This window comes from Salinarimonas rosea DSM 21201 (assembly GCF_000429045.1).
GTDB lineage: Bacteria > Pseudomonadota > Alphaproteobacteria > Rhizobiales > Beijerinckiaceae > Salinarimonas > Salinarimonas rosea.
Window position 1 is genome coordinate 3,744 of record NZ_AUBC01000001.1, and the last position, 56,793, is coordinate 60,536.

The window sequence follows — 56,793 nt, forward strand, 5'->3', positions numbered from 1 at the left end:
TGTCAAGCGTCAGCCGGAACTGCCCCCCTTTCGTCACGAGGACCTGACCCCCTCGCTGGTTGATGTGGTGTTGTGAGGCGCCGGAGCGGCCTTCTGCAGAAGGCCGCTCCGGCGCTTTTCGCGCAGCCGATAGCTCTCACCGCGGATGGTGATGACGTGGCTGTGGTGGAGGAGGCGGTCGAGGATGGCGGTCGCGACCACGGGATCGCCGAACACGGAGCCCCACTCGCCGATGGCGCGGTTCGAGGTGACGAGCATGGCGCCACGCTCGTAGCGGCGAGAGACGAGCTGGAAGAAGAGGTGCGCCGCATCCTGCTCGAAGGGCAGGTAGCCCAGCTCGTCCACGATCAGCAGCTTCGGCTTGGCGTAATGGAGGAGGCGCTCGTCGAGACGGCCATCGGCATGCGCCTTGGCCAGGTTGGCGACGAGCGCCGTGGCCGAGGTGAACAGCACGGTGTAGCCGGCCACGATCACCTCGCGCCCGAGGGCGACGGCGAGATGCGTCTTGCCGACCCCCGGCGGACCGAGCAGCAGGATCGCCTCGCCGTTTGCGATGAAGCGGCCGGTGGCGAGCTCGCGGACTTGGTGCCGGTCGACGGATGGCTGCGCCTCGAAGTCGAAGCCGGCCAGATCCCGGGCGAAGGGGAACCTGGCGAGCCCGAAGGCCATCTCGATCCGGCGCTGGTCCTTGCGCGCGATCTCGCGCTCGCAGAACAGGGTCAGGGCCTCGCGGATCGTCAGGTCGCGCCGCCCAGCCTCGTCGAGGAGGCTGTCGAGCTGGTCGCGGATCGCGGTGAGCTTGAGGCGGGTGAGCATCCGCTCGAGATGCGCGTGCGTGTCGATGAGCATCACCAGGCCCCTCCGACGAGCGCCTCGTATTCCGCCAGCGGGCGCAGCAGCGCCGCGGCGTCGACCTCCGGGCCGTCGACGGTCTCCTCGTCGCGGACACGTCGCACGGCCCGCCCTCCGGCGCCGGCGACGCCCTCGAAGTGCGCGGGATCGACGATCCGCCCCTTGCGGCGCGCGCTCGACGGATGGCTCGCGACCTCGCGCCCGCCATAGACGATCCGCACGCTCGCGCCCGTCACCGTCACCCGCACGCTCTCGCCGATCAGGCGCCATGGGACGGAGTAGGCCGAGCCGTCGACCTCGACCGTGCAGTCGGCGCCGACCCGTCGGAGGAGATCGCGGGTCGCGAGGAACGAGCCATGGCCCGGCAAGGCCTTTAGGCGCGCGGCCTCGTCCCGGGCGAAGCGCAGGATCGGCGCCTCGCCGGTCGTGCCGTGCTCGCGTACGTCCGCGATCTCGCGCGTCCACTGATCGAGATGCGCCTCGAGCGCGGCGAAGCTCTCGAAGCTGCGCCCGGCGATGGCGTTGTTCTTGACATAGCCGACCCCGCGCTCGTCCTTGCCTTTGGTACGGGCGCGATACGGCGCGCAGGCGACCACCCGGAAGCCCCAGTGCCGGGCGAAGGCATGGAGCCGCGGGTTCAGAACGACCTCCCGGCTCGCCGGGTCGTGGTGAAGGACGAGGGCGCGGGCGTTGTCGAGGAGGACCTCCTCGGTCACGCCGCCGAAGGCCCGGAACGCGCTCTCCATCCCCTCGAACCAGCTCTCCTGGCGCTCGCCGTCGAAGGCGCGGACGTGGAGGCGCCGCGAGTAGCCGAGCGTGGCCACGAAGAATGACACCCGCCGCTGCTCGCCGCCGATCTCGACCCGCCGCTCGCCGAAGTCGATCTGCAGCTGCTGACCCGGGCGCGTCTCGAACCGGATCGTCGCCCGCGCCTCGGCGCGAAGCTCACGACGCAGGTGGGCGACGGCCCGCTCGACGGTGCGCAGGCTCACCACGACCTTCTTCTCCGACGCCAGCTCCTGGCGCACGACATCGGCGTTCCCGGCGTGGCGCCGGAAGCGCTCGGCGATCCAGTCCTCGAGCCCGTCCAGCTTCTTCGAGCGCGACGGCGATGTCGGCGGCCGCCATCCACCGGCTCTCAACCAGCGCCGAACCGTGTTCCGCGAGCACCCCAGCTCCGCCGCGATCCGCTTCGAGCCCCACCCGAGCGCCTTCAGCGACAGCATCGCCGAGACCTCGTCCGGCTCCTTCATCTCCAGCCCCCGTGCAATCTGCTCCTGGGGGCATCTGTGCATCCATGCGTCGTCCATCGCGACCTCCTGCTCGACGGCAGGGGGTCAGTTCCTCATGGCGCCAAGGGGGTCAGTTAGTCGTGTCGCCCGACAGGCTCGGGCGCCTGTCATCCCCCCGGAGCCGTCGTGCCTCGCACGCGCCGGCGCGCGCAGCGCAGGTCACCGCGAAGCGGCCGGAACGAAGTGGAGGAGGGCGAAGCCCTTGACCGGAGCGAGCACGCCGGCACGCTCGCAGCAAAGGACGGCGCGGTGCCCCGTGCCGCTCTCCAGCAATTGCCGAACGGGCACGAAGGCATTGCACCTAACGCGTCGCTGCGGATCTACAAGCCAAAAAATACAGCGCTTTAAACCCTCATACTCAAAATGGAATGTCGTCGTCGTATTCAGAAGGCTTCTGCTGAGCCTGCGCGAATCTATCCTTTGTTCGGTCATCCTGCTTCAGAACCGCTGCAATATCGGCTACAATCTCCTCCGCCTGTCTTCCGCGCCTCAAGATCGCCTGCTTTCGCGCAACGAAGCCGGTCGGGTTTTCTCCCATATGAAGAGGAATGATCAGGACGTTCCGTGCGACCCCGAAGCCGACCTCCTGCTGGCACCAACTGCTTTGCGCAAAACCCGGCGTGCACACGGCAATCAGGGCTTCCATATGCCGCAAGGCACGGTGCAGTTCGTCCGTCCATTCTCGCGTCGGCGAAATCGCGGCGTGAGCCACGAAGCCACTGCAACTGTGCGCAGCCAAGCACTCGGCCAGTCTGACCGCCCGTGGTCGGGCCTCTGAGACATGGCTAATGAATATGCGCATAGACTGTGCGTCGCGCCAGAGTTCAGGACTATCGTCACCAAAACCGACGGCCTCTGAAAAAATCCCGAGATCTTGCGCAATTCGGAGAAGCTTGGCATTTTCGACGCCACGAAGCGCAACCTTAGAGTACACCCATTTACTATTATAGTGAACCTCCGTGGGTGGATTTACCCCATACTCCGCAAGAAACTGATCGATTTCATCATACCGATATCGCGCTTGAAGCTCGCGCGCGACTTTGTCTATAAGACGTAATTTCTCAGTACTGCGCATTTCAGAATTCCTGTCGAGGAACCAGAAAAGGCCCTGACGCCGATCTTCCACTTTTGCTCATGGCCAAGCACCGGGCCGCCCTAGGGACGGTCCGGTGCTGCCACGCGTAGCAGAGTCGGATGAAGAGTAAATGCCTACCAAATTAAGAACACCCCGTCGTCCCCCCACACGTATCACACTTCAAACAAGTCCCATTCCGCACCAGCGTGAAGTTCGCGCATTCGGGGCAGGCCTCCCCCTCGTAGCCCTTCATCCGCGCCTCCGCCCGCCGGTCGGCGACGGACGCCGGCGCCGGGGCGGCCGCGCCGGCCGAGAGCTCGCGCTCCACCACCGGCTCCGCCTTCAGCGCCGTCGCCGTCCGCGCCCCGCCGCCGGCCCCCCCGCCGGCCGGCATCCCCGCGTCGCGCGCGAGCGCCATCACCAGCGGCTGCGGCACCGATCCGCCGGCGCCGCCGGGGATCAGCATCAGCTTGTCGGTCTTGCCGCGGGTGAAGCCGCGGGAGACGAAGGTGGCGGCGGGGCTCGGCTCGGCGGCGGGGCCCAGGCGGGACTGCTCGACGCCCTTGCCGAGCACGTCGTGGCCGATCTCGCTCGGGTCGACATGGGCGAGGTCGTAGCGGCCGAGGTAGGAGATCGCCAGCTCGCGGAAGACGTAGTCCAGGATCGAGGTGGCGTTCTTGATCGACTCGTTGCCGGTGACGAAGCCCGAGGGCTCGAAGCGGGTGAAGGTGAAGGCCTCGACGTATTCCTCCAGCGGCACGCCGTATTGCAGGCCGAGCGAGATGGCGATGGCGAAGTTGTTCATCATCGCCCGGAAGGCCGCGCCCTCCTTGTGCATGTCGATGAAGATCTCGCCGAGGCGCCCGTCGTCGTACTCGCCGGTGCGCAGGTACACCTTGTGGCCGCCGACGTTCGCCTTCTGGGTATAGCCCTTGCGGCGGCCCGGCAGCTTCTCGCGGTCACGGATGCGCTCGACGCGCTCCACCACCCGCTCGACGATCTTCTCGGCGACCTCGGCGACGCGGGCCGGGGCGGCCTTCTGGAGCAGCGCCTCGACGGCGTCCGCCGCCTCGTCCTCGTCCGCCTCGTCCTCGATGAGGGCGGAGTTGAGCGGCTGGGAGAGCTTCGAGCCGTCGCGGTAGAGGGCGTTGGCCTTCAGCGCCAGGCGCCAGGAGAGCATGTAGGCGCTCTTGCAGTCCTCCACCGTGGCGTCGTTGGGCATGTTGATGGTCTTGGAGATCGCCCCCGAGATGAAGGGCTGCGCCGCCGCCATCATGCGGATGTGGCTCTCCACCGACAGGTAGCGCTTGCCGACGCGCCCGCAGGGGTTGGCGCAGTCGAACACCGGGTAGTGCTCGGCCTTCAGGTGCGGCGCACCCTCGAGCGTCATCGCCCCGCAGACGTGGATGTTGGCGGCCTCGACGTCCTTCTTCGAGAAGCCGAGATGGAGGAGGAGGTCGAAGGACGGGTCGGCCAGCTTCTCGGCGGAAATGCCGAGCGCGCCCGTGAGGAAGTCCTCGCCCAGCGTCCACTTGTTGAAGACGAACTTGATGTCGAAGGCCGACTTCATGCCCGCCTCGAGGGCGGCGATCTTCTCGTCGGTGAAGCCCTTGGCCTTCAGCGCGGGCGGGTTGATCGCCGGCGCCTGCGCGATCGAGCCGTGGCCGAGCGCATAGACCTCGATCTCGGCGATCTCGTGCTCGCGGTAGCCGAGCGTGCGCAGCGCATCCGGAACGGCGCGGTTGATGATCTTGAAGTAGCCGCCGCCGGCGAGCTTCTTGAACTTGACGAGCGCGAAGTCCGGCTCGATGCCCGTCGTGTCGCAATCCATGACGAGGCCGATCGTGCCGGTGGGCGCGATCACGGTCGCCTGGGCGTTGCGGTAGCCGTGCTTCTCGCCGAGCTGGAGCGCGCGATCCCACGCCGCCTGGGCGCGGGCGACGAGGTCGGGCTGCGGGCACGACGCGTGGTCGAGCGGCACCGGCGTGGTGTGCAGCTCCTCGTAGCCGTCGCTCTCGCCGTGGGCCGCGCGGCGGTGGTTCCGCATCACCCGCAGCATGTGCTCGGCGTTGTCCGCATAGCCCGGGAACGGCCCGAGCTCGGAGGCCATCTCGGCCGAGGTGGCGTAGGCGACGCCCGTCATCACCGCGGTGAGCGCGCCGCACAGCGCCCGGCCCTCGTCGGAATCGTAGGGCAGGCCCATGGTCATCAAGAGGCCGCCGATGTTGGCGTAGCCGAGGCCGAGCGTGCGGTAGCGGTAGGACAGCTCGGCGATCTCCTTCGACGGGAACTGCGCCATCGTCACCGAGATCTCGAGGACCATGGTCCACAGCCGGCACAGGTGCTCGTAGCCGGCGACGTCGAAGGTCTTGGCCTCGCGATGATAGAACTGCAGCAGGTTGGCGGAGGCCAGGTTGCAGGCCGTGTCGTCGAGGAACATGTACTCCGAGCACGGGTTCGAGCCGCGGATCGGGCCGGACGCCGGGCAGGTGTGCCAGTCGTTCATCGTGGTGTTGAAGTGCAGGCCCGGATCGGCGGAGGCCCAGGCGGCGTGGCCGATCTTCTCCCACAGGTCGCGGGCGTCGAGCGTCTTCTTCACCTTGCCGGTCTGGCGCCAGGTCAGGTCCCAGGTGCCGCCCTGCTCCACGGCGCGCAGGAAGCCGTCGGTGATCGAGACCGAGTTGTTGGAGTTCTGGCCCGAGACGGTGAGGTAGGCCTCCGAGTCCCAGTCGGTGTCGTAGACCGGGAAGTCGATGTCCGTGTAGCCCTGGCGGGCGAACTGGATCACGCGCTTGATGTAGCTGTCGGGCACCATGGCGCGACGCGCGGCCTTGATCTCGCGCTTGAGGACGGGGTTGCGCTCGGGGTCGAAGCAGGCCTCGCCGGTGGCGTCGCCCTCGACCTCGCAGTTGACGCAGGCCTTCAGCACCGCCTTGAGGTGCTTGGAGTTCAGCTTCGAGCCGGTGACGAGGGCGGCGACCTTCTGCTCCTCCTTCACCTTCCAGTCAATGTAGTTCTCGATGTCCGGGTGGTCGATGTCGACGACGACCATCTTCGCCGCGCGGCGCGTGGTGCCGCCGGACTTGATCGCGCCCGCCGCCCGGTCGCCGATCTTGAGGAAGGACATCAGGCCCGACGACTTGCCGCCGCCCGAGAGCCGCTCGCCCTCGCCGCGCAGCCGCGAGAAGTTCGAGCCGGTGCCCGAGCCGTACTTGAACAGGCGCGCCTCGCGCACCCACAGGTCCATGATGCCGCCCTCGTTGACGAGGTCGTCCTCGACGGACTGGATGAAGCAGGCGTGCGGCTGCGGGTGCTCGTAGGCGGTGGCGGACTTGGTCAGCTCACCGGTCTCGAAGTCGACGTAGTAGTGGCCCTGGGAGGGGCCGTCGATGCCGTAGGCCCAGTGCAGGCCGGTGTTGAACCATTGCGGCGAGTTCGGCGCCACCATCTGGCTCGCCAGCATGAAGCGCAGCTCGTCGTAGAACGCCGCGGCGTCCTCCTCGGCGGTGAAGTAGCCGCCCTTCCAGCCCCAGTAGGTCCAGCAGCCGGCGAGCCGGTCGAAGACCTGGCGCGAGGAGATCTCCGAGCCGTAGCGCTCCTCCTCGGGCAGCTTCGCCAGCGCCTTCTCGTCGGCGACGGAGCGCCACAGGAAGGAGGGAACGTCGTTCTCCTCGACCTTCTTCAGGCGGGCCGGGACGCCGGCCTTGCGGAAGTACTTCTGCGCGAGCACGTCGCTCGCGACCTGCGACCAGGTCTCGGGGACGTCGATGCCCTCCAGCCGGAAGACGATGGAGCCGTCCGGGTTGCGGATCTCGCTCGTCGCCTTCCGGAAGGTGATCCCGGCATAGGGATCCCGACCCGCACTCGTGTATCGCCGCTCGATCCGCATCGTCCCGTATCCCTGGTCTTTCGCTCCGGCCGCCATGCGCGAACCGGGATGTCGGCCCCGGACGGCCCGCGGGCCGCCCCCTCCTCGTCACCATCGTCACGCCGCGCGGACGCCTTCGGGGCGCGCACACCCGCGCGCCGGGCCGCTTGGCCGTGGCGTCGAGGTGGATGCCGCGCTCCGTTCTGGATGTCGCCCGACGTGAGGCCTTCTGGCCCGCCGCCGCTCGTGTCGGTGGGACGAGAGAAAGCTGTCACCAGCCGGGGCGCGCGTCAACACCTAGTGCTCGGGCTCCTCCCCAGCCCTAGATATGGTGTGGGCTGTTAAGATTGTGGAGAACTTCGACACCGGCTCTCAAGCCATTCGAGTCGCTTCGGATTTCAGGCGAGCGGCCACGCTTGCGCCGGGTGTGGCCGCGATGCGTCGCCGGCGGACCATCCACAAGAGCCGTCCGGCCGGCCTCGAGCGCCGGGCGGTGAGCGTCCGCGGCCTCGGACCTGCGACAGGCCCTGCGCGGGGCGGACGAAGCGGCTGGAGTCTATGGGATTCAACGTAATCCGCGGACGCATCGGAATCCGGGAATCACATCGCGGGACTGCGAATCGAATCCCGCCATCAATTCGGCCCGATCGGGGTGCGTTCAGTCTTCGCTCAGCATCCCCGTGGCAGGCTCGATCCGTCGGCCAGCCACCCGCACCCGTCCTCCGCCCGCGAGCCCCGCGCGATGTCCCTCCCCGCCCCCCGCCGCTTTCGCCCGATCGCCCTCGCCTCCCTCGCGCGGCTCGCGCTGTGCGGCGTCGTCCTCGGCGGCCTCGGCGCCGCCAACGCGATCGCCCAGCGCGCGCCGACGGCGAACGTGGTGCCGGGGGAGGAGCATTGCGTCGTCGACGTCCGCGCCGACGACGCGCTCAACCTGCGTGCCGGGCCGGGGGCCGCCCAGCCGATCCTGGCGCGCCTGCCCTACGGCACGTGCGGGGTGATGGTGACGGGGGCGTGCTCGGGCAATTGGTGCCCGGTCGAGGACGGGCACAATTCCGGCTTCGTCCACGCCCGCTACATCGCCCAGGTCTCGCCGGCTCTCTACTGCACCGAGGGCGTCCGGGCCGGCGAGCGGCTGATGCTGCGCGCGTTCCCCTCCTTCGAGTCGCGGCCGGTCCGTGCGCTCGGCCCCGCCACCTGCTCGATCGCCTTCCTGCCCTACGCCCGCGAGGGCTGGCAGAAGGTCCGCGTGGAGGGGTACGAGGGCTGGGTGCCGCGGGCGAACCTCTCGGGGCAATGAGCGCGGTCTTCTCTCCCTGCGGCACGTATCGCTACCGGCTCGAGCGGCCGGGGGACGATGCGCGGGCGGGCGCCCCGGCGCTCGCCTTCGTCATGCTCAATCCCTCGACCGCGGACGCCTACCGGGACGACCCCACCATCCGGCGCGTGCGTCTCCTCGCCCGGGGCTTCGGCTACGGCCCGGTCGTCGTCGCGAACCTCTACGGGCTGCGCTCCGCCGACCCGCGCGCGCTCGCCGCCCATCCCGACCCCGTCGGCCCCGAGACCCCGGCCCATCTCGCCGCGATCGCAGCGCAGGTCCGCGACGTCGTCTGCGCCTGGGGGAACCACGCCGAGCCCGCGCGGGCGCGTGCCGCGCTGGCGCTGCTCGCGGGCGCCGGCGCGCGGCTGTGGCATCTCGGCCTGACGAAATCCGGCGCGCCGCGCCACCCGCTCTACGTGCCGCGCGATGTGCCGCTGACCATGCTCGTGGACGAGTCGCGCGGGTAGATCGTGAGTGTCGGCCCACGGCGACACGCGTGCCGCGACGTCGGGAGGATGGAGATCGGGACGGCTTCCCAGCCTGATCGGTCCGACTTATGCTAGGTTGTTAGCCGGCATGGGGTCTCGCGTCGACGCACGGGCCGGGACGACGTGGTCACGATCTGCGCTCCCGGAGGGATATTCGTCATGAAAGCTCGGGTGTTCATCGGAGCGTCGACCGAAGGTGGCAAGGTGGCGGCAGGCGTCCAGACTCACCTGGACAAAATCGCCGAGTGCGTCATTTGGGACCAGAACGTCTTCGAGCTGAGCAACTCGACGCTCGACAACCTCGTCGATCAAATAGGAGCCTACGACTTCGCGATTTTCGTTCTCTCGCCGGACGACAAGCTGCTTATTCGTGGCAACGTCCAAAACGTGGCGCGCGACAACGTCATCTTCGAGATAGGCCTCGCGATCGGACGTATCGGGAAGAACCGGACGTTCGTCATCGCGGCCGACGAGGCAGCGGATCTGAGGATCCCGACGGATCTGCTCGGGACGAACATACCAAGGTTCAGCAGCAATCGCGGGGACGGTAACTGGGTCGCGGCGGTCGGGCCTGCATGCGCGAGGATCAAGGCCGCGATCGAGGAACTCGGGCCGATACACAATCGTGCGCTGCGAGACGCCGACGGAAGCACTGTCACCTACGTCGCAGCCGTCTGCTACCGGATTGTCGACGGGGTGATCGAGTATCTGCTCGTGAACTCGACCAAAAGCCGCCGTATTTTCCCCAAGGGAAGGATCAAGGACGGCGAGAGCGCCACGACGGCGGCGATGAGGATCGCCTTTCACGAAGGGGGCGTGTCCGCGCGGCCGACCGATGCCGACCCCCTCGTCTTCAGGTACCTGAAGGAGGAGGAGGGCAAGATGTACTCCGTCGCTGCTGTCCTGATCTATGCCCAAGGTGCACCCAGTAAGCGAATGGAATTCAGAGATCCCCAGTGGTTCTCGAGCGACGCGGCCCCGAACGTCATCAAGGACGGCCGCACCGTCTGGGATCAAGTCCAGCAGCTCGCACGCGTGATCGACTGGTCGCTGCTCCAGATTCGTCAACGCTTAGCGCCACGTTCGCAGGCGGGTGTCGTGCCCTACCGCAGACAGGGTTCCGAGAAGGTGGAGATCCTCCTGGTTACCTCCCGGAGCCAGGGAGCTTGGATCTTTCCGAAGGGAAATATCGGCGCTGGAAGCAATCCGCACGCGACCGCCGAGAAGGAGGCCTACGAAGAGGCCGGCGTCAGAGGAAAAGTGGGCGAGCGCATCGGCCGGTACAACTATTCGCGCTTTGGAGCGTCATACGACGTCGAGATGTTCGCCATGGAGGTCCAGGAGGTCGGCGACATGTGGCCCGAGCAGCACCAGCGGGAGCGCCGATGGTTTCGGCTCAAGGAAGCCGACAACATCGTCGAATACGACCACATAAAGCAGGTGCTCCTCGACTTCAGAAAAAAGAGCAGAAGCGACAAGGCGAAATAACTGTCTCGGCGCGAGAACGTCGCCTCGCAATTTGTCCTACGAACTTACTTTGTTCCAGTTTCCGGCCAGCGCCGGAGGATACGCCGTATCGCTCGCCGCCGCGCGGCGCACCGCTTGACAGCCGGGGAGCGTGGCGGCACTCTTCCGAAACGTTTCGGGAAGCAGCGCTCACGAGAGCCGCGCCAGAAGGCGCGCCCCGGGACGGACGCGGCTCGCGATCCGAAACGTTTTGGATCGATAGCCTCGCGGAGGACACGTCATGGAGCGCCGCCAGCCGCGGCTGAAGGAACTCTCGCGCGAGCTCGGCCTGTCGATCACGACGGTGTCGCGGGCGCTCGCCGGCTATTCCGACGTCTCCGCGACCACCCGCGAGCGCGTGCGCGAGGCCGCCGCGAGGTCCGGCTACGTGCCCAACCGCGCCGGGCGCGCGCTGAAGTCCGGCCAGACGGGATTCGTCGGCCTCGTCGTGCCGGTGCGCGACGCGCAGTTCATCGACGCCTTCCTCGGCGAGTTCGTGATGGGGCTCGGCGAGGCGCTGGCGGAGGCCGGGCGCGACCTCGCGCTCACCACGGCGACGCGTCGTCAGGAGGAGATGGACGTCCTCGCCCACGTCGTGAACGCGGGGCAGGTGGACGGCATGGTCGTCAGCCGCGCGACCTGCGCGGATCCGCGGGTCGGCTACCTGCTCGACCGCGGCGTGCCCTTCGTGCTGCACGGGCGCGTTCTCGAGGAGACCCGTCCGCACGCCTGGCTCGACACCGACGGCGCGGCCGCCTTCGGCGAGGCGGCGCGCCGGCTCGTCGCGCTCGGGCACCGCCGCTTCGGGCTGCTCACCTTCTCCGACCCGATGACCTTCGCCCATTATCGCCGCGCCGGCCTTGAGGCGGCGCTCGCCGAGGCCGGCCTCGCGCTCGCCCCCGAGGCCATGGCCGCCGCGCCGCGCGCGGATCCTGCCGCCCTGCGCGCGGCCGCCGGCCGTCTGCTCGATGCGCCCGAGCGCCCCAGCGCGATCCTGTGCGCCACCGACACGCTCGCGATCACGCTGATGGAGGAGGCCGCCCGCCGGTCGCTGGCGATCCCGCGCGACCTCTCGGTCGTGGGCTTCGACAACCTGCCGGTCTCGTCCTACGCGAGCCCGGGCCTGACCACGTTCGACGCCCGCATCCAGGAGTGCGGCGTCGCCGTCGCGCGCATGCTGCTCGCGGTGATCGAGAACGGCCCCGCCGCCGTCGAGCCGAAGCTCGTTGCGGCGGACTTCATCCCCCGCGCGAGCCACGGCCCGGCCCCCGGCTGAGCCGGCCGGCTGCCCGCGCGACCAGAGCTCCGAAGAGGAAGACCCCGGAGAGACGAGCAAGAGGCACCAGCAAGAGAGCCGCACACCAGAGACCCAACGGGAGGACAGGACATGAGACGCCACACGACGACGACATCCGCCCTCGCGCTCCTCGCCTTCGCGGCGACGAGCGGGCCCGCGCCGGCGAGCGCCCAGGAGCTGCTGTTCTGGTCGACGCAGGCCAGGCCCGTGGAGGAGGCGCAGGGCATGCGCGAGGAGGTGCTCTCCGGCTTCGAGGGCGGCAGCGTCGACTACCAGCCGCAGGACGCCGGGCCCTTCATCACCCGCCTGCGTGCCGAGACCGAGGCCGACCAGGGGACGATCGCCGTCGTCGGAGCCCTCCACGGCGAGCTGACCGCCTTCGCCGAGGCCTTCATGGACCTCTCGGCCGTCGACGTCTCCGCCGCGAGCCCGGCGCTCGTCGAGCTCGGGCGGCTCGGCACGGACGAGCAGCGCTACGTGCCGTGGATGCAGGCGACCTACCTGATGGCCGCTAACCGCGCCGCGCTCGAGCACCTGCCCGAGGGCGCGGACGTGAACGCGCTCACGTGGGACGAGCTGATCGCCTGGGGCCGCAACATGGCGGACGCCACCGGCTCGCCCAAGATCGGCCTGCCCGCCGGCCCGCAGGGCCTGCGCCATCGCGTCGTGCAGGGCTACCTCTACCCGTCCTTCACGGATTCCATGGTCACCCGCTTCCGCTCGGACGATGCGGTGGCGATGTGGGAGACGGTGCGGGAGCTGTGGGAGGTCACGCACCCGCGCTCGACCTCCTACAACTTCATGCAGGAGCCGCTGCTCGCCGACGAGGTCTGGGTCGCGATCGACCACACGGCGCGCCTCGCGGACGCCTTCAACCAGCGCCCGGACGACTTCATCGCCTTCCCCGCCCCCGCCGGACCCACGGGCCGCGGCTTCATGCCGGTCGTCGCCGGCATCGCCGTGCCGGAGACCGCGCCCGATCCGGAGGCGAGCCTCGCGCTCCTGCGCTACATGCTGGAGCCCGAGACCCAGATCGCGACGCTGCGCGCCACGAACTTCTTCCCCGTCGTCGACGTCGAGCTGCCCGACGACATGCCGCCCTCGGTGCGTGCCGCGGGCGCGGCGATCGCGCTCCAGTCCGGTGCGCCGGACGCCAATCCCGGCCTCCTGCCGGTGGGGCTCGGCGATCTCGGCGGGCAGTTCAACCAGGTCTACGTCGACACGTTCGAGCGCATCGTGCTCGCCGGTCAGCCGATCGAGCAGGTGCTCGACGACGGGGCGGCGGAGCTGCGCCGCATCGTGACCGAGGCCGGCGCGCCCTGCTGGGCGCCCGACGCCCCCTCCGAGGGGCCGTGCCCGGTGGAGTGAGCGACGCACGACGTCATCCCGGGTCGCGAAGCGGGCCCGGGACCCAGAACCGCCGTCGTCTCTCTCAGCGTGCGCGAGAGCGCTCGCGTCGCGAGGCGCCGATGCAGGCCTTTCCCGCCGCGGCGTCTGCACGCCGCTCGATGAGGCACCTGTGGTTCTGGGTCCCGGACTTGCTTCGCAATCCGGGATGACAACGAGGCCCCTCTGTTTCCGAGGTCCCATGCCCTCGCGCGCCCTGCCCTACCTCCTGCTCGCGCCCGCGGCGCTGTTCCTGGCCGCCTTCTTCGTCTACCCGGCGGTGCAGGTGGCGCTGATCGCGTTCACCCGCGGGGACGAGCCGACGCTCGCGAACTTCGCCCGCATGGCCGGTCACTGGAAGTTCGACGCGGCCCTGTGGAACACGATCCTCCTCGCTGCGGTCGTCGTGCCGCTGCAGCTGGCGCTCGCGCTGTTCATGGGCCAGATCGTGACGCGGATGGGCCGCGGGCGCGACCTCGTGCTCTACGTCTTCACCATCCCGCTCGGCATCTCGGACCTCGCGGCGGGCATCATCTGGCTCGCGATCCTGGAGCAGAACGGCTTCCTGAATTCCTTCCTCTACCACCTCGGCCTCCTCGAGAGCCCGGTCGCGCGCCTGTCCTACCAGAACACGCTCGGGCTCTTCGTCGCCGTCGCGCTCGCGGAGATCTGGCGGGCGACGGCGATCATGCTCGTCATCCTCGTCGCGGGGATGGGGCTGATCCCCAAGGAGTACGACGAGGCGGCGCAGGTGTTCGGCGCCTCGCCCTGGCAGCGCTTCGTCAAGGTGACGCTGCCGCTCCTCAGGCCCAGCCTGCAGACGGCGCTGATCCTGCGCACGATCCTCGCCTTCGAGGTCTTCGCCGTCGTCGCCGCGCTCGCCGGCACCTCGATGCCGATGCTGATGGGCGAGACCTACGCCTGGGAGTTCCAGCTCCAGGACCGCGGCGTCGCCGCCTCCTACGCCCTCGTCATCCTCGGCATCTCGATCGCCTCCACCCTCGTCTTCCTGTGGTGGCTGCGCTCCCCCAAGGAGGCGCGCGCATGACCGCGACCCGTCCCCTCCGCGCCCCCGTCGCCTCCTACGACACGACCCGCGCGCTCGAGCTCGCCACCGCGCGGCGCTGGTTGACGGCGGCCGTCGTGACGATCCTGTGCCTGTGGGTGCTCGTCCCGATCTGGCTCGTCCTCGTCAACGCGCTCTCGACGCCGGCCGAGGTCTCCGGCTGGCCCAAGAGCTTCCTGCCCTCCTTCGCCACCGACAGCCTCGCCTTCTTCATCGGCTTTCGCGGCGTGGCGGACGCGCTGCTCAACTCGGTGACCGTGGCGGCGATCACGATGGTGCTCTCCATCGCCATCGGCGCGCCGGCGGGCTACGCGCTGGCGCGGTTCGACTTCGCCGGCAAGAACGCGTTCCGCATCCTCGTGCTGATGACCCGCGCCTTCCCGCTGCCGCTGCTCGCCCTGCCGCTGGCGGTGGCCTACATCCAGGTCGGGCTCGACGACACGATCCTCGGCCTCGCCTTCGTGCACACGATGCTGGCGATGCCCTTCGCGGTCCTGATCACGGCCTCGCTGTTCATGGGCGTTCCCGTCGAGCTCGAGGAGGCGGCCTGGACGCTCGGCTGCACCCGCCTCCAGGCCTTCGTGAAGGTCGTGCTGCCGCTGGTGAGCCCCGGCATCGCCGCCTCCGCGGTGTTCGCCTTCGTGGTCTCCTGGAACGAGGTCTTCGCGGCGGCCGTCCTGACCATCGAGAACCGCACGCTCACCGCCTTCCTGCTCCAGAGCCTGAACGTCAGCCCCCTGCACCTCAAGTTCGCCGGCGCGGCAGTGCTCGTCCTGCCCGCGCTCCTCTTCCTGTTCGCGGTGCGGAAGTATCTCTTCGCTATGTGGGGGATCGCCAACCGATGAGCGCGCCGACCCTGGACCCCAATCCGCCGATGCCGGCTCTCCCCTCTCCCTCGTCGATGCACACGTCTGCAACCCTCGGATCGAACGATGACCCCCGCAACGCAGAGTGCAGGCCTTCTCCTTCCCTGTAGGGGAAGGTGGCTCGGCGAAGCCGAGACGGATGGGGCGCGCGGAACGCGCGTTCGGCGCAGCCGAAGAGCGACGGCGGCGGCGGACACGCCGGCTTCCGCTTCGCGGAACGCGTCGCTCGCGCGCCGCGCCCCATCCGTCTCGTCGGCTTCGCCGCCGATCCACCTTCCCCTACAGGGAAGGACAGGGGTCGCCGACGTCTCTCGTCCGCCTCCACCGCACAGGTCGTCCAATGCCGCGAGAGGCGCAAGCGATCGATGCACTGCTCCGCCGCGCCGGACCCGGCCGCCGATCCGGCGAGCGTACGACGTCCTCCCTCGCAAAGCCGCAGAGGAGCCCGCCCATGGCTGAGATCGCCGTCTCCCGCCTCGAGAAATCCTACGGCGCCTTCACCGCGCTCCACGAGATCGACCTGCACGTCGAGGATCGCGAGTTCCTCGTGCTGCTGGGCGCGTCCGGCTGCGGGAAGACGACGCTGCTTCGCTGCATCGCCGGGCTCGAGACCGCCAGCCGCGGCGAGATCGCCATCGGCGGACGGCGCGTCGACCGCCTGCCGCCGCGGGCGCGCAAGATCGCGATGGTGTTCCAGAACTACGCCGTCTTCCCGCACCTGACGGTCTTCGAGAACATCGCCTTCGGGCTGCGCATGAAGAAGCTGCCGAATGCGGAGGTCGAGGAGAAGGTGCGGCGCGCGGCCACGATGATGCACATCGAGCAATTGCTCGCGCGCTATTCCGGCCAGCTCTCCGGCGGGCAGCGCCAGCGCGTGGCCGTCGCCCGCGCGCTCGCCATGGAGCCGGAGGTGCTCCTGATGGACGAGCCGCTCTCCAACCTCGACGCGCTGCTGCGGCTCGAGATGCGCGCCGAGCTCAAGGGCGTGCTCCAGGAGAGCCGGACGACGACGATCTACGTCACCCACGACCAGGTCGAGGCCATGAGCCTCGCCGACCGCATCGCCGTGATGCACGGCGGCCACATCGTCCAGCACGCCTCGCCGCTCGAGGTCTACCGCGATCCCGCGACCCGCTTCGTCGGCAGCTTCATCGGCAACCCGCCGATGAACTTCCTGCCGGCGGCGCGGGTGGCCGACGGCTGGGCGGTGGCCGGCATCATCGTGCCCGGGCCGGACGTGGCGCAGGACGCCATCGAGCTCGCCGTGCGCCCGGAGGACCTCGCCCCCGCCGAGACCGGCCTTTCCGGCCGCGTGAAGGTCGTCGAGCCGCTCGGCGCACATCAGCTCGTCACGATGGACGTCGCCGGCCACCTCTTCCGCGCGGTGCTGGAGAGCGACCTGCCCGTCCGCGCCGGCGAGACCCTCACGCTGGCGCCGCGCCCCGAGCGCGTGCGCTGGTTCGACCCGACGACCCAGACCGCCATCGACCGCCCCCTCACGCCCTCCTGAGAAGACCGCCGCCATGACGACTTTCCCCATCGACGCCGATCGCCTGCGCGCGGAGGCGGTCGCGATCCTGCGCGAGAACGATCTCGGCGGGTACACCATCCCGACGAGGGGCCTCTACCCGTTCCAGTGGAACTGGGATTCCTGCCTCGTTGCGCTCGGCCTCGCGCACGTGGACGAGGACCGCGCGCTCGGCGAGATCGAGACGCTGGTCGCTCATCAATGGCCGGACGGGATGATCCCCCACATCGTCTTCCACGCCGACCACGAGACCTATTTCCCCGGCCCGGACGTCTGGGGCACCGCGCGTGCGACTCCCACGAGCGGCATCACCCAGCCGCCGGTCCTCGGCTACGCCCTGAGGCGCCTCCTCGACACGGCGCGCGACCGGACGATGGTCGCGCCGCGTGTGGCGGCGCTGCTGCCGAAGGTCGCCGCGTGGCACCGCTGGTTCGCGACCGCGCGCGACCCGCATCGCACCGGCCTCGTCGCCATCCTGCACCCCTGGGAGAGCGGCCGCGACAATGCGATCGACTGGGACGAGGCGCTGGCGCGCGTGCCGACCGAGGGCGTCGGCAGCTACGTGCGCCGCGACACGACCCACGTCGACGCCGCGCAGCGCCCGACCAAGGCCGAGTACGACCGCTATCTCTGGCTGGTCCAGCGCTTCCGCAGCCTCGCCTGGGACCAGGCGACGCTGCACGACGCCTCGCCGTTCCGGGTCGTCGATCCCGGCTTCAACGCGATCCTGATCCGCTCCGCGGAGGACCTCGCCGCCCTGGCGCAGGCGCTCGACGCACCCGAGCTCGCGGCGGAGGCGCAGGCCCAGGCGGCGCGGGGACGCACGGCGCTGGAAGGACTCTGGCACGACGGTCTCGGGCAGTACGCCGCCTTCGACCGCGCCGCCGGCACCCTCGTCGAGAGCGCCTCGATCGGCGGGCTCCTGCCGCTCCTCGCGCTCGAGCCCGGCCATCCCCGCGCGCAGGCGCTCGTGGCGCGGCTCGCGGCTCTGCGCGGCGCCGTGCGCCATCCGGTCCCGAGCCACGATCCCGCCGATCCGCGCTTCGACCGCCTGCGCTACTGGCGCGGGCCGCTCTGGCTGATCGCCAACCGCCTCGTCGCCGACGGGCTCGCCCGCCACGGGCGGGCCGACGCCGCCGGCGAGATCGCCCGCGACGGCCTCGCCCTCGTGGCGAAGAGCGGCTTCGGGGAGTATTTCGACCCGCTCGACGGCCGCGCGCTCGGCGGCAAGCGATTCAGCTGGACAGCCGCGATGGTGCTCGAGTTCCTGGAGACGAACCGCGCCTGACCCGGCGCAGGCCCGCCCTCAGCCCACGAAGGCGCGCTCGACGACGAAATGCGCGGGCTTGGCGTTCGAGCCCTCCTCGAGCCCGGCCGCGGTGCACAAGGCCCGGCAGTCCTTCGTCATCTCGATCGAGCCGCAGATCATCACCCGATCGGTCTGCGGGTCGAGCGGCGGCACGCCGAGATCGGCGAACAGCCGGCCCGACGCGATCGCATCCGTGATCCGGAACGAGCGCGGGTGCGGCTCGCGGGTGACGGTGGTGTAGAAGGTCAGGCGCGGGGCGGCGATCTCGCCCACCAGCGGATCCTCGACGAGGTCGCGCACGGTGTTCTCGCCGTAGGCGAGCTCCGCCACGCGCCGGCAGGACTGGGTGAGGATCACCTCGTCGAACTTCTCGTAGGTCTCCGGGTCGCGAATGATGCTCGCGAAGGGCGCGATCCCGGTGCCGGTGGACAGCATCCAGAGCCGCTTGCCGGGCGCGAGCGCGTCGAGCACGAGGGTGCCGGTCGGCTTCTTCTTGATGAGGATCTCGTCGCCGGCGACGATGCGCTGGAGCCGCTCCGTGAGCGGGCCGCCGGGCACCTTGATCGAGAAGAACTCGAGCTCGTCGTCCCAGCTCGGGCTCGCGATCGAGTAGGCGCGGAAGACGGGCTTCTCGCCCCCGGGCAGGCCGATCATCACGAACTCGCCGGAGCGGAAGCGCAGCGATGCCGGGCGCGTCGTACGGAAGCGGAAGAGCCGGTCGGTATAGTGCTCGACGAGCACGACACGCTCGATGTGGCAATCGACGGGCGCAGCGATCGCGCCGGCGGCGGCTGGTTCCGACATCGTGGTCCTCTCGTGGGGGCCTCTGGCCCGGGCCTCTCGTGCGGGCCTGTCACGGCCGAGCTCGGCGACGCACGTGCTCTACCACAGACCCGTTTCGCAGCGCACCACGTACGAAACCGAACCCGGGAGGGCAAGCGGGGCGGCTCGGGAAATGCCGCCTCAGGCGCCGAGCGCGCCGTCCGCCTTGGCGAAGGTCTCGTCGAAGGAATAGCCGGCGCCGCGCACGGTGCGGATCGGGTCGAGCGTCTCGCGGGTGTTGATCGCCTTGCGCAGGCGCCCGACATGGACGTCCACCGTCCGCTCGTCGATGTAGACGTCGTGGCCCCAGACGCCGTCGAGGAGCTGCTCGCGGGTGAACACGCGCCCGGGGCTCTGCATCAGGAACTCGAGCAGCCGGAACTCGGTCGGCCCCAGATGCAGCTCGCGGCCGCCGCGGCGCACGCGGTGCGTCTCGCGGTCGAGCTCGATGTCCCCGGCGACCAGCGTGTTGGCGATGTGGGCGGGCTTGGTGCGGCGCAGGAGCGCGCGCACACGCGCCAGCAGCTCGGGGACGGAGAAGGGCTTGACGATGTAGTCGTCGGCCCCCGTCGCGAGCCCGCGCACGCGGTCGCCTTCCTCGCCGCGGGCGGTGAGCATGATGACGGGCAGCCGCTCGGTCTCGCGGCGGGCGCGGATGCGCCGGCACAGCTCGATGCCGGAGAGGCCGGGCAGCATCCAGTCGAGCAGGACGAGGTCCGGGATCTGCTCGCGCAGCCGCACCTCGGCCTCGTCCCCGCGGGCGACCGTATCGACCTTGTAGCCTTCCGCCTCGAGATTGTAGCGCAGGAGAAGAGTCAGGGGCTCCTCGTCCTCCACCACCAGGACACGCGTGCTCATCGTGCGTTCGCCCCGCGCTCCCTCACGCGCCCGGCGCGCCGGGCGCGGCGTCGTCGTGGATGCCGGTCTCGTAGGCCGTGCGGTCCATCTTCGGACGCTCGGCCGTGATCGGCTGGCCGGTGACGAGATAGTGGATCGTCTCGGCCACGTTGGTGGTGTGGTCGCCGATGCGCTCGACGTTCTTGGCGCAGAACAGGAGATGCGTGCAGAAGGTGATGTTGCGCGGATCTTCCATCATGTAGGTGAGCAGCTCGCGGAAGAGCGAGTTGTAGAGCGCGTCCGTCGCCCCGTCCCGCCGCCAGACCTCGAGCGCCTTGTCGACGTCGAGCTGGGTATAAGCGTCGAGGATGTCCTTGAGCTGGCCGAGCACCATGTCCGACATGCGCTCGACGCCGAGCACGACGCGCTGCGGCTCGAACTGGCCCGAGATCGCGAGCGTGCGCTTGGAGATGTTCTTGGCCATGTCGCCGATCCGCTCGATGTCGGAGGCGATGCGGATGGCGGAGATCACCTCGCGCAGATCGATCGCCATCGGCTGGCGCCGGGCGATGGTGAGGATCGCCTTCTCCTCGATGTCGCGCTGGATCGTGTCCAGGCGGAAATCCGTGGTGACGACGGACTGGGCGAGCCCGACGTCGCGGCGCACCAGCGCCACCGTGGCGTCGGCGAGCATCTTCTCGGCGATGCCGCCCATCTCCATGATCGACCGGCGCAGCTCCTGGAGCTCGGCGTCGAACGATGCGACCGTATGTTCGGACATGGGTCCGTCTCCTCGAGAGCGCTTCCTGCGGCGATGCGCCGGCTCAGCCGAAGCGGCCGGTGATGTAGTCCTGCGTGCGCTTGTCGCGCGGATTGGTGAAGATCATGTCGGTGTCGCCCTCCTCGACGAGGTCGCCGAGGTGGAAGAAGCAGGTCTTCTGCGAGACCCGGGCCGCCTGCTGCATCGAGTGCGTGACGATGACGATCGTGTAGTTCTGCCGCAGCTCGTCGATCAGCTCCTCGATGCGCGCGGTGGCGATCGGGTCGAGCGCCGAGCAGGGCTCGTCCATCAGGATCACCTCGGGCGACACCGCGATGGCGCGCGCGATGCACAGGCGCTGCTGCTGGCCGCCGGAGAGCCCGGTGCCGGGCTCCTTGAGGCGATCCTTCGCCTCCTCCCACAGCCCCGCGCGGCGCAGCGACCGCTCGACGATCTCCTCGAGCTCGGCCTTGTTCTTGGCCAGGCCGTGGATACGCGGGCCGTAGGCGATGTTCTCGAAGATCGACTTCGGGAAGGGGTTCGGCTTCTGGAAGACCATGCCGACGCGGGCGCGCAGCAGCACGACGTCGAGGCTCTTGTCGTAGATGTCCTCGCCGTCCATCAGGATCCTGCCGGTGACCCGTGCGCCCTCGATCGTGTCGTTCATCCGGTTGAGGCAGCGCAGGAAGGTCGACTTGCCGCAGCCCGACGGGCCGATCAGCGCCGTCACCTGGTGGGCCGGGATTTCCGTGTCGATGCCGTGCAGCGCCTCGGCGGACCCGTAGAACACCTTCACGTCCGAGGCCGTCACCTTCGGCTCCGGCCGGTTGGCGCCATGCGGCGCGGCGGCGGGCGCCGACGCGGCGTCGCCGGCGACGACGGGCTTCGTCAGGTCGGTCATGGCGGGGCTCGTCTCGATCTCGGAAGAGGGCGGCTGCTTGGGTTCGGCGTGCGCGGGCATGGGATCACCACCTCTTCTCGAATCGCTTGCGCAGGATGATGGCGAGCGTGTTCAGGCTCAGCAGCAGGGCGAGGAGCACGATGATCGCCGCCGACGTGCGGGCCTCGAAGAAGTTCCGCAGCTCGTTACCCTGCCAGAGATAGATCTGGACCGGCAAGGCGGTCGAGGAGTCCATCGGCGACGTCGGGATCTGCGCGACGAACGCGCTCATGCCGATGAGCAGCAGAGGCGCCGTCTCGCCGAGCGCCTGGGCGACGCCGATGATGGCTCCCGTCAGGATACCCGGGATCGCGAGCGGCAGCACGTGGTGCGCCACCGTCTGCACCTTGGAGGCGCCGAGACCGATCGCGGCCTGCCGGATCGAGGGCGGGATCGCGCGCAGCGTCGAGCGGGTGGCGATGATGATCGTGGGCAGCGTCATCAGCGTCAGCACGAGGCCGCCGACCAGCGGCGCCGACAGCGGCAGCCGGAACCAGTTGATGAACACCGCCGCCCCGAGCAGGCCGAACACGATCGACGGCACCGCGGCGAGGTTGTTGATGTTCACCTCGATGAAGTCGGTGAAGCGGTTCCTCGGCGCGAATTCCTCGAGGTAGATCGCGGCCGCGACCCCGATCGGGACCGAGAGGACGATGACGATCAGCATCATGAACAGCGAGCCGACGAAGGCGCCCGCGAGGCCCGCCGAGGCCGGGGACGAGCGCGAGTCGACGTTGAACAGGAGCGCGCTCGCGAATTCCTGCGTCAGCACGCCCTGCTCCAGCAGGAGCTCGATCCAGGCCCGCTGGTCGCTGGTGAGCGGCAGGCGATCGTCCGGCAGGCTGCGGTCGATGTTGCCCTTCACCCAGACGTCGACGTTCGCGTCGGCGAGACCCTGGAAGACGATCGTCTCCCCGATCAGGCCGGGGTCCTCCTGGACGAGGGCGCGCAGCTCGAAGCGCTCGTTGGAGGCGATCAGCCCCTCGACCGCGCGCCCGCTGTCGGCCGCCTCCGGCGGCAGGTAGGCCAGGAGCGCGTTGCGCAGGACGCGCCCCCAGTTGGTCCGCGCGAGCGCGGTCTGCCAGCCGAGGAAGGCCTCCTCGTACTCCGCCTGGTTGGCGAAGGCGGATCGCTCGGGCGCCGGGGGCACGTCGACGATCTCGGGATCGACGAAGACCTCCAGCGTCAACGTCGCCTGCCAGAACGCCGGCAGGCCCCTGGTGAGGATCGTCGCGAAGAGCAGCGCGACGAGCCCGAGGCCGACGATCACGGCGGCGAGGCCGAGCAGCCGGAAGCGGGTCTCGGCCGCGCGCCGGCGCGCGAGCGACGCCTGGACTCGCCGGGTCGTCGGGCTCGCGGCGCGCGCGGCGCCGGTCGTCGTGTCTGCGGTGCCGGTGGCCATGTCCGCTTCCCTCATTCGTATTGTTCGCGGAACCTGCGCACGATGTAGAGCGCGAGCACGTTCAGCCCGAGCGTCAGCACGAACAGGGTCAGGCCGAGCGCGAAGGCGACGAGCGACTGCGGGCTCGCGAAATCGATGTCGCCGGTGAGCTGCTTCACGATCGTCACCGTCACGGTCGAGACCGACTCGAACGGGTTGGGCTGGAGCACGGGCGCGTTGCCGGCCGCGAGGACCACGATCATCGTCTCGCCGATCGCCCGCGACACGGCGAGCAGGAAGGCGCCGACGATGCCGGGGAGGGCCGCCGGCAGCACGACGCGCTTGATCGTCTCCGACCGGGTCGCGCCGAGGCCGAGCGAGCCGTCCCGCATGGTGCGCGGCACCTGCGTGATGATGTCGTCGGACAGCGACGAGATGAAGGGGATGATCATGATCCCCATCACCACGCCCGCCGTCAGCGCGGAGGTCGCGCGGATGTCGAGCCCGACCAGCGCCCCGGCGTTGGAGAGGGCCGGGCCGGCGATCGTCAGCGCGAAGAACCCGTAGACGATGGTGGGGATGCCGGCGAGGATCTCGATCAACGGCTTCGCGACGGCGCGCAGCCTCGCCGGCGCGTACTCCGCCATGTAGATCGCGATCATCAGGCCGACGGGGAGCGAGACCAGCATCGCGATCGCCGCGATCAGCACGGTGCCCCACAAGAGCGGCAGGAGCCCGTACCCGTCCGCGCTGCCGGCGCCGACCGTGACGAAGCGGGGGTTCCAGACGGTGCCGAAGAAGAAGTCGATCGGGCTGACGTAGCTGAAGAAGCGCAGCGTCTCGCCCACCAGCGAGAGCACGATGCCGACCGTGGTCAGGATCGCCACCGTGGAGCAGGCGATCAGCAGGGTCCTGACGACGGTCTCGACCTCGTTGCGGGCGCGCAGGCTCGGGGAGATCCGGCGCAGGGCGAAGACGAGGCCCGCGGCGGCCGCGGCGGCGACGCCGGCGACGAGCGCGAGGTCGCGGGTCGTCTGGAGCGTGCGCAGGCGCTCGGCGGCGGAGACCTCGTACGCCGCAGGCTCGCCCAGCACGCCGAAACCGGAGGCGAGCGCCTGGATCCGCTGCATCACGGTGAGCAGCTCGGCCTGCGGCAGCGCCAGGACGTCCGCCGGCAGCGCGCCCATCACGAGGGATCGAACGACCGCGTCGCCGAAGAGCGCGAAGAGCAGGATGACCGCGAGCGCCGGTATGCCGAGCCACAGCGCCACCAGCATGCCGTAATGGCCCGGCAGCGAGTGCAGCTTCGAGGCGCTCGCGACGGCGGCCCGGCGGCTGGCCTGGGTCCCGAACCGATACGCGAACCCCATCGCGACGAGCACGATGATCGCGAGCCAGACAGTGTTCATGTCCCCGGTCCCCGACGGCGAGACGTCGCCGCGTCTTGCGCTGCGCGGCTGTGAAAATCAAGGTGCGGGCGCCGGGGGCGAGCCCCGGCGTCCGCCGTCACGCGGTCGCGATCAGAGCGCCTCGCGCTCCTCGACGATGCGGATCGCCTCCTCGCGCTGCTCGTCCGAGAGCGGGATCAGGCCCGCCTCGACGAGCACGCCCTCGGGGCCGGCCATCTCGTCGGAGAGGAAGTACGTGGCGTACTCCTCGATGCCCGGGATGACGCCCATGTGCTCGCCCTTGAGGTAGAAGAACAGCGGGCGGGAGACCGGGTAGTCGCCGGAGCCGATCGTCTCGAGCGACGGGACGACGCCGTTCACGGTGGCGACCTTCAGGCGGTCGCGGTTCTGGTCGTAGAACGACAGGCCGAACACGCCCATCGCCTGCGGCTGGGCCTCGAGGCGGGCGAGCGTCTCGGTGTAGTCGCCGGCGATCTCGATCACGCGGCCGTCCTGGCGGAAGCCGAGGCAGGCCTCCTCGGCGGCCTCCTCCTCCATCGACGTGATGACGTCGAAGGTCTCGCAGCCCGGGAGCACGACGCGCTCCTCGAACACCTCGCGGGTGCCGTGGTTCGACGCCGGGATGGCGACGACGATGTCCTGCTCCGGCAGGCTGTCGTCGATCTGGTTCCAGGTCGTGTAGGGATTGTCGACGAGCGCGCCGTCGACCGGCACCTTCGCGGCGAGCGCCTGGAAGACGTGCTCGGGCGCCAGGTCGAAGGTGCCCTCCTGCGACTGGTTGGTCGCGAAGACGATGCCGTCGAAGCCGAAGCGCACGGGGATGATCTGCTCGACGCCGGCGGCGGCGCAGGCCTCGACCTCGCCGTCACGGATCGGGCGCGAGGAGTTCGCGATGTCGATCGTGTTCTCGCCGACGCCCTGGCAGAACTGGCGCAGGCCGCCCGAGGACCCGCCCGAGCCGACGACCGGGGTGTTGAACTGCGGGAAGGCGTTGCCGAACTCCTCGGCCACGATGCTGGCGAAGGGCAGCACGGTGGAGGAGCCCGCGATCTGGATCGTGTCGCGGGTCTGCGCCTGGGCCGAACCGGCGGCGAGGACGCCGGCGGCCGCGATGGCGAGCGCGCTCGTAAGGGTCATGAGCTTCACGGGTAGTCTCCCTGCGATTCTGTCGTGTGTCGCCGGCCGCGCCCGACCTCGTCGGGGGTGCGGTGCGCTGCATCGGGGGGCCGTGCGCCGCTCCCGAGACGCGGCGGACCGTAGGGGCGTTCTACGACACTCCGATGACATCCGCCGACGCGCCGAGCCGGGTGCCGCGCCGTCCGGCCGAGGGTTGAGCCTTGCCGCAACACGGAAAAAACGGCCCGCGGCAGATCCGCCCCGGGCCGTCGCACGACGGCTTTCTTGTCATGATGGCAGCGAAAAGGCACCGTCGCTGCAACCGAGGACCTTTCGCCGCGCTGTGAGGCACCACTCGGCCGGTGGCGTCCTCAGCCCGTCGCCTCGTCGGCCGCCACGAAGCGCAGGGCGACGCCGTTGTTGCAGTAGCGCAGGCCCGTCGGCGGCGGGCCGTCCTTGAAGACGTGGCCCTGGTGCCCGCCGCAGCGCGCGCAATGATACTCCGTGCGCGGCAGGATCAGCTTGAAGTCGCGCCTGGTCTCGACCGCGCCCTCGATCGTGTCGAAGAAGGACGGCCAGCCGGTTCCGGAGTCGAACTTCATGTCCGACGTGAAGAGCGGCAGGTCGCAGCCGGCGCAGTGGAACGTGCCCGTCCGGTACTCCGCGTCGAGCGGGCTCGTGCCCGCGCGCTCGGTACCTTCCTTGCGCAGCACGTGGAATTGCTCCGGCGTCAGGCGCTCGCGCCACTGCGCCTCGCTCAGGTTCCAGTCTCGGGTCTCGGCCACGCTCACGGTCGATCCTCCCTCGCTCGCGGCGTCGGCGCCGCTCGTGTCGTCCCTGGTTCGCCCGACGCCTTCGCCGCATCCGGCGAGGGCGAGGGCCGCGACGCCGCCCAGGAACAGGCGGCGGCTCGGCGTGATGCTGTCGGTCATGGGCGTCATATGGCGGCCGCGCGGGGCACGGCAAGCCGACGGCACCCGCTTCGACGAAACACGCCCCCCGCTGCCACGTTGTCGACCCCGGAGGTGACCCACCGTGACAGGACTCGTGCCCCGCATCGACCGACGGCTCGCGCGCGATCTCGCCCGCGTCGGCCTGCAGACCGGCGCGGCGGTGACGCTCGTCTACCTCGTCATGCGCTGGTACGGCATCGACCATCTCTCCTGGGCCATCATCTCCGCGCTCTTCTCGATCCGGCTCGCATCCGACTCGACGGTCTCGGTCGGCGTGTACCGCGTGATCGCCGCCCTGGTCGGCACGGCGCTGGGGCTCTCGACCGTCGTTCTCTTCGCCGACCTGCTGCCGGGAAGCTGGCCGATCCTCGCTTCCGTGGTCACCGCGAGCGTCGTCGCGAACCTGGCGACGACGCTCTGGCCGAACCTCAACTACATCGCCGTCGCCGCCGCCATCGTGGCGCTCAACGCGAACGCCGAAATCCTGGAGTCGCTCGAGCGCGCGCTCGCCATCATGATCGGCTCGGTGGGCGCGGCGCTGGCCTCCGCGATCGTCTGGCCGGAGACGGCCCGCGCACGCGCCGTGCGCAACATCGCCTACGCGCTGGACGATTGCCGGCGGCTCGTCGACTCGTCGCTGTCGGGCCTCGCCGGGGCCGATGCGGAGGACACGCGGCGCATCGACCAGGATTTCCAGCGCCACATCGGCACCGCCCGCGAGATCGCGGGGGACGCGCGCTTCGAGCGGCGGCTCGCCGGAGGCCACTCGCTGGCCGAAGGGCTGATCGCCATCGAGCGGCTGTGGCACGCGACCATCGTCCTCGATCGCGCGGCCGAGGAGCGGCGGTCGAGCTTCCGGCGCGACGACCTGGGCGGCGTGCACCTCGACATCGACCGGGTGCGCCGGGAGGTCGCCGGCTACCTCGGTGATCTCGTCGCGCATCTGCACGGGCGGGCCGGCGAGCCGCCGAGGGCCGAGCCCGTGATGGGCTGCCTTCGCGAGGCGGAGGACTCGCTGCGCCGCTCGCCGACCGAGACGTCGCTCACCGACGACGCCGACCGCGAGCGGGCCGTGTCGGCGCTGCGCTTCGGCGTCGACGAGCTGCGCAAGAACATCGGCGAGATCGCCGACCTCGTCGCGCCGGGACGCGAGGCGCTGCAGCGCGGGGACCAGGACGGCGCGCCCGCGGCCCGGGAGGATCGCGCCGCGTGAGGCTCCTCGTCCCGGGCCCGCCGAAGGCAGGCGGCATACAACACTTAATTACAAGATGATTGACATCTCTCGGCTGTGTGGCGCAAGATCGGCAGTGTAACAACCGAGGATGACGCGATGCTCGATCGCACCCGTATAACCACGATCCATACCCTCGGGCCCTCCGGCACGAACTGCGAGGCCGCGGCCGCCCATTATGCAGAGGCCCACGGCCTCGTGGCCGAGGTCGTCCTCCACCGCACCCTCGAGGAGGCGATGGTCCTCGTGCTGGAGGATCCGGGCGCCGCGCTCCTGGGCTGCGTGGTCTATCCGGACCTGCACGGGCTCGTCTTCCCCTACCTCGACCGGATGACGCTCGCGGACCAGTTCCTGTTCGACACGTTCCCGATGGTGCTCGCCGCCCGCTCCGCGAACGGCGCGGTCGCCCTCGTCGCCACGCACCCCGCGCCTCGCGCGCTGGTGCCGGCGGAGCACGAGGTCCGGCTCGTCACGAGCAACGCGGAGGCGGCGCGGCTGTGTGCCGCGGGCGAGGTGGACGCCTGCATCACGACGGCAGTCGCGGCCGAGCGCAACGGCCTCGTCGTCCTGCGCGATCACGGACCCGTGCCGATGGGGTTCACGATCCACACGCATCGTGCGCTCGCGAGGCGTGCGGCATGATCGGCGAGCTCGTCGCGACGACGCGGCGCGTGGCGGCCGCGCAGGCGGCCGACGGCTCGCTGCCGAGCGACGCCGAGGGGGCGCAGGCGCGCGCCCTGCTGGCGGACGCCGCCGCGCAGGCCGCACGCCTGGCACGGCGTATCGGCGCATCCGCCCAGGCGGACGCGATCGTCGCCGACACCGCCGACTGGCTCGCGGCCGGCGCGCGCGGGAAGCCGGACTTCGGGCGCACCCGCGACGCGATGCGGGCGCCCGACGAGGGCGCACCGTTCTTCTTCTTCGGCCCGCTGCGCCTCGCCAACGGCGGGCGCGCCGGCCATCGCTTCGAGACGTTCCTGGCGATACGCGAGGAGCCCGCCGGAGCGGCGTACCAGACGCTGTACGAGACCTATCCCCACCCCAAGAACATCTGCCAGTCCGCGCACCTGGTCGCCGGCACCCCGGGGCTCGTGCGCGGCAACAACATCGTCTTCTTCCCCGAGAACATCGCCAGCGGGTCGCTGCCCGAACGGCAGCTCTACGCGTTGTTCTTCTTCAACAAGTTCAAGCGCATCTACGACACGATCACCGTGCCGACGTGGGACGCGGTCGGCGTTCCCGGCGCGCTCGACGCCTCGCGGATCGACGATCCGCGCCGCGCCTACGAGGCGCGCTGCGTCTGGGGCTACCTCCACGACTATTTCCACCATCGGGGCACGCGCCCGTTCGACGAGCAGATTGGTCTCAAGACGCGCTGGTTCACGGGCCTGCTCGAGGAGCTCAAGGTGGACCTCGCGACCTACCGCGCCTGCCGTGCCGGCGGCATCCCCGAGGGGGACGTGGTCGCGGAGTTCATCCTGTTCGACCGCACGATGCGCTACCCCGGCGAGCCCGACTGGTCGCGCAACTTCGATTCCGGAACGGGCCTCCTGCTCCTCGCCTACCTGCGCGAGGCCGGCGCGCTCCTGGTCGGGCGGGACGGACGGCTCGCGATCGATCGCGGGGCGGTCGACGCGGCGGCCGCATCCTTCGTGGCGGAGGTGGAGGCCCTGGAGGCGGCCGGCGACGAGGCCTACCTCGCCGGCGCGGAGGCGATGGTGCGCCGCTTCCTCCCGGCGCCCGGCGACGGCGAGATCCGCTTCGGCGCGCCCGCCTTCCTGTGGGAGAGCGCTTTCGGGGCCCGGATCGGCGCCGCCCCGACGATCGAATTCGGCTTCGACGCGGCGGCCTGCGCACCGAAGCTGCGCGACACGGCGGCGTCTCTCGTCGCATGATGCGATCGCGTCGTCGTCCATCGTCCCGAGCGGGCACCAACCACCATGATCACCAGCACCTGGCTCGCCGCGATCCTCCTGTTCGCGCTCTCGACCTCGTTCTCGCCCGGACCGAACAACCTGCTTCTCGTCACGTCGGGGGCGAAGTTCGGCCTCGCCCGGACCTGGCGGCACATCCTCGGCATCGCGATCGGCTTTCCCGCGATGGTCGTCATCGTCGGGCTGTTCCTCGGCGCCGTCTTCGAGCGGCAGCGCTGGCTGCACGACGCACTCGCGATCGTCGGCTCGGCGTACCTGCTCTACCTCACCTGGAAGATCCTGCTGGCGCGCGGGTCCGTCGAGCAGGGGGCGATGGGCGCCCCGATCGGCTTCGTCGAGGCGGCGCTGTTCCAGTGGGTCAACCCGAAGGCGTGGGTGATGGCGACGGGCGCGGTCGCGGCCTACACGACGAGCGCCGGCTTCGGGCTGGAGATCTCGCTCATCGCCACCGTGTTCGTCGTGGTCGGATTCGTCACCTCCACCATCTGGGCGGCCTTCGGGGAGCTGATCGCGCGGTTCCTGAGCACGCCGGCGAGGGTGCGGGTCTTCAACGTCGCGCTCGGCCTGATGCTGCTCGCGTCGATCCTCCCGATCCTCCTCGCGCGCGCCCCGACGTGAGCCGTTCTCAGCGGCCCGCGTCGCGCATGTCCGGCACCTCTGCGTGGCGTGCGGCGAGGGTCTTCGGGCCGGCGAGGATGCCGTAGAAGTCGTACCAATGGACCCGCTCGTTCGCCCGCAGGAAGCGGAAATGCGTGCGGAAGAAGAACAAGCGCTCCCGGAAGAGCCCGAGGCGCCCCGGGGCGACGAGCTGCGGCATCGACAGCCGCAGCGTGCGCGGCCAGCGCGTCCGCTCGGGAAACCGCCCGCTCAGCGCGGCGGGGTCGACCGGGCAGACGTTCATCGCGTCGTGCCGGCTCTGGACCTCGTGCCAGACGATCGAGGGCTCGTTCGCGAGCCGCCCCACCGCGGCGCGGTAGCGCACGCAGGTCTCGTCGACGAGCATCAGCGGTGCGACCGTGCCGAGCGTCAGCAGCGACACCGCCGGCCCCCGCCGCCCGAGGTCGGGATCGCGGGCGAGCGCCAGCGCCAGCGTCTCCGGCGCGAGGAAGGCCCCCGAGGAATGGCCGACGAGGAGGACCTCGTCGATGCCGGGATCGCGCGCCGCGGCGACCACCGCCTCGGCGAACACCTCGAGCCGCTCCTGCAGCACGTCCGTCTCGCCGCGCTCGTGGGCGAAGGAGAACAGCCAGTCCTCGAGCAGGTAGCGCAGGAAGAGCGGGCGATCGAGCCGCAGCGCCAGCCATCCCGCGAGGCCGCCCGCCGCGAGCGCCGCAGCCGGCGCCGCCAGCGGGTGGATCCGCCAGCCGAGCACGCCCGCGCCGCCGGCCGCGGCGACCACGAGCAGCGCGAGGAGCAGCGTCGCCGCGTAGGGGTAGACGATGAAGGCGGCGAACTGCCGGTCGATCCGCGCGAGCCGGGCGACGACGCCGCGACGGACCAGGTCGGCGCCCACGCGCAGGAGCTTGCCCAGGCGCGGTGCGAGCGGCGCGCGGAACGCGGGCCTCGCCAGATCGTCCCAGCGCAGGATCGTCAGCGTCGTGCGGGTCTCCCATTCCCCCGCGGGGTCGAGCGCCGCGATCGCGAAGGCGGGTGTCGGGCCGTCCTCGCCCTCGAGCGCGCCGGCGTGCGCCGCGAAGCCACGCAGGGCTGCGGCGGCGGCGAGCTCCTCGGCGAAGAGCGCGTGGTAGACGCGCGGGCGACGCGGGTCGTAGCCGGGCAGGTAGAACGCGGCGCGGCGGCGCACCGGGCGCCCGTCCTCCGGCTCGTTCCCGCCGTTCCGCATGCCCCGCTCCCCGTCTCGCCCGAACCGCGGCTGCGGGCGCGTAGCACGCGGGGGCGGGGCGTGTCGACGCGCCACTGGCGCACGAGCCGGTTCTCGCTTATGTGACGCGCTCCCCGGCATTTCCCCGCACACTCGGCGACCCGCTCCGCATGACCGAACCCGCGCGCAAGATCTCGTTCGTCTCCCTCGGCTGCCCGAAGGCGCTCGTCGACTCGGAGCGGATCATCACGCAGCTTCGGGCGCAGGGCTACCAGCTCTCGCGCGAGCACGACGGCTCGGATCTCGTCATCGTCAATACCTGCGGCTTCCTCGACAGCGCCAAGGCGGAGTCGCTCGACGCCATCGGCGAGGCCATGGCCGAGAACGGCAAGGTGATCGTCACGGGCTGCATGGGCGCCGAGCCCGAGCAGATCCGCGAGCGCTTCCCGGACGTGCTCGCGATCACCGGCCCCCAGGCGTACGAGAGCGTGCTCTCCGCCGTGAACGAGGCGGTGCCGCCGGCGCACGATCCGTTCCTCGACCTCGTGCCGCCGCAGGGCGTGAAGCTCACGCCGCGCCACTACGCCTACCTGAAGATCTCCGAGGGCTGCAACAATCGCTGCTCGTTCTGCATCATCCCCAAGCTGCGCGGCGATCTCGTCTCGCGTCCCGCCGCGGACGTGCTGCGGGAGGCCGAGCGGCTGGTCAAGGCGGGCGTGCGCGAGCTGCTGGTGATCTCGCAGGACACGTCCGCCTACGGCGTCGACGTGAAGTACGCGCCCTCCACCTGGCAGGGCCGCGAGGTACGCACCCGCTTCCTCGACCTCGCCCGCGAGCTCGGGACGCTCGGAGCCTGGGTGCGGCTGCACTACGTCTACCCCTATCCGCACGTCGACGAGGTCATCCCGCTGATGGCCGAGGGCAAGGTCCTGCCCTACCTCGACATCCCCTTCCAGCACGCCTCGCCCAAGGTGCTGCGCGCCATGAAGCGCCCGGGCAACGTCGAGAAGACGCTCGACCGGATTCACGCCTGGCGCGCCGTCTGCCCCGACCTCGCCATCCGCTCGACCTTCATCGTCGGCTTCCCCGGCGAGACCGAGGAGGACTTCCAGCTCCTGCTCGACTGGCTGGAGGAGGCCGAGCTCGAGCGCGTGGGCTGCTTCAAGTACGAGCCCGTCGCCGGCGCGCCGGCGAACGCTATCGCCGAGGCCGTGCCGGAAGCGGTGAAGGAGGAGCGCTGGCACCGCTTCATGCAGGCCCAGGCGGCGATCTCCGAGCGCATCCTCGCCCGCAAGGTGGGGCGCACGATCCCCGTCATCCTCGACGAGGTCGGCCCCACCGTGGCGATCGGTCGCTCCCAGTGGGACGCGCCGGAGATCGACGGCAACGTCTTCGTCAAGACGCGCTCGACGAAGATCGTGCCGGGGGACGTCGTCGACGTCGCCGTGCGCCGCGCGGACGCCTACGACCTGCACGGCGTGCTCGCCTGAGACGCCCACGGCCGAGCTGCCACGCCGGCGCCCGATTGACACCGACATAGGCCCGCTCCCGCGCCCCCCGGAGCCGCCATGTCCCGATTCGCACCGTCGCTCATCGTCCTCGCGACGCTCGCGCTCGCCGGCTGCGGAGGCGGAGGCGGAGGCGGCGGGAGCGCGCCGGCGACGGACGCACTGGCCCCACCGGCGGCGGCGCCGCCGCCGGCGGCCGCCCCGGAGCCGGGCAGCCCCACCCACACGCTGGCGCGCTACTTCACCACATCCTTCGACGAGGCGGCCGCGACCGCGGCACGCAACGCGCCGGAATTCGCGATCCAGGACAAGATCGTCCGCTTCGGCGCCGGCGGGTCGGCGCTGCCGAGCTTCGCCTATGCCGCGATCCGCGCCGAATACGCGCATTCGGCGGGCCTCACGGGGCGCGGCACGACCATCGCCGTGGTCGACGACGGCTTTCGCCTCGGCCATCGCGAGCTCGCGGGCAAGACGATCGCGACGCACGGATCGCTCCCGGTGGAGAGCCACGGGACCAGCGTCGCCAGCATCGCCGCCGGGGTGTCCGACGGACAGGGCGTAATGGGCATCGCCCCGGGCGCCGACCTGCACCTGTCCTCGTTCACGAACGGCGTGGGCGCCATCGCCCGCGCCACCCGCGACGCGGACGCGCGGGATGCCCTCGTACAGAACAATTCCTGGGGCTACGCGGCGACGATCGACGGGCTCGAGAGCTGGCTCGTCGCCAATCCCGGCGCGAGCGCGGCGGACGGCTTCGCGGCGATCGTCGGCACGCCGCGCGCGGACGCCGCCGCCTACCTCGACGCGCTGCGCGCCTTCACCACGGACGGGATCGTCGTCTTCGCCGCATCGAATGCGGAAGACGCCACCCGCGCGGGCCTGATGGACGGCCTGCCGGTCGTCGTCCCCGAGCTGACGCCGGGCTGGCTCGTCGCCGTGAACGCCGTGCTCGCCTTCGACGCGCAGCGGGTCACCGGAGCCCGGCGCCTGTCCGCGCCCTGCAACGACATGGCGCCGAGCTGCCTCGTCGCCGACGGGACCGTCCACGCCGCCGCGGGCGGATCGGACACGGACTATGCCCTCGTCACCGGGTCGTCCTTCGCCGCGCCGCAGGTCGCCGGCGCCGTCGCGCTGCTGGCGCAGGCTTTTCCGGACCTCCCCGCGGCCGATCTGCGCGTGCGGCTCCTGGCGAGCGCCGACAACGGCTTCTTCCCGCACGCGGGCGCGACCGACTTCGGCAACGGCGTGCGCCACGGCTACGGCACCGAGTTCGGCCACGGCGCGCTCGACCTGCGCGCCGCGCTCCTGCCGATCGGCCAGGTGGGGCTGCCGGCGACGGCGAGCGCCTACGACGGCGTCGCCGGCCCCTCCACCGTCGCGGCGGGCGACGCCTACGGCGACGCGGTCGCGCAGGCGCTCGCGAGCGAGCGCATCGCCGTCTTCGACAGCCTCGGCGCCGCCTTCTCCGCACCGGGCGCGATCCTCCTCGGGGCCGCGCCGCAGGCCGATCTCGGCCGGCGCCTTCGGTCCTTTTCCGGCGCGACCCCCGGCCTCGCGCAGGCGCGGATCGGCGGGACCGAGGCTGCGGACGGCGAGGACGAGATCGGCTGGCGCTTCGCCAGCGGCGCGCCCGAGGCCGTGCAGGCGTCGATCGGACTCACCGCGGCAATGAGCCCCGTCCTCTCGGCGCCGGGCGGCCTCGCCGGGCTCGCGCGAGACGGGTTCGGCTTTGCCGCCACACGCGATCTGCGGGGCGGCGGGGCGATCTCCGTCCACGCATTCGGCGACGCCGCGCCCGAGCCCGAGGGCGCCTTCGCGGCGCTGACCCAGGACCGGGTCGGCCCTGCCTGGGGCGCGGGGGTGGCGCGGCGGCTGGATCTCGGGCCGGGCGCCGTGACGGTCGGCGTCTCGACCCTGCACGAGACCGACGGTGTGCTCGGCCTGCGCACCACCGGCGTCCTGGGCACCACGCACAGCACCGCCGGCGCGCTGGATCTCGGCCTGTCGCTGCCGATCGGCACCGCCGCGCTCGACCTCACCGCCCAGCTCGGCATGACGGATGCAGCAGGCGGCGGCCTCGCTGCCGGCTACGACGGCGTCGCCTTCAGCGCCTTCGGCGCCAGCCTCGGCTTCGTCGACGTGCTGCGCGAGGGCGATCGCCTCGCGCTCGGCGTGCGCCAGCCGATGCGTGTGGAGCAGGGCACCGCGCACCTGCGCGTACCCGCCGGGCGCGACCGGGAGGGACGCATCGCCTTCCGCGACCTCGCCGTCGACCTCGCTCCGCAGGGGCGCCAGATCGATCTCGGCCTCGACTGGACCACGGGGCTCGGCCCGCGCAGCGAGCTGCGGCTCGGCGCCGCGCTGTCGCTCTCCGAGGGCCACCAGCCGGGGGCGATGGGGGCGGCGATGATGGGGGCGTTCAGCCACCGGTTCTGACGGGTTCGGCTCCTTACCGGCTCAGCCGCGGTTGGGCGCCGCGCCCAGCGCGGCCGCGAGCCGCGCCCAGGCCTGCGCGTCTGCCGGCAGGCCGAGGCGCAGGCGGCGGGGGTCGTCCTGGAAGCGCCTGACCCAGATGCCGGCTTCGCCCAGGCGGCGGAAGAGTTCCGGCGCGTCGTCGCTCACGATCGTGCGGAACAGGCGCGTGCCGCACACGGGACCGTCCGCGAGCGGCGCCAGGAGCGCGTCGACACGTGCCGCGTCGGCGGCGCGGGCGCGCCGCGCCTCGGCGAGCCAGGCGGCGTCGTCGAGTGCCGCGCGGCCGATCGCCAGCGCCGGGCCGGAGACCGACCACGGCCCGAGCGCCGCGCGCAGGCGCTCCGACAGCGGGCCCCGCGCCACGGCGAAGCCGAGCCGCACGCCGGCGAGGCCCCAGGTCTTGCCGAAGGAGCGCAGAACGATCGCGTTCGGCGGCACATCCAGGGCGAGGCTCTCGACGGGCTCGAGGTCGGCGAAGGCCTCGTCGACGACGAGGAGTCCCTCGCGCCCGGTGAGATCCGCCGCGAGCGCCCGCAGCGCCGCGCCCGTCCAGGTGCGCCCGTCGGGATTGTTGGGGTTGACGAGGACGAGGACCTCGCAGCCCTCCGCCTCCTCCGGTGCCGCCACGGTGAGCACCCGTGCGCCGGCCGCCATCCAGGCGCGGGCGTGCTCGCCGTAGGTGGGCGCGACGATCGCGACCTCCCGGGCGGGTGCGACGAAGGGCAGGAGGCTGATCAGCGCCTGCGTGCCCGGCGCGGCAACGACGCGGGCGGGATCCGCGACGCCGTAGGCGCGCGCGGCCGTGGCCTCCAGCGCGGCGTGATCGGCGGGCTCGGGCAGGCGCGCGAAGGCGGAGGCTGGCAGGGTGGGCAGCGGATAGGCTATGGGGTTGATCCCCGTCGAGAGGTCGATCCACGGCGCGGGCGCGTGCGGGAACAGGCGGCGCGCCTCGCCGAGATCGCCTCCGTGCCAGATCCGCCCCCCCTCCATCCGGCCGCTCCCCATGCTCGCCGACACGCTCGCCCTCCTCGTGCTCGCGCTCCTCGCGGAGGCGGCGATCGGCTATCCCGGGCGTGTCTACACGGCGATCGGCCATCCCGTCACCTGGATCGGCGCGCTGATCGCGGCCCTCGACCGCGACCTGAACCGGGAGGACGCCTCCCCCGCCGCCCGCCGGGCCATGGGCGTCCTGGCGCTCGTCGCGATCCTCGCCGTGCCGGGCGCGCTGGCGCTGGCGGTGCAGGCGATTCTCTTCGGGCTGGGGCTCGTCGGCCTCGTCGTCGCGGCGATCCTCACCTCCACCTTGCTGGCCCAGCGCTCGCTCCACGAGCACGTCGCCGCGGTCCGTGACGGGCTGCGGGCGGGCGGGATCGAGGGCGGGCGCGCGGCGGTCTCGATGATCGTGGGGCGCAATCCGCAGACGCTGGACGAGCCCGCCATCTGCCGGGCGGCGATCGAGAGCCTGTCGGAGAACTTCTCCGACGGCGTCGTCGCGCCCGCCTTCTGGATCGGCGTCGGCGGCCTGCCCGGCGGCGTGCTCTACAAGGCGGCGAACACGGCCGACAGCATGATCGGCCACCGCACGCCCCGCTACGAGATGTTCGGCTGGGCGGCGGCGCGGTTCGACGACCTGATCAACCTGCCCGCCTCGCGGCTGACCGCGCTCCTGATCGTCGCCGCCGCCGCGCTGCATCGGGACGCCTCTGCGCGCAAGGCCGTCGCGGCCGTGCGGCGCGACGCCGGCAGGCACCGCTCGCCCAATGCGGGCTGGCCGGAGGCCGCCATGGCCGGCGCGCTCGGCCTGCGGCTCGCCGGGCCGCGCACCTACGGCGACACCATCGTCGACGACGCCTGGATGGGCGACGGCCGCGCAGAGGCGAGCGCGGACGACATCGGCCGCGCCCTCGCGCTCTACCGCACCGCCTGCGGGCTGCTGATCGGACTCGCGGCCGTCCTCGCGGTCACGGCACTCGGGCTGTCTCGCTGATGGCGAGGAGCCGGTCGCAATCGACATGCGCGGCCAGATGGTCGGCGAAGCGGTCGAGGATGTCGTCGACGAGCGTCTCGTAGGCGAGCCCGCTCGTCCCCGCCCCGAGCCGCGCGAGCCAGGCGGCGCGCTGGGCGTCGTCGGCGAAGAGGCCGTGGACGTAGGTCCCGACGACGCGCCCGTCCCGCGAGACGGCCCCGTCCGAACGGCCGTCGGCGAGGCGGGCGAAGGGGCGAGTGGCATCGGGGCCGGTGGTCTCGCCCACATGCATCTCGTAGCCGGAGAAGGGCGCGCCGTCCGCGAGCGCCGTCCCGGAGACGGCCTCGAGCGTCTTCACGCCGGTGAGCCGCGTCTCGAGGTCGAGCAGGCCGAGCCCCTCGACCACCCGCCCCGCCGGCCCCTCGATCCCGTCCGGGTCGGCGATCGTCCGCCCCAGCATCTGGAAGCCGCCGCACAGGCCGAGCACCCGCCCGCCGCGGCGCACGTGGGCGGCGATGTCGACGTCCCAGCCCTGGGCGCGCAGGAAGGCGAGGTCGTCGATCGTGGTCTTCGAGCCCGGCAGCAGCACGAGCGCCGTCTCCGCCGGGATCGGCGCGCCCGGCTCGACGAGCACGAGCCGCACGCCGGGCTCCTCGCGCAGCGGGTCGAGGTCGTCGAAATTCGAGATGCGCGGCATGACGGGCACCGCGATCGTGACGCCCTCCCCTTCCCCGACGCGCGCCTCCCGCTCCAGCCCCAGCCGATCCTCCGCCGGCAGCCTCCCGGCATCGGCGAAATGCGGCACGAGGCCGAGCGCCTCCCAGCCGGTGTGCTCGGCGACGAGCCGCATGCCGTCGGCGAAGAGCGTGGGATCGCCGCGGAAGCGGTTCACCAGGAAGCCGGCGACCAGCGCCGCGTCGGCGGGGTCGATCACCGCCTTGGTGCCGACCAGGCTCGCGATCACTCCGCCCCGGTCGATGTCGCCGACGATCACCACGGGCGTGTGGGTTGCGCGGGCGAAGCCCATGTTGGCGATGTCGCCGGCGCGCAGGTTCACCTCGGAGGCCGAGCCCGCGCCCTCGACGAGGACGAGGTCCGCCTCCCCGCGCAGCCGGCCGAACGAGTCGAGCACGGCCTCCATCAGCCGCGGCTTCCAGGCCTGGTACTCCCGCGCCCTGGCGGTGCCGACCATGCGCCCCTGCACCACGATCTGCGAGCCGATCTCGCTCTGCGGCTTCAAGAGAACCGGGTTCATGTGGACCGACGGCGCCACCCCCGCCGCGCGGGCCTGCAGCGCCTGCGCCCGGCCGATCTCCCCACCGTCGACGGTGACGGCGGCGTTGTTCGACATGTTCTGCGGCTTGAACGGCCGCACCACGAGCCCGCGCCGGCTGAAGTGCCGGCACAGGCCCGCCACCAGCAGCGACTTGCCGACGTTCGAGCCGGTGCCCTGCACCATCAAGGCGCGGGTCATCAGAACTCGATCCCTTCCTGCGCCTTCACGCCGGCGGCGAAGTGGTGCTTGACCAGCGTCATCTCGGTGACGAGATCGGCGGCCTCGATCAGCTCCGGCTTGGCATTGCGGCCCGTCACCACGACGTGGCGGTCGGGGCGGCGCGCCTTCAGCGTGGCGACGACCTCGTCGAGGGGCAGGTAGGCGTAGCGCAGCGCGATATTGAGCTCGTCGAGGATCACGAGCCGGATTTCCGGGTCGTCCATCAGCTCCTTGGCCTTGGCCCAGGCGCGCTCGGCGGCGGCGACGTCGCGGGCCTTGTCCTGCGTCTCCCAGGTGAACCCCTCGCCCATCGTGTACCAGGAGATCTGGTCGTCGAAGCGGGCCAGCGCGAGCTTCTCCCCGGTCTCCCAGGCGCCCTTGACGAACTGCACGACGCCGACCCGGAAGCCGCGGCCGAGCGCGCGCAGCATCAGCCCGAAGGCCGCCGTCGACTTGCCCTTGCCGGGGCCCGTGTTGACGATGAGCAGCCCCTTCTCGATCGTCTTGCCGGCCACTTCCGCGTCCTGCACCGCCTTGCGCTTGGCCATCTTCTCGCGATGGCGGCGGGCCTCCTCGTCCTCGATCGTCATCGGGTCTCCTCGGAGTCTCCTCGGGGTCTCCTCGGGATCTGCTCGGCGGGCGCGGGCATCTCGCCTCGGGGGCGTGCCGGCCGCCGGCAGTCCGGCTCCCCGGCGGATCGATCCGCCGATCGAACCTGCATGTGCGGAGTTCCCCGCCGATGCAAGCCGCGTCTCACGGGAATTTCGTTGGCATCGGCGCGGCGGATCGCCTATGCGGGGCGCAATCCCAAATCACCTCACGCTGGAGCCGCGCGCATGACGCACCGCAGCCCCGACGCCGCGCCCTGGTGGCGAAGCGCCGTCGTCTACCAGATCTACCCGCGCTCCTTCCAGGACACGACCGGGGACGGCGTCGGCGATCTCGCCGGAATCGCGCGCCGCCTCGATCACGTGGTGGCGCTGGGCGTCGACGCGATCTGGATCTCGCCGATCTACCCCTCGCCCATGAAGGACTTCGGGTACGACGTCGCCGACTATTGCGCCGTCGACCCGCTCTTCGGCACGCTCGCCGACTTCGACGCGCTCGTCGCCGCCGCGCATGCGCGCGGGCTCGCGGTGCTGCTCGACTTCGTGCCGAGCCACACCTCCGACGAGCACCCCTGGTTCCGCGAGAGCCGATCCTCGCGCGAGAACGCCAGGCGCGACTGGTACGTCTGGGCCGATCCCGCGCCCGGCGGCGGGCCGCCGAACAACTGGCTCTCCGAGTTCGGCGGGCCGGCCTGGAGCCTCGACGAGGCGACCGGCCAGTACTGGCTCCACATCTACCTGCGCGAGCAGCCGGCGCTGAACTGGCGCAATCCGGACGTCCAGGCCGCGATGCTCGACGTCATGCGCTTCTGGTTCGACCGGGGCGTCGACGGCTTCCGGGTGGACGCGGTGGAGCATCTCGTGCCCTCCGCCGCGCTCACGGACAACCCGCCGGACCCGGCGTGGCGGCCCGGCATGCAGGAGGCGCGCGCGCTGCACCGCGCCTACACCGCCCACCAGCCGGAAGTGTTCGACGCGGCGCGCGCCATGCGCCGGGTCGCGGGCGAGTACGCGCCCGAGCGGCTCCTGATCGGCGAGGCCTACGGCACGCTGCCCGAGGTGATGGCATATTACGGCGGCGAGGGGCTCGACGGCTTCCAGCTGCCCTTCAACTTCCAGCTGATCTTCGCCGAGTGGCGGGCCGAGAGCATCGCGAGCATGGTCGAGGGCTACGAGGCGGCGCTGCCGGCGGGCGCCTGGCCGAACTGGGTGATGGGCAACCACGACCGCCCGCGCATCGCCGGGCGGATCGGCCCCGCGCAGGCGCGCGTCGCGGCGATGCTGCTCATGACGCTGCGCGGCACGCCGACGATCTACCAGGGCGAGGAGCTCGGCATGGTCGACGTGCCGATCCCGCCGGAGATGGCCCACGACCCGATGGAGAAGAACGCGCCGGGCCAGGGCTTCGGTCGCGATCCCGTGCGGACGCCGATCCCGTGGGAAGACGGGCCGAAGGCGGGCTTCACCACGGACGAGCCGTGGCTGCCCATCGGCGGCGCGCCGCCGGTCTCGGCGCAGGCGGCCGACCCCGGCTCGATGCTGGCGCTCTACCGGCGTCTCACGGCGCTCCGACGGGCGGAGCCGGCGCTGTCGCTCGGATCCTACCGCACCCTCGCCTGCGCCGACGACGTGCTGGTGTTCGAGAGGCGTCACGGCGAGCGGCGGCTCGTCGTCGCGCTGAACTTCGCGGATGCGGAGCGGCCGCTCGCGCACGAGGGGCCGGTGCTGCTCTCGACCCATGCCGGAGACCGCGTCGCGGGCCGGCTCGCCCCGAACGAGGGGCGCGTCATGGAAGGGTGACGCGGCCCCCTCGCCGCAGCGGAGGACGGGCGTCGTGCTACCCCTTCGCCTCCTCCACCACCTTCCGCGAGATCAGCTCCCCCGCCACGTCGGCGATCTTCGGGCGCTCCAGCGCCACGAAGGGCAGCGGGCGGCAGACGGCGATGGCGGCCAGCCCGAAGCGGGCGGTCATGATGCCGTTGAGCACCCCCTCCCCCAGCCGGGCCGAGATCCGCGCGGCGATGCCGAGCCCCAGCGCCTGCTGCATCAGCCCGTCGCCCACCGCGACGCCGCCGGTCACCGTGAGATGCGTCAGCGCCGCGCGCATCAGGCGCAGGAAGCCCAGCATGCCCGGCCGCGCGCCGTAGATCGCGGAGACGCGGCGCAGCACGCGGGCGGCGTTGAAGATCACGAAGCCGACGTCGATCGCGGCGCGCGGCGACAGCGCCGTGACCAGCGAGACCTGCTTCGCCGCGTCCGCCACCGCCCGGGCGGCGCGGTCGTCGAGGTCGGCGAGGAGCTCGCGCTCGGCGATGGCGAGGCGGTCCTCCGCATCGAGGATCTCGTCCGCCACCTCGGCGATCCGGCCCCGGGCCCGCGCGGTTTCCGGCCGCGCCGCGTAGAGCGCGACGACCTCCGCGACGACCCGCTTCGCCGCCTCGCCGTCGCGGGCCTCGCGCGCGGCGAGCGCCCGCTCGCGCAGCGCCTCGATCTTGCGCTCGCGCCACAGGCCGACGAGCTCGCGCCCGACGAGCACCGCGAGCGCGAGGAGCGCCAGGACCAGCGCCGCGAGCCCCACCCAGCCGAGCCACGGCGCCGCCTCGAACAGGCCGCGCACCAGGCTCTCGGCGGCGAGCCCGAGCGCCAGCGCGACGAGGGCGGACACGGAGGAGAGCAGCATGCCGCCCCAGGGCAGCCCGCGCTTGCGCCCCATCGGCACCGGCGTGCCGTCGGCGGCGTCGAGGATCTCTTCGGGCTGGACCTCCACGCGCACGCGCGCGGGCCGATCCACCGCCTCGCCCGTGCGGGTCTCGGCGACGTCGGGATCGTCCAGGCGGAAGGCGCGGGGCTTGCGGGACATCGGGTGCGGTCTCCCAAATGCCGGGCGGGTCAGGCCAGGCGGTCGCCGATCAGGAACTCGATCGCCCGGTCGAGCCGGATATGCGGCAGGCGCGGCGCGCGCCCGCCGGGGTCGGGCTTGGGCTCGGGCGGGCGGAAGCGTGGGAAGCGCAGGGAGCCCGGCGGCACCGCGCCCTCGAGCACGGCGGCGGCGCGCTCGGGCAGCTCGCCGGGGAACACCGCGGCGCGCGTGTTCCCGTCGAAGACCTCGCCGTCGATCGTCTCGCCGGCCTCCGGCACGCCGGCCACCGCCTCGAGCCGGGCGCCGTGCTCGTGCACCAGCGTCTCCTGGGTGGCGCGCACGGAGGCGAGCGCCACCGTGCCGACCTTGGCGCCGGCCGACTCGCCGCGCTTCACGGCGCGCTCGACGAGGAGGCGCAGCACCGCCTCGAGCCGGGCGTGGCTGGTCTGGTGGACGTGATCGGCCTTGGTCGCCGCGAACAGGACGCGCTCGGCACGCGGGGCGAACAGGCGCGAGACCAGTGTGTTGCGGCCCGACCGGAAGGCGAGCAGCACCCGGTCGAGCGCCCGCTCCAGCTCCGCCAGCGCGCCGGGCCCGCCGTCGATCGCCGCGAGCACGTCGACGAGCACGATCTGCCGGTCGATGCGCTGGAAGTGCTCGCGGAAGAACGGGCGCACCACGTGGTGCCGATACGCCTCGTAGCGCCGCTCCATCAGGGCGCCGAGGCTCCTCGGTTTCGGCCGCGCGCCCGGCGCGAGGCGCAAGGGGGCGAAGGTGAGCGCGGGCGAGCCCTCGAGATCGCCGGGCATCAGGAAGCGTCCCGGCGGCGTCGTCGCCACCGCCTCCGGCCCGGCGCGCAGCGCGACGAGATAGTCCTTGAAGGCGGCCGAGAGCCCGGCGATCGCCGGCTCGTCCGGCTCGGCATCGGGGTCGATCGCGGCGAGCGCCGCGAGGAAGGGCCCGGCGAGCGGCGCGCGGTCGGGCCGCGTCGCGCCCTCGAGCACCTCGCGCGACCACTCGCCGAAGTCCTGGTCGAGGAGCGCGAGATCGAGCAGCCATTCGCCGGGATAGTCGACGATGTCGAGATGCAGCCGCGCCGGTCCCGAGCGCCAGGCAGCGCGCCCGCGCTCGTAGTCGATGTCGACGCGCAGCTCGCTCACGCGCGAGGTGGATTGCGGCCAGCGGCGCGCCTCGGCCAGCATGCGCAGATTGTCCTCGTAGGCGAAGCGCGGCACGGCGTCGTCCGGCTGCGCCGCGAGACGAGCGCGGCGGATGCGACCCTCGTGCGAGGCCCGGAACGCGGGCAGCGGGACGTTCTGCACGAGGTTGTGCACGAGCGCCGTCGTGAACACCGTCTTGCCCGAGCGCGCGAGCCCGGTCACCCCGATGCGCACGCCGGGATCGACGGTGCGCGACGCGTAGTCCCCGAGGCTCGCGAGGACGTCGTAGGCGCTGGAGGCGAAGGAGGGTGCGGGCACGCGGGCGAACCGGACAGATGGAAGGACGCTCGCCCTCACTTAAGGACGAAAGAGCGATTTCCCAAGCGTCTCGCTCCTCCCCCGTCGGGGGAGGTGGATCGGCGCCGAAGGCGACGAGACGGAGGGGGTGCGCCGGCAGGTGCACTTCGGCGAAGCCGAAATCGGCACGCGCCGAGCCGCGGGACCCCGCCCCTGGCTCGCTCCGCGAGCCGTCCCCGCCCCGATGGGGCGGGAGCAGGCTTGCCGCATCGCTCGTTCCCCGTCGGGGAGGTGGATCGGCGCCGAAGGCGACGAGACGGAGGGGGTGCGCCGGCAGGTGCACTTCGGCGAAGCCGAAATCGGCACGCGCCGAGCCGCGGGACCCCGCCCCTGGCTCGCTCCGCGAGCCGTCCCCGCCCCGATGGGGCGGGAGCAGGCTTGCCGCATCGCTCGTTCCCCGTCGGGGAGGTGGATCGGCGCCGAAGGCGACGAGACGGAGGGGGTGCGCCGGCAGGTGCACTTCGGCGAAGCCGAAATCGGCACGCGCCGAGCCGCGGGACCCCGCCCCTGGCTCGCTCCGCCAGCCGTCCCCGCCCCGATGGGGCGGGAGCAGGCTTGCCGCATCGCTCCTCCCCCGTCGGGGGAGGTGGATCGGCGCCGAAGGCGACAAGACGGAGGGGGTGCGCCGGCAGGTGCACTTCGGCGACAGCCGAAACCACCACCCGCCCGCCCCTAGGGTGCGGACGCCAGCCCCTTGGGCGTCACGAAGCGCTCCAGCCGGCCTTCCCGCGGCACCACGTCGGCCCAGCTCTCGGCGTCGAGGTCGATCACCGCGATGGCAGCCGTGGGGAACTTCTCGCGCAGGCGGGCGAAGGCGTAGCGGTCGCCGAAGCCGACGAGGCTCGTCGCCAGGTCCTCCATGCCGGGATTGTGGCCGATCACGAGGAGCGTGCGCACCGTGTCCGGCGTCTCGCGCACGACGCCCAGCAGCCGCTCGGCGGCCGCCTCGTAGATGCGCGGCTCCTCGCGGGTCTCCACCGGGCCGATGGCGGCGCCGGCGAGCGCGAAGGTCTCCTGTGTCCGTCGGGCCGAGGAGACGAGCACGAGATCGGGCAGGAGCGCCTCGGCGGCGAGGTAGGCGCCCATGCGCGGGGCGTCGGCGCGGCCGCGCGCGTCGAGCGGGCGGTCGTGGTCGCCGACCCCGTCGGGATAGGCGGACTTGGCGTGGCGGAAGAGGATCAGGCGTCTCATGCTCCCGGTGTAGCACGCGCGCCGGGCTCCCGGGAAACCCCCGCCGTCGTCACGCGTCGAGCCGCACCCAGCCGCCGCCCTCGCGGGCGGAGCGGGCTATCGCATGGATCACCCGCTCGATGCCGAGCGCCTCCTCGAAGTCCGGCGAGGCCCGCCCGCGCCCGGCGATGGCGCGCAGGAGGCCCGCGACCTCGATCGTCTTCTGGTCGTTGAAGCCGAGCCCGTGGCCCGGCGCCGGTGTGAAGGCGCCGTAGGGCTCGTGGGCCGGGCCGGTGAGAATGGTGCGGAAGCCGTGGCGCGAGCGGTCGGGCTCGGCCTGGAAGAGCTGGAGCTCGTTCATCCGCTCCTGGTCGAAGGCGATCATGCCCGCCGACCCGTGGATCTCGAAGGCGAGGCGTCCCTTGCGGCCCCACGCCGCCCGCGAGGTTGTGAGCATGCCCGCCACCCCGCTCTCGAAGCGCACGAGCGCGGTCGCCACGTCCTCGTTCTCGACGGGCCCCTCCCCCGTCCCGTCCGGCATCGGGCGCGTCGCGTGGACCGTCTGCATGTCGGCGCACAGCGTGCGGATGGGACCGCACAGCGCCTGCGCGAGGCTCACCAGGTGGCAGCCGAGGTCTCCCAGGGCGCCGAGCCCCGCCTCGTCGGACCGGCAGCGCCACGACCAGGGCAGCGCCGGATCGGCCATGTAGTCCTCGTCGACGATACCGCGGAACTGGACGATGCGCCCGATCGCGCCCTCCGCCACGAGCCGCTGCGCGTGCTGGAAGGCGGGGTTCTTGAGGTAGTTGTAGCCCACCTGGGTGACGACGCCGGCCTCGGCCGCCGCCGCCGCCATCGCCTCGGCTTCCTCCAGCGTCAGCCCGAGCGGCTTCTCGCAATAGACGTGCTTGCCGGCGGCGAGTGCCGCGAGCGCCATCTCGCTGTGGAGCCTGTTGGGTGTCGTGATCGAGACGAGGTCGACCGCCGGATCGGCGACGAGGTCGCGCCAATCGGCGGTCGCCCGCGCGAAGCCGAACTGCCGGGCGAAGCGCTCCGCCGCCTCGGCCGGCGTGTCGCACAGAACGGCGAGGCGCGGCGCCGCCACGTCGCCGAACACCGCGCTCACCGCCCGGTAGGCGAGCGCATGGCACTTGCCCATGAACCCCGTCCCGATCAGCCCGACCCCGACCATCACCGCCTCCTGGAAACCATCGATGCCGCGCGCTTCGCGGTGCACCTCCCCGGGGGGAGGCGGGGTCAGCCGATCTCGGAGACCGCCACGGTGCGGCCCTCGCGCACCGAGAGGAGCGCGGCCTCCGCCAGGATCAGCGCGGCCAGGCCGTCGGCGCCGCCCGGCGAGATCGGCGCGCCGTCGCGCAGCGCCGCGACGAAGGCGGCGATCTCGTTGGCGTAGGCCTGGGTGTAGCGGGTCATGAAGAAGTCGTAGAGCGGCGGGCGGGTGAAGCCGCGCGCGTCGGCGACCTCGATCATCGCCGGGCGCTGGTTCTCCGCCGCCACCATGCCCTTCGAGCCGTGCACCTCGATGCGCTGGTCGTAGCCGTAGGCGGCGCGGCGCGAGTTCGAGACGATCACCTGCTTGCCCGACACCGTCTCGAGCACCAGGCTCGCGCTGTCGAAGTCCCCCGCCTCGCCGATCGCCGGGTCGACCATCACCGCCGCGCGGGCGGTCACCCGATCGATCTCCTCGCCCATCAGGAAGCGGGCCATGTCGAAGTCGTGGATCGTCATGTCCCGGAAGATCCCCCCCGATGCCTCGATGTAGGAGATCGGCGGCGGGCCGGGGTCGCGGGAGGTGAGCGTCGCCATCTCCGGTGTGCCGATCCGCCCGGCCGCGATCTGCGCCTTCAGCGCCATGAAGGAGGGGTCGAAGCGGCGGTTGAAGCCCAGCATGAACGGCGTGCCGGTCTCCTCCACCACCGCGAGGCAGGCGCGCACGCGGGCGAGCGACAGGTCGATCGGCTTCTCGCAGAAGATCGCCTTGCCGGCCCGGGCGAAGCGGCCGATCAGGTCGGCATGCGTGTCGGTGGGCGTGGCGACGATGACGGCGTCGATGTCGTCCGCCGCCTCGATCGCCTCGATCGTGCGCACCTCGCCGCCGTGCTTGCGCACGAGCGCGTCCGCCGCGTCGGCGACGGGGTCCGCCACGGCGACGAGCCGGGCGCCCTCCACCGCGGCAACCGCAGCACCGTGGACCTTGCCGATACGGCCCGCGCCGAGAAGCCCGAAACGGATGGCCATGCCTTCTCCTCCCTGCTCGCGGCGTGGCCGCGAAAATGGAATTTTCATTCCACGATGCTTGCGCGTCGCGACGGGGGCTGTCAAGGTCCGCGGGAGGAGCCGACAGTGCCATGAAGCCGACCCCACCCAGCGATTTCGAGGATCTGCGCCAGCGCCTGGCGGCGATGCACGACGGCCTGCCCAAGCGGCTGCGCCAGTGCGCCGCCTACGTCCTGCGCGAGCCCGACCGGATCGCCTTCGACACGGTGGCGGAAGCCGCGGCCGCGGCCGAGGTTCCGCCGTCCGCCATGATCCGCTTCTCGAAGCTCGTGGGCTATTCCGGCTATTCCGAGATGCAGCGCGTCTTCCGGGCGCGGCTCTCCAATGTCTGGCCGGACTACTCGACCCGCCTCACCCGGCTCAAGACCGCCGGCGCAGGCAGCCCGGAGAGCGTGCTCGCGGAGTTCGCGGAAGTGTCGCGCTCCTCGATCTCGCGGATGGCGCTCGCGCTCGAGCCGGAGCGGCTGCAGGAGGCGGTGCGCCGGCTGGCCGAGGCGCGGATCGTCCACGTGGTGGGCCTGCGCCGGGCCTTCTCGGTCGCCGCCTATCTCGCCTATTCCTTCGAGAAGGTGGGGCGCCCCACCATGCTGCACGACATGGCGGGCCGGCTCGACCACGGCGGCATGCTCGCCCCCGACGACGCGCTCCTCGCCATCTCCTTCGCCCCCTACACGCCCGAGACCGTGGCGCTCGCCCAGCACGCCAAGGCGCGCGGCCTGTCCGTGATCGCCATCACCGACAGCCAGTTCTCCCCGCTCGCGCCCCACGCCGACGTGCTGCTCGGCGTCGACGAGCTCGACTTCGGCGCCTTCCGCTCGCTGGCGGCGACCTTCTGCCTCGCCGCGACGCTGGCGGTGGCGACGGGAGCCGCGCTGGAGGGGGGCTGACACGTCCGATGCCGCGACGCCGGCCCCCGCCGGCACACGGCGAGAGGGGCGTACGGGGTCAGGCGACGGGGGTCTGCTGATGCTGGATCAGTGTCCAGCGGCCCTCGTCGGCGCGGTAGGTCGACGTGCACAGGCAGCGGTACGGCTCCGCACCCTCCCGGCGCCCTTCCGCGCCGTACCCGAGCACGACCACGTCGTCGCCGGCTCGCGCCAGGATCCTGTCGTGCATGCGCACCGATGACCAGCGGGGCGCGTGCTCGATGCTCCGGAGGATGTCCGGGACCCGCAGCAGGCCCATGCCGGGAAACGCCATGACGCATCCCTCGTGAAGCGTCTCGCGATAGAAGGAGGGGCCGTCCAGCCAGAAGCGCTCCTCGAGTGCCCAAGCAGCGTCGTCGTTCATCGTCGACCTCGCATCCGCGCGCCCCCTCGGGCGAATCGAACAAGTCCGCCGGCCGTCGTCAAGCGACGGGCAGGCGCCGCATGGTCCCGCCGGCGGATCGCGGCACGGTCGCCTCGAGCGCGGCCTGGCAGAATTTTCGTTCCATTTCGATCGGAATGAACTTGCCGTGCCGCGATATGGAATGTACGCTCCATTTCGACCCTGACCAACAGGGAGCCGCACGGCGGCTCGGGACGTCGCGCAGACGACGCTCGGCGGATCACGGGATCGCCGTGACCAAGGGAGGAACAACCATGAAGCACACCATCTCGGCGCTCGCGCTCGCCGTGGCGGCCACCGCGGCCTTCGCCGCCCCCGCACAGGCGGAGGGCGAGCGCTTCGTCCTGATCAGCCACGCGCCGGATTCGGACAGCTGGTGGAACACGATCCGCAACGCCATCGCGGTGGCCGGCGACCAGATGGACGCCACCGTCGAGTACCGCAACCCGACCACCGGCGACCTCGCCGACATGGCGCGCATCGTCGAGCAGGCCGCCGCCTCGAGCCCCGACGGCATCATCGTCACCATCGCCGATTTCGACGTGCTCAAGGGCCCGATTCAGGACGCGGTCGATCGCGGCATCCCGGTGATCACCATCAACTCCGGCACGCAGGAGCAGTCCGAGGAGCTCGGCGCCCTCATGCATGTCGGCCAGCCGGAATACGAGGCGGGCCTCCAGGCCGGCAAGCGCGCCGCGGCGGAGGGCGCCGAGTCCTTCCTTTGCGTCAACCACTACATCACCAACCCGGCCTCGGTGGAGCGCTGCCAGGGCTTCGCGGCGGGTCTCGGGATCGAGCTCGGCGACCAGATGATCGACGCCGGCCAGGATCCCGGCGAGATCCGCAACCGCGTCTCCGCCTACCTGAACTCCAACCCGGACACCGACGCGGTGCTGACGCTCGGCCCGACCTCGGCGCACCCCACCATCGCCGCGCTCGACGATGCCGGCCTGACGGGCGAGGTGTATTTCGGCACGTTCGACCTCTCCGGCGAGATCGCCCAGGCGATCAAGGACGACGTCATCGCCTTCGCCATCGACCAGCAGCCCTTCCTGCAGGGCTACCTGCCCGTCGTCATCCTGACGAACTACAGCCGTTACGGCGTGCTCCCGTCCGGCCACATCAACTCGGGCCCGGGCTTCATCACGGCGCAGAACATCGAGAAGGTCGAGGCGCTGGCCGGCGAGTACCGCTGAGCCGGGGCACGCCTCGACGACCGAAGCCACCGACCCGGGGCGCGCACCGAGCGCACGCCCCGGGGACCCGTCCCCACGGCTGGAGGATGCGGCGCCATGCACGACGAGCGCCTGAAGCCGATGTCGCCCCTGCGCAAGGCCATGCTGCGGCCCGAGCTCGGCGCGATCTGCGGCACGTTCCTTGTCTTCGTGTTCTTCTTCCTGGTCGCGCGCGACACGGGCATGTTCTCCGCCGAGGGCGTGATGAACTGGGGCATCGTCGCCGCGCAGTTCGCGATCATCGCGGTGGGCGCGGGCCTGCTGATGATCGCCGGCGAGTTCGATCTCTCGGTCGGCTCGATGATCGGATTCTCCGGGATGGTCATCGCCATCGTCGGCGTGGCCTGGGGCTACCCGATCTGGCTGGCGATCCTCGCCGCCTTCGCGCTCGCCATGCTGATCGGCGCGATCAACGGCTGGATCGTGGTCAAGACCGGCCTGCCCTCCTTCATCGTCACGCTCGCCTCGCTGTTCATCCTGCGCGGGCTGACGATCTTCCTCTCGATCTCCGCCACCCGCCAGACCATCGTCGGCGGCGTGCGCGACGCGGCCGAGGGCGACTGGCTCGCCCCGCTCTTCGGCGGCAAGGTCTTCGGCGGGCTGTTCGTCTGGCTCGCGGACATCGGCGTGATCTCGACCTACACCCGCGGCACCCGTGCCGGCGAGCCGGTCGTCGACGGCATCCCGATGATGATGGTCTGGGCGATCGGCCTCATCGTCTTCGCCCACGTGCTGCTGACAAAGACGCCCTTCGGCAACTGGATCTATGCCTCCGGCGGGGACGCCCAGGCGGCGCGCTACACGGGCGTTCCCGTGAAGCGCGTGAAGGTGTCGATGTTCGTCTTCACCGCCTTCTGCGCCACCGTCTTCGCCACCTGCCAGGTGATGGAGTTCGGCTCGGCGGCGGCGGATCGCGGGCTCCTCAAGGAGTTCGAGGCGATCATCTGCGTCGTCATCGGCGGGGCGCTGCTCACCGGCGGCTACGGCACGGTGATCGGGGCGGCGCTCGGCGCGCTGATCTTCGGCGTGGTGCAGCAGGGTCTGTTCTTCACCGGCGTCGAGAGCTCGCTGTTCCGGGTGTTCCTGGGCGTCATCCTCCTCCTCGCGGTGATCATGAACACCTACACGCGCCGCCTGATCACGGGAGAGCGCTGATGACGACGACCCCGATCATCGAGCTGCGCGACATCGAGAAGCATTTCGGCCCGGTCATCGCCTTGAACGGCGTCTCCTTCTCGGTCTTCCCGGGCGAGGTGCACTGCCTGCTCGGCGACAACGGCGCCGGCAAGTCGACCTTCATCAAGACGATGTCCGGCGTCCACCAGCCGACCCGGGGCGAGATCCTGGTCGAGGGCCGCCCGACGGTGCTGGAGAGCCCGCGCGAGGCGATGCGGCTCGGCATCGCCACGGTCTACCAGGACCTCGCGATGATCCCGCTGATGTCGGTGACGCGCAATTTCTGGATGGGCCGCGAGCCGGTCAAGCGCTTCGGGCCGATCAAGCTGATCGACTTCGCCCACGCCAACCGCGTGACGCTGGAGGAGATGCGCAAGATGGGCATCCAGCTGCGCGGGCCGGACCAGGCGGTGGGCACGCTGTCGGGCGGCGAGCGCCAGACCGTCGCCATCGCCCGCGCGGTGCATTTCGGTGCCAAGGTGCTGATCCTCGACGAGCCCACCTCCGCGCTCGGCGTGCGCCAGACGGCGAACGTGCTCGCCACCATCGCGCGGGTGCGCAAGCAGGGCATCGGCGTCGTCTTCATCACCCACAACGTCCGCCACGCGCTCGCGGTCGGCGACCGCTTCACCGTGCTCAACCGCGGCCAGACGCTCGGCACGGCGAACAAGGGCGAGATCGACTACGAGGCGCTGCAGGACATGATGGCCGGCGGCCAGGAGCTCGCCTCGCTCGAGGAAGCGGTGGCCGAGGCGTGAGCCGGACAACGAGAGACGAAGCGTCATGACCCTCGACGTGATCACCATCGGCCGCTCCTCGGTCGACCTCTACGGCGCCCAGGTCGGCGGCCGGCTGGAGGACATGGCCTCCTTCCGCAAGTATCTCGGCGGCTCGCCCACCAACATGGCGGTGGGCGCCGCCCGGCTCGGCCTGCGCGCCGCCGTGCTGACGCGCGTCGGCGACGAGGCCATGGGCCGCTTCCTGCGCGAGGAGCTCGCCCGCGAGGGCGTCGACACCCGCGGCGTGATCACCGATCCCGAGCGGCTGACCGCGCTCGTCATCCTCGGGATCCGAGACAGGACGCGCTTCCCGCTGATCTTCTACCGCGAGAACTGCGCCGACATGGCGCTGGAGGAGGCCGATGTCGACGAGGCCTTCGTCGCCGACGCGCGCTGCGTGGTGGCGACCGGCACGCACCTCTCGCATCCGCGCACCGAGGCCGCGGTGCTCAAGGCGCTGCGCATCGCCCGCGCGAAGGGGCTGCGCACGGCGCTCGACATCGACTACCGGCCGAACCTGTGGGGGCTCGCGGGCCACGACGCCGGCGAGGAGCGCTACATCGCCTCGGGAGCCGTCACCGCCAAGCTTCGGGAAACGCTGCACCTTTTCGACCTGATCGTCGGCACCGAGGAGGAGTTCGCCATCGCCGGCGGCAGCCGGGACATGCCCGAGGCCCTGCGCGCCGTGCGCGCGGCGTCGGACGCGACGCTGGTGCTCAAGCGCGGCCCCATGGGCGCCGTCGCCTTCCCCGGCGCGATCCCGGACGACCTGGACGAGGGCCTCAGCGGGCCCGGCTTCCCGATCGAGGTCTACAACGTGCTCGGCGCCGGCGACGGCTTCATGGCGGGGCTGCTCAAGGGCTGGCTCGACGGGGAGGCCTGGGAGCGCACCCTCGCCTACGCCAACGCCTGCGGCGCCTTCGCCGTCTCCCGCCACGGCTGCGCGCCGGCCTACCCGACCTGGGCCGAGCTCGCGTTCTTCTTACGCCGCGGCGTCGTCACCCCGGCGCTGCGGCACGACGCGGAGCTCGCGCACATCCACTGGGCGACGACCCGGCGCGGCGACTGGCCGGCGCTGCGCGTCTTCGCCTTCGACCATCGCGCCCAGATCGAGGAGATCGCGTCCGCCGTCGGCGCCGCCCCGGAGCGGATCGGCGCCTTCAAGCAGCTGTGCCTCGACGCCACCCGCCGTGTCGCCGACGGGCGGACGGGCTACGGCATCCTGTGCGACCCGCGGCTCGGCGGCGACGCGCTGATGGCGGCGGCCGGATCCGGCCTGTGGATCGGCCGCCCGGTGGAGAAGCCCGGCTCGCGCCCGCTGGAGCTGGAGATCGGCCGCGACTACGGCAGCGCGCTGGCCGAATGGCCGCTCGAGCACGTGGTCAAGGTGCTGTGCTTCTACCACCCCGACGACCCGCCCGAGACGAAGGGGCAGCAGGAGGAGACCGTGCTGCGTCTCGCCGAGGCGGCCCGCGCCAACGGGCTCGAGTTCCTGCTCGAGATCGTCGCCTCCAAGGCCGGCCCGCTCGACGACGACACCACCGCCCGCGCCATGGCGCGCTTCTACGACCTCGGCGTGAAGCCGGACTGGTGGAAGCTCGAGCCGCTGCGTTCCGCCGCGGCGTGGGCGCGGGCCTGCGCGGTAATCGCCGAGCGCGACCCCTTGTGCCGGGGGATCGTCGTGCTCGGGCTCGGCGAGGGCGAGGCCGGGCTGACGGAGAGCTTCCGCCTCGCCGCACGGCACGAGCGGGTGAAGGGCTTCGCGGTGGGCCGCACCATCTTCGCCGAGGCGGCGCGGGCCTGGCTCGCCGGCGAGGTCGACGACGACGCCGCGATCGCCGACATGGAAGGGCGCTTCGCGCGCCTGTGCAGGATCTGGGACGAGGCCCGTCAGGGGATTGGAGAGGGGACGCGATGAGGACGATCCGGCTGACCGCCGCCCAGGCCATGGTGCGCTGGCTCGCGGCGCAGGAGACCGCGCCGGGCGTGCCGTTCCTCGGCGGCGTCTGGGCGATCTTCGGCCACGGCAACGTGGCGGGGCTGGGCGAGGCGCTCCACGGCATCCGCGAGCGGCTGCCCACCTTCCGTGGCCACAACGAGCAGTCCATGGCGCACGCCGCCATCGCCTACGCCAAGGCCTCGAACCGCCGCCGCGCCATGATGGTGACGTCCTCGATCGGCCCCGGCGCCACCAACATGGTGACCGCCGCCGCGCTCGCGCACGTGAACCGGCTGCCGGTGCTGTTCGTACCCGGCGACGTCTTCGCGAGCCGCCTGCCGGACCCGGTGCTGCAGCAGGTCGAAGACTTCGGGGACGGCACGATCAGCGCCAACGACTGCTTCCGCCCGGTCTCGCGCTATTTCGACCGCATCACCCGGCCCGAGCAGCTGCTGTCCGCCCTCCCCCGGGCGATGAGCGTGCTCACCGATCCGGCGGAGTGCGGCCCGGTCACGCTGGCCTTCTGCCAGGACGTTCAGGCCATGGCCTTCGACTGGCCGGAGACGTTCTTCGAGGCGAGGCTCTGGCGCCAGCGCCGGCCGCGCCCGGACGCGGACGAGCTCGCCGCCGCGGTCGCCGCCCTGACGCGGGGAGAGCGCCCCCTCGTCGTCGCCGGCGGCGGCGTGCTGTATGCCGATGCGGCGGGCGATCTCGCCCGCTTCTGCGAGGCGCACAACCTCCCCGTCGCCGAGACGCAGGCCGGCAAGTCCGCCCTGCCCCACGACCATCCGCTGAACCTCGGCTCGATCGGCGTCACCGGATCGAGCGCGGCGAACAAGGTGGCCTCCGAGGCCGACGTCGTGCTCGCGGTGGGCACGCGGCTGCAGGACTTCACCACCGGCTCGCGGGCCCTGTTCGGCGACCGGGATCTGACGATCATCGGCCTCAACGTCGCCGCCTTCGACGCCGGCAAGCACGGGGCGCTGTCCCTGGTGGCAGACGCCAAGGCGGGCCTCGCCGAGCTCGAGGACGCGCTCGCCAGCTGGCGGGCCGAGGGCGACGTCGCGGGGCTGAAGGCGGAATGGGACGCCGCCGTCGACGCCGCCACGGCTCCGCCGGCTTCCGGCAACGCGCTGCCCTCGGACGCGCAGGTGATCGGCGCCGTGCAGCGGGCCTCGAACGCGGACACCGTCGTCGTCTGCGCCGCCGGCGGGCTGCCGGGCGAGCTGCACAAGCTCTGGCGGGCCGCGCGGCCGAACGGCTACCACGTCGAGTACGGCTACTCGACCATGGGCTACGAGATCGCCGGCGGGCTCGGCGTGAAGATGGCGCTGCCCGAGCGCGAGGTCGTGGTCATGGTCGGCGACGGCTCGTACATGATGATGAACTCCGAGCTCGCCACCGCGGTGATGCTCGGGCTCAAGCTCGTCGTCGTCGTCCTCGACAATCGCGGCTTCGGCTGCATCGACCGGCTGCAGCGCGCCACCGGAGGCGAGAGCTTCAACAACCTCCTCGACGACGCGGTGCACGAGACGCCGGCGCACATCGACTTCGCCGCGCACATGGCGGCGATGGGCGCGCACACCGAGAAGGTGTCGTCCATCGCCGAGCTGGAGGCCGCGCTCGCCCGGGCCCGCGCCTCGGATGTCACCACCGGCATCGTCATCGACACCGACCCGATGATCACGACGCAGGCCGGCGGCGCCTGGTGGGACGTCGCCGTGCCCGAGGTCTCGACCCGCGAGAAGGTCCGCGCCGCCCGCGCCGCCTACGAGCAGGCCACCACCCGCCGCCGCCCCTGAGGCCGCCCCTAGGACGACATCGCATGATCCGCTACGGCACCAATCCCATCGCCTGGTCCAACGACGACGACCGACGCCTCGGCGCGCACATCCCGCTGGAGGAGTGCCTCGCAGACACCGCCGCCATCGGCTTCGACGGCATCGAGAAGGGCCACAAGTTCCCCGAAGGTGCCGCCGCGCTGAAGGCGACGCTGGCGCCCCACGGCCTCGCCTACGTCTCCGGCTGGCACTCGCTCAACCTGCTCGCGCGCAGCGTCGAGGCGGAGAAGGCGGCGCTCGACCCGGTGCTCGACCTGCTCTCCGCCATGGGGTCGCGCGTGTGCATCGTCTGCGAGACCTCCAACGCCATCCACGGAGACGACGCCAAGCCCCTGGCGGAGCGCCCGATTCTATCGGACGCGGAATGGCCCGGCTTCGCCCGCGGCGTCGAGGCGCTCGCCGCGCATTGCGCCGAGCGGGGGATCGATCTCGTCTACCACCACCACATGGGCACCGTTGTGCAGAGCGAGGCGGAGATCGACCGGCTGATGGCGGAGACGGGGCCGGCGACGAAGCTTCTTCTGGACACCGGCCACGCCTTCTTCGCCGGCGCGGACCCGACCGCGCTCGCGCACAAGCACATGGACCGCGTGCGCCACATTCACGCGAAGAACGTCCGCCCCGTGATCGAGCGGGAGGTCGAGGCCGAGCGGCTGAGCTTCCTCGAGGGCGTGCGCCGCGGCGTCTTCACCGTGCCGGGAGACCCGGAGGGCGGGGTCGACTTCCTCAGCGTCCTCGCCGTCGCCGCCGAGCACGGCTACGACGGCTGGCTCGTGATCGAGGCGGAGCAGGACCCGGACGTGCGCGACCCGAAGGTCTACCAGCGGATGGGCCTCGAGGCCCTGCGCCGCCTCGCCCGCGAGTCGGGCCTGGACGCGGAGGCGCGCTGATGGCGAACCTCCTGCGCAAGCCCTCCGGCACCAGCGGGCTGGTCCACGCCATCACGCCCGAGACGGCCGGCTGGACCTATGTCGGCTTCTCGCTCTATCGCCTCGCCCCCGGCGAGACCGCGGCGGAGGCGACCGGGGATCGCGAGGCCATGCTCGTCCTCGTCGAGGGCAAGGCGGAGATCGAGGCCGGGGGCCGGGCTCTGGGCGCGCTCGGCGGCCGCATGGACCCGTTCTCCGGCGAGCGGCCGTTCACCGTCTACGTGCCGGCCGGCAGCGGCTGGTCGGCGCGGGCGACGACGCCGCTGACGCTGGCCGTCTGCACGGCGCCCGGACGGGGCACGCGTCCCGTGACGGTGATCCGCCCGGACGAGGTCGAGGCCGTCACCCGCGGGAAGGGCACCAATACGCGGCGCATCCACCCGATCGCGATGGAAGAGCGCGACGTCGCCGACTCGCTCCTCGTCACGGAGGTGTTCACGCCCCAGGGGCATTGGTCGTCCTACCCGCCGCACCGGCACGACGAGGACGACTACCCGCGCATGACCTACCTGGAGGAGACCTACTACCACCGCCTGAACCCGGCCAACGGCTTCGGCCTGCAGCGCGTCTTCACCGAGGACGGCTCCCTCGACGAGACGATGGCGGTGGCCG

General features: G+C 71.5%; 47 protein-coding genes (1 of these 47 cut by a window edge). 25 read left to right on the plus strand and 22 right to left on the minus strand.

Annotated features, from left to right (window positions below):
• Positions 1–33: 33 nt before the first annotated feature.
• The 4 genes from istB to G407_RS0100035 form a co-directional block, all read right to left on the minus strand.
• On the minus strand, positions 34–849 hold the full coding sequence (gene istB / locus G407_RS0100020; RefSeq protein ID WP_043538577.1) for an IS21-like element helper ATPase IstB: 816 nt from the start codon (positions 847–849) through the stop codon (positions 34–36).
• A complete protein-coding gene (gene istA / locus G407_RS0100025; RefSeq protein ID WP_052340733.1) occupies positions 849–2,162 on the minus strand; it encodes an IS21 family transposase in 1,314 nt (437 codons plus the stop codon). Before istA ends, istB begins: the two co-directional genes overlap by 1 nt.
• A 340-nt stretch (positions 2,163–2,502) precedes the next feature.
• Complete coding sequence (locus tag G407_RS30875) at positions 2,503–3,219, minus strand: toll/interleukin-1 receptor domain-containing protein (RefSeq protein WP_084327106.1); 717 nt, start codon at positions 3,217–3,219, stop codon at positions 2,503–2,505.
• Between the two features lie 142 nt (positions 3,220–3,361).
• Positions 3,362–7,108, minus strand: coding sequence for a vitamin B12-dependent ribonucleotide reductase (locus tag G407_RS0100035; protein ID WP_029029156.1), 3,747 nt, complete (start codon positions 7,106–7,108; stop codon positions 3,362–3,364).
• A gap of 721 nt (positions 7,109–7,829) precedes the next feature.
• Here G407_RS0100035 and G407_RS0100040 point away from each other — a divergent pair.
• The 9 genes from G407_RS0100040 (at position 7,830) to G407_RS0100080 (ending at position 17,830) form a co-directional block, all read left to right on the plus strand.
• On the plus strand, positions 7,830–8,384 hold the full coding sequence (locus G407_RS0100040; protein WP_029029157.1) for an SH3 domain-containing protein: 555 nt from the start codon (positions 7,830–7,832) through the stop codon (positions 8,382–8,384).
• Positions 8,381–8,872, plus strand: a complete 492-nt coding sequence (locus tag G407_RS0100045; protein WP_029029158.1) for a DUF1643 domain-containing protein — start codon at positions 8,381–8,383, stop codon at positions 8,870–8,872. Before G407_RS0100040 ends, G407_RS0100045 begins: the two co-directional genes overlap by 4 nt.
• Before the next feature lie 180 nt (positions 8,873–9,052).
• Complete coding sequence (locus G407_RS30035) at positions 9,053–10,381, plus strand: TIR domain-containing protein (RefSeq protein ID WP_052340735.1); 1,329 nt, start codon at positions 9,053–9,055, stop codon at positions 10,379–10,381.
• Between the two features lie 259 nt (positions 10,382–10,640).
• On the plus strand, positions 10,641–11,675 hold the full coding sequence (locus tag G407_RS0100055) for a LacI family DNA-binding transcriptional regulator (RefSeq protein ID WP_029029159.1): 1,035 nt from the start codon (positions 10,641–10,643) through the stop codon (positions 11,673–11,675).
• Positions 11,676–11,786: 111 nt separating this feature from the next.
• The gene (locus G407_RS0100060) at positions 11,787–13,064 is read left to right on the plus strand and encodes an ABC transporter substrate-binding protein (protein ID WP_029029160.1); all 1,278 of its coding nucleotides are present in this window, start codon (positions 11,787–11,789) and stop codon (positions 13,062–13,064) included.
• A gap of 220 nt (positions 13,065–13,284) precedes the next feature.
• Positions 13,285–14,130: a carbohydrate ABC transporter permease gene (locus G407_RS0100065; protein WP_029029161.1), complete on the plus strand. Its 846-nt coding sequence runs from the start codon at positions 13,285–13,287 to the stop codon at positions 14,128–14,130.
• Positions 14,127–14,993: a carbohydrate ABC transporter permease gene (locus G407_RS0100070; RefSeq protein WP_084327108.1), complete on the plus strand. Its 867-nt coding sequence runs from the start codon at positions 14,127–14,129 to the stop codon at positions 14,991–14,993. Before G407_RS0100065 ends, G407_RS0100070 begins: the two co-directional genes overlap by 4 nt.
• Positions 14,994–15,465: 472 nt before the next feature.
• Complete coding sequence (locus tag G407_RS0100075; protein WP_029029163.1) at positions 15,466–16,524, plus strand: ABC transporter ATP-binding protein; 1,059 nt, start codon at positions 15,466–15,468, stop codon at positions 16,522–16,524.
• Positions 16,525–16,537: 13 nt separating this feature from the next.
• The gene (locus G407_RS0100080) at positions 16,538–17,830 is read left to right on the plus strand and encodes an MGH1-like glycoside hydrolase domain-containing protein (RefSeq protein WP_043538581.1); all 1,293 of its coding nucleotides are present in this window, start codon (positions 16,538–16,540) and stop codon (positions 17,828–17,830) included.
• An 18-nt stretch (positions 17,831–17,848) separates the two neighbouring features.
• On the opposite strand, the gene G407_RS0100085 is transcribed toward G407_RS0100080, so the two are convergent.
• From G407_RS0100085 to msrB, 8 genes are all read right to left on the minus strand, one after another.
• Positions 17,849–18,655, minus strand: coding sequence for a ferredoxin--NADP reductase (locus G407_RS0100085; protein ID WP_029029165.1), 807 nt, complete (start codon positions 18,653–18,655; stop codon positions 17,849–17,851).
• 159 nt (positions 18,656–18,814) lie between these two features.
• Entirely contained in the window at positions 18,815–19,531 is a 717-nt protein-coding gene (gene phoB, locus G407_RS0100090) for a phosphate regulon transcriptional regulator PhoB (RefSeq protein ID WP_029029166.1), read from the minus strand.
• 22 nt (positions 19,532–19,553) lie between these two features.
• Positions 19,554–20,291 (minus strand): phosphate signaling complex protein PhoU, encoded by a 738-nt coding sequence (gene phoU / locus G407_RS24810; RefSeq protein WP_052340737.1) that lies wholly within the window; start codon positions 20,289–20,291, stop codon positions 19,554–19,556.
• A gap of 43 nt (positions 20,292–20,334) precedes the next feature.
• Positions 20,335–21,171, minus strand: coding sequence for a phosphate ABC transporter ATP-binding protein PstB (pstB, locus tag G407_RS0100100; RefSeq protein WP_084327197.1), 837 nt, complete (start codon positions 21,169–21,171; stop codon positions 20,335–20,337).
• Between the two features lie 64 nt (positions 21,172–21,235).
• Positions 21,236–22,612: a phosphate ABC transporter permease PstA gene (gene pstA / locus G407_RS0100105; RefSeq protein ID WP_029029168.1), complete on the minus strand. Its 1,377-nt coding sequence runs from the start codon at positions 22,610–22,612 to the stop codon at positions 21,236–21,238.
• 11 nt (positions 22,613–22,623) lie between these two features.
• Positions 22,624–24,000: a phosphate ABC transporter permease subunit PstC gene (pstC, locus tag G407_RS0100110; RefSeq protein WP_029029169.1), complete on the minus strand. Its 1,377-nt coding sequence runs from the start codon at positions 23,998–24,000 to the stop codon at positions 22,624–22,626.
• Positions 24,001–24,111: 111 nt separating this feature from the next.
• Entirely contained in the window at positions 24,112–25,137 is a 1,026-nt protein-coding gene (locus G407_RS0100115) for a substrate-binding domain-containing protein (RefSeq protein WP_043538645.1), read from the minus strand.
• Between the two features lie 350 nt (positions 25,138–25,487).
• Positions 25,488–26,048 carry a peptide-methionine (R)-S-oxide reductase MsrB gene (msrB, locus tag G407_RS0100120; RefSeq protein WP_084327199.1) on the minus strand — a complete coding sequence of 187 codons (561 nt, stop codon included), beginning with the start codon at positions 26,046–26,048 and terminating at the stop codon, positions 25,488–25,490.
• A gap of 103 nt (positions 26,049–26,151) precedes the next feature.
• Between msrB and G407_RS0100125 the strand changes: the two genes are divergently transcribed.
• The 4 genes from G407_RS0100125 (at position 26,152) to G407_RS0100140 (ending at position 29,852) form a co-directional block, all read left to right on the plus strand.
• Positions 26,152–27,282, plus strand: a complete 1,131-nt coding sequence (locus G407_RS0100125) for an FUSC family protein (RefSeq protein WP_156917425.1) — start codon at positions 26,152–26,154, stop codon at positions 27,280–27,282.
• A gap of 117 nt (positions 27,283–27,399) precedes the next feature.
• The gene (locus G407_RS0100130; RefSeq protein ID WP_029029173.1) at positions 27,400–27,942 is read left to right on the plus strand and encodes a type 2 periplasmic-binding domain-containing protein; all 543 of its coding nucleotides are present in this window, start codon (positions 27,400–27,402) and stop codon (positions 27,940–27,942) included.
• Positions 27,939–29,195: a DUF6421 family protein gene (locus G407_RS24815; RefSeq protein WP_052340740.1), complete on the plus strand. Its 1,257-nt coding sequence runs from the start codon at positions 27,939–27,941 to the stop codon at positions 29,193–29,195. Before G407_RS0100130 ends, G407_RS24815 begins: the two co-directional genes overlap by 4 nt.
• Before the next feature lie 45 nt (positions 29,196–29,240).
• On the plus strand, positions 29,241–29,852 hold the full coding sequence (locus G407_RS0100140; RefSeq protein WP_043538582.1) for a LysE family translocator: 612 nt from the start codon (positions 29,241–29,243) through the stop codon (positions 29,850–29,852).
• A 7-nt stretch (positions 29,853–29,859) separates the two neighbouring features.
• Here the strand turns inward: G407_RS0100140 and G407_RS0100145 are convergent, their stop codons facing one another.
• Positions 29,860–31,077 carry a hypothetical protein gene (locus G407_RS0100145; protein ID WP_029029175.1) on the minus strand — a complete coding sequence of 406 codons (1,218 nt, stop codon included), beginning with the start codon at positions 31,075–31,077 and terminating at the stop codon, positions 29,860–29,862.
• 149 nt (positions 31,078–31,226) lie between these two features.
• Here G407_RS0100145 and rimO point away from each other — a divergent pair, with 149 nt between their 5' ends.
• Positions 31,227–32,546 (plus strand): 30S ribosomal protein S12 methylthiotransferase RimO, encoded by a 1,320-nt coding sequence (gene rimO / locus G407_RS0100150; protein WP_029029176.1) that lies wholly within the window; start codon positions 31,227–31,229, stop codon positions 32,544–32,546.
• A gap of 78 nt (positions 32,547–32,624) precedes the next feature.
• The gene (locus tag G407_RS0100155; protein ID WP_029029177.1) at positions 32,625–35,000 is read left to right on the plus strand and encodes a S8 family peptidase; all 2,376 of its coding nucleotides are present in this window, start codon (positions 32,625–32,627) and stop codon (positions 34,998–35,000) included.
• Between the two features lie 21 nt (positions 35,001–35,021).
• Here the strand turns inward: G407_RS0100155 and cobD are convergent, their stop codons facing one another.
• The gene (gene cobD / locus G407_RS0100160; protein WP_043538583.1) at positions 35,022–36,044 is read right to left on the minus strand and encodes a threonine-phosphate decarboxylase CobD; all 1,023 of its coding nucleotides are present in this window, start codon (positions 36,042–36,044) and stop codon (positions 35,022–35,024) included.
• Between cobD and cbiB the strand changes: the two genes are divergently transcribed.
• Positions 36,043–37,026 carry an adenosylcobinamide-phosphate synthase CbiB gene (gene cbiB / locus G407_RS0100165; RefSeq protein ID WP_029029179.1) on the plus strand — a complete coding sequence of 328 codons (984 nt, stop codon included), beginning with the start codon at positions 36,043–36,045 and terminating at the stop codon, positions 37,024–37,026. The genes cobD and cbiB overlap by 2 nt on opposite strands.
• On the opposite strand, the gene G407_RS0100170 is transcribed toward cbiB, so the two are convergent.
• A complete protein-coding gene (locus G407_RS0100170; protein WP_029029180.1) occupies positions 37,001–38,479 on the minus strand; it encodes a cobyric acid synthase in 1,479 nt (492 codons plus the stop codon). The two genes, cbiB and G407_RS0100170, sit on opposite strands and share 26 nt — an antisense overlap.
• A complete protein-coding gene (gene cobO, locus G407_RS0100175; RefSeq protein ID WP_029029181.1) occupies positions 38,479–39,090 on the minus strand; it encodes a cob(I)yrinic acid a,c-diamide adenosyltransferase in 612 nt (203 codons plus the stop codon). Before cobO ends, G407_RS0100170 begins: the two co-directional genes overlap by 1 nt.
• Positions 39,091–39,336: 246 nt before the next feature.
• On the opposite strand from cobO, the gene G407_RS0100180 reads away from it, so the two are divergent.
• On the plus strand, positions 39,337–40,908 hold the full coding sequence (locus G407_RS0100180; protein WP_029029182.1) for an alpha-amylase family glycosyl hydrolase: 1,572 nt from the start codon (positions 39,337–39,339) through the stop codon (positions 40,906–40,908).
• 37 nt (positions 40,909–40,945) lie between these two features.
• Here the strand turns inward: G407_RS0100180 and G407_RS0100185 are convergent, their stop codons facing one another.
• From G407_RS0100185 to iolG, 5 genes are all read right to left on the minus strand, one after another.
• On the minus strand, positions 40,946–41,968 hold the full coding sequence (locus G407_RS0100185; RefSeq protein ID WP_029029183.1) for a YcjF family protein: 1,023 nt from the start codon (positions 41,966–41,968) through the stop codon (positions 40,946–40,948).
• A 29-nt stretch (positions 41,969–41,997) separates the two neighbouring features.
• Positions 41,998–43,446, minus strand: coding sequence for a YcjX family GTP-binding protein (locus G407_RS0100190; protein WP_029029184.1), 1,449 nt, complete (start codon positions 43,444–43,446; stop codon positions 41,998–42,000).
• Between the two features lie 711 nt (positions 43,447–44,157).
• On the minus strand, positions 44,158–44,676 hold the full coding sequence (locus G407_RS0100195) for a SixA phosphatase family protein (protein WP_029029185.1): 519 nt from the start codon (positions 44,674–44,676) through the stop codon (positions 44,158–44,160).
• 49 nt (positions 44,677–44,725) lie between these two features.
• Positions 44,726–45,847, minus strand: coding sequence for a Gfo/Idh/MocA family protein (locus G407_RS0100200; RefSeq protein ID WP_043538652.1), 1,122 nt, complete (start codon positions 45,845–45,847; stop codon positions 44,726–44,728).
• A 65-nt stretch (positions 45,848–45,912) separates the two neighbouring features.
• Positions 45,913–46,914, minus strand: a complete 1,002-nt coding sequence (gene iolG / locus G407_RS0100205; protein ID WP_029029187.1) for an inositol 2-dehydrogenase — start codon at positions 46,912–46,914, stop codon at positions 45,913–45,915.
• 110 nt (positions 46,915–47,024) lie between these two features.
• Between iolG and G407_RS0100210 the strand changes: the two genes are divergently transcribed.
• Positions 47,025–47,840 (plus strand): MurR/RpiR family transcriptional regulator, encoded by an 816-nt coding sequence (locus tag G407_RS0100210; protein WP_029029188.1) that lies wholly within the window; start codon positions 47,025–47,027, stop codon positions 47,838–47,840.
• Positions 47,841–47,898: 58 nt separating this feature from the next.
• Here the strand turns inward: G407_RS0100210 and G407_RS0100215 are convergent, their stop codons facing one another.
• Positions 47,899–48,243, minus strand: a complete 345-nt coding sequence (locus G407_RS0100215; RefSeq protein WP_029029189.1) for a nuclear transport factor 2 family protein — start codon at positions 48,241–48,243, stop codon at positions 47,899–47,901.
• A gap of 293 nt (positions 48,244–48,536) precedes the next feature.
• Here G407_RS0100215 and G407_RS0100220 point away from each other — a divergent pair, with 293 nt between their 5' ends.
• From G407_RS0100220 to iolB, 7 genes are all read left to right on the plus strand, one after another.
• On the plus strand, positions 48,537–49,478 hold the full coding sequence (locus G407_RS0100220; RefSeq protein ID WP_029029190.1) for a sugar ABC transporter substrate-binding protein: 942 nt from the start codon (positions 48,537–48,539) through the stop codon (positions 49,476–49,478).
• Between the two features lie 96 nt (positions 49,479–49,574).
• A complete protein-coding gene (locus tag G407_RS0100225; protein WP_029029191.1) occupies positions 49,575–50,672 on the plus strand; it encodes an ABC transporter permease in 1,098 nt (365 codons plus the stop codon).
• Positions 50,672–51,451 (plus strand): ATP-binding cassette domain-containing protein, encoded by a 780-nt coding sequence (locus G407_RS0100230; protein ID WP_029029192.1) that lies wholly within the window; start codon positions 50,672–50,674, stop codon positions 51,449–51,451. The genes G407_RS0100225 and G407_RS0100230 overlap by 1 nt, the downstream gene beginning before the upstream one ends.
• A 25-nt stretch (positions 51,452–51,476) precedes the next feature.
• The gene (locus G407_RS0100235) at positions 51,477–53,390 is read left to right on the plus strand and encodes a bifunctional 5-dehydro-2-deoxygluconokinase/5-dehydro-2-deoxyphosphogluconate aldolase (RefSeq protein ID WP_029029193.1); all 1,914 of its coding nucleotides are present in this window, start codon (positions 51,477–51,479) and stop codon (positions 53,388–53,390) included.
• Entirely contained in the window at positions 53,387–55,213 is a 1,827-nt protein-coding gene (iolD, locus tag G407_RS0100240) for a 3D-(3,5/4)-trihydroxycyclohexane-1,2-dione acylhydrolase (decyclizing) (RefSeq protein ID WP_029029194.1), read from the plus strand. The genes G407_RS0100235 and iolD overlap by 4 nt, the downstream gene beginning before the upstream one ends.
• A 23-nt stretch (positions 55,214–55,236) precedes the next feature.
• A complete protein-coding gene (gene iolE / locus G407_RS0100245; protein ID WP_029029195.1) occupies positions 55,237–56,142 on the plus strand; it encodes a myo-inosose-2 dehydratase in 906 nt (301 codons plus the stop codon).
• A protein-coding gene (gene iolB, locus G407_RS0100250) for a 5-deoxy-glucuronate isomerase (protein WP_029029196.1) crosses the window boundary here: on the plus strand, positions 56,142–56,793 show its 5' portion. Its footprint extends 158 nt past the window's final position; only the first 652 of its 810 coding nucleotides appear in the window; it begins with the start codon at positions 56,142–56,144; the stop codon falls past the right edge of the window. Before iolE ends, iolB begins: the two co-directional genes overlap by 1 nt.

What these genes read in the sequence shown, in the direction of transcription:
- pstA (WP_029029168.1), bottom strand. Translation starts at nt 22,612, where the DNA reads ATGGCCACCGGCACCGCAGACACGACGACCGGCGCCGCGCGCGCCGCG.
- G407_RS0100055 (WP_029029159.1), top strand. Translation starts at nt 10,641, where the DNA reads ATGGAGCGCCGCCAGCCGCGGCTGAAGGAACTCTCGCGCGAGCTCGGC.
- rimO (WP_029029176.1), top strand. Translation starts at nt 31,227, where the DNA reads ATGACCGAACCCGCGCGCAAGATCTCGTTCGTCTCCCTCGGCTGCCCG.
- G407_RS0100060 (WP_029029160.1), top strand. Translation starts at nt 11,787, where the DNA reads ATGAGACGCCACACGACGACGACATCCGCCCTCGCGCTCCTCGCCTTC.
- G407_RS0100040 (WP_029029157.1), top strand. Translation starts at nt 7,830, where the DNA reads ATGTCCCTCCCCGCCCCCCGCCGCTTTCGCCCGATCGCCCTCGCCTCC.
- cobO (WP_029029181.1), bottom strand. Translation starts at nt 39,090, where the DNA reads ATGACGATCGAGGACGAGGAGGCCCGCCGCCATCGCGAGAAGATGGCC.
- G407_RS0100085 (WP_029029165.1), bottom strand. Translation starts at nt 18,655, where the DNA reads ATGTCGGAACCAGCCGCCGCCGGCGCGATCGCTGCGCCCGTCGATTGC.
- msrB (WP_084327199.1), bottom strand. Translation starts at nt 26,048, where the DNA reads ATGACCGACAGCATCACGCCGAGCCGCCGCCTGTTCCTGGGCGGCGTC.
- G407_RS0100215 (WP_029029189.1), bottom strand. Translation starts at nt 48,243, where the DNA reads ATGAACGACGACGCTGCTTGGGCACTCGAGGAGCGCTTCTGGCTGGAC.
- G407_RS0100035 (WP_029029156.1), bottom strand. Translation starts at nt 7,108, where the DNA reads ATGCGGATCGAGCGGCGATACACGAGTGCGGGTCGGGATCCCTATGCC.
- G407_RS0100235 (WP_029029193.1), top strand. Translation starts at nt 51,477, where the DNA reads ATGACCCTCGACGTGATCACCATCGGCCGCTCCTCGGTCGACCTCTAC.
- G407_RS0100070 (WP_084327108.1), top strand. Translation starts at nt 14,127, where the DNA reads ATGACCGCGACCCGTCCCCTCCGCGCCCCCGTCGCCTCCTACGACACG.
- G407_RS30875 (WP_084327106.1), bottom strand. Translation starts at nt 3,219, where the DNA reads ATGCGCAGTACTGAGAAATTACGTCTTATAGACAAAGTCGCGCGCGAG.
- phoB (WP_029029166.1), bottom strand. Translation starts at nt 19,531, where the DNA reads ATGAGCACGCGTGTCCTGGTGGTGGAGGACGAGGAGCCCCTGACTCTT.
- cbiB (WP_029029179.1), top strand. Translation starts at nt 36,043, where the DNA reads ATGCTCGCCGACACGCTCGCCCTCCTCGTGCTCGCGCTCCTCGCGGAG.
- G407_RS0100045 (WP_029029158.1), top strand. Translation starts at nt 8,381, where the DNA reads ATGAGCGCGGTCTTCTCTCCCTGCGGCACGTATCGCTACCGGCTCGAG.
- G407_RS0100200 (WP_043538652.1), bottom strand. Translation starts at nt 45,847, where the DNA reads ATGGTCGGGGTCGGGCTGATCGGGACGGGGTTCATGGGCAAGTGCCAT.
- G407_RS30035 (WP_052340735.1), top strand. Translation starts at nt 9,053, where the DNA reads ATGAAAGCTCGGGTGTTCATCGGAGCGTCGACCGAAGGTGGCAAGGTG.
- G407_RS0100115 (WP_043538645.1), bottom strand. Translation starts at nt 25,137, where the DNA reads ATGACCCTTACGAGCGCGCTCGCCATCGCGGCCGCCGGCGTCCTCGCC.
- G407_RS0100185 (WP_029029183.1), bottom strand. Translation starts at nt 41,968, where the DNA reads ATGTCCCGCAAGCCCCGCGCCTTCCGCCTGGACGATCCCGACGTCGCC.
- G407_RS0100130 (WP_029029173.1), top strand. Translation starts at nt 27,400, where the DNA reads ATGCTCGATCGCACCCGTATAACCACGATCCATACCCTCGGGCCCTCC.
- G407_RS0100225 (WP_029029191.1), top strand. Translation starts at nt 49,575, where the DNA reads ATGCACGACGAGCGCCTGAAGCCGATGTCGCCCCTGCGCAAGGCCATG.
- iolG (WP_029029187.1), bottom strand. Translation starts at nt 46,914, where the DNA reads ATGGCCATCCGTTTCGGGCTTCTCGGCGCGGGCCGTATCGGCAAGGTC.
- G407_RS0100145 (WP_029029175.1), bottom strand. Translation starts at nt 31,077, where the DNA reads ATGCGGAACGGCGGGAACGAGCCGGAGGACGGGCGCCCGGTGCGCCGC.
- istA (WP_052340733.1), bottom strand. Translation starts at nt 2,162, where the DNA reads ATGGACGACGCATGGATGCACAGATGCCCCCAGGAGCAGATTGCACGG.
- G407_RS0100080 (WP_043538581.1), top strand. Translation starts at nt 16,538, where the DNA reads ATGACGACTTTCCCCATCGACGCCGATCGCCTGCGCGCGGAGGCGGTC.
- G407_RS0100180 (WP_029029182.1), top strand. Translation starts at nt 39,337, where the DNA reads ATGACGCACCGCAGCCCCGACGCCGCGCCCTGGTGGCGAAGCGCCGTC.
- G407_RS0100140 (WP_043538582.1), top strand. Translation starts at nt 29,241, where the DNA reads ATGATCACCAGCACCTGGCTCGCCGCGATCCTCCTGTTCGCGCTCTCG.
- G407_RS0100220 (WP_029029190.1), top strand. Translation starts at nt 48,537, where the DNA reads ATGAAGCACACCATCTCGGCGCTCGCGCTCGCCGTGGCGGCCACCGCG.
- G407_RS0100230 (WP_029029192.1), top strand. Translation starts at nt 50,672, where the DNA reads ATGACGACGACCCCGATCATCGAGCTGCGCGACATCGAGAAGCATTTC.
- phoU (WP_052340737.1), bottom strand. Translation starts at nt 20,291, where the DNA reads ATGTCCGAACATACGGTCGCATCGTTCGACGCCGAGCTCCAGGAGCTG.
- G407_RS0100210 (WP_029029188.1), top strand. Translation starts at nt 47,025, where the DNA reads ATGAAGCCGACCCCACCCAGCGATTTCGAGGATCTGCGCCAGCGCCTG.
- G407_RS0100155 (WP_029029177.1), top strand. Translation starts at nt 32,625, where the DNA reads ATGTCCCGATTCGCACCGTCGCTCATCGTCCTCGCGACGCTCGCGCTC.
- iolD (WP_029029194.1), top strand. Translation starts at nt 53,387, where the DNA reads ATGAGGACGATCCGGCTGACCGCCGCCCAGGCCATGGTGCGCTGGCTC.
- pstB (WP_084327197.1), bottom strand. Translation starts at nt 21,171, where the DNA reads ATGACCGACCTGACGAAGCCCGTCGTCGCCGGCGACGCCGCGTCGGCG.
- iolE (WP_029029195.1), top strand. Translation starts at nt 55,237, where the DNA reads ATGATCCGCTACGGCACCAATCCCATCGCCTGGTCCAACGACGACGAC.
- G407_RS0100065 (WP_029029161.1), top strand. Translation starts at nt 13,285, where the DNA reads ATGCCCTCGCGCGCCCTGCCCTACCTCCTGCTCGCGCCCGCGGCGCTG.
- G407_RS0100195 (WP_029029185.1), bottom strand. Translation starts at nt 44,676, where the DNA reads ATGAGACGCCTGATCCTCTTCCGCCACGCCAAGTCCGCCTATCCCGAC.
- G407_RS24815 (WP_052340740.1), top strand. Translation starts at nt 27,939, where the DNA reads ATGATCGGCGAGCTCGTCGCGACGACGCGGCGCGTGGCGGCCGCGCAG.
- G407_RS0100170 (WP_029029180.1), bottom strand. Translation starts at nt 38,479, where the DNA reads ATGACCCGCGCCTTGATGGTGCAGGGCACCGGCTCGAACGTCGGCAAG.
- pstC (WP_029029169.1), bottom strand. Translation starts at nt 24,000, where the DNA reads ATGAACACTGTCTGGCTCGCGATCATCGTGCTCGTCGCGATGGGGTTC.
- G407_RS0100075 (WP_029029163.1), top strand. Translation starts at nt 15,466, where the DNA reads ATGGCTGAGATCGCCGTCTCCCGCCTCGAGAAATCCTACGGCGCCTTC.
- cobD (WP_043538583.1), bottom strand. Translation starts at nt 36,044, where the DNA reads ATGGGGAGCGGCCGGATGGAGGGGGGGCGGATCTGGCACGGAGGCGAT.
- istB (WP_043538577.1), bottom strand. Translation starts at nt 849, where the DNA reads ATGCTCATCGACACGCACGCGCATCTCGAGCGGATGCTCACCCGCCTC.